This is a genomic window from Stutzerimonas sp., assembly GCF_982611455.1.
Genome location: NZ_CEXBBO010000014.1, coordinates 1 through 57,671, shown reverse-complemented (window position 1 = coordinate 57,671; position 57,671 = coordinate 1). Strand labels below are relative to the sequence as shown.

The 57,671-nt window shown below is 59.8% G+C and carries 47 protein-coding genes, 1 tRNA gene and 1 pseudogene (1 of these 49 running past the window's edge); 17 read left to right on the top strand and 32 right to left on the bottom strand.

All coding sequences use genetic code 11. The features are described from left to right. The 10 genes from nuoE to nuoN form a co-directional block, all read left to right on the top strand. Positions 1 to 280, top strand: partial view of an NADH-quinone oxidoreductase subunit NuoE gene (nuoE, locus tag AC2LD7_RS10645; protein ID WP_484597710.1) — the 3' portion only. 215 nt of this gene lie to the left of the window's left edge; 280 of the gene's 495 nt are visible here — the last part of the coding sequence; its start codon lies beyond the left edge, outside the window; its stop codon occupies positions 278 to 280. Further along, positions 277 to 1,614 (top strand): NADH-quinone oxidoreductase subunit NuoF, encoded by a 1,338-nt coding sequence (gene nuoF, locus AC2LD7_RS10640; RefSeq protein ID WP_484597709.1) that lies wholly within the window; start codon positions 277 to 279, stop codon positions 1,612 to 1,614. Before nuoE ends, nuoF begins: the two co-directional genes overlap by 4 nt. A 132-nt stretch (positions 1,615 to 1,746) precedes the next feature. Further along, complete coding sequence (gene nuoG, locus AC2LD7_RS10635; protein ID WP_484597708.1) at positions 1,747 to 4,476, top strand: NADH-quinone oxidoreductase subunit NuoG; 2,730 nt, start codon at positions 1,747 to 1,749, stop codon at positions 4,474 to 4,476. After that, entirely contained in the window at positions 4,473 to 5,468 is a 996-nt protein-coding gene (gene nuoH, locus AC2LD7_RS10630; protein ID WP_484597707.1) for an NADH-quinone oxidoreductase subunit NuoH, read from the top strand. Before nuoG ends, nuoH begins: the two co-directional genes overlap by 4 nt. Before the next feature lie 12 nt (positions 5,469 to 5,480). Then, positions 5,481 to 6,029: an NADH-quinone oxidoreductase subunit NuoI gene (nuoI, locus tag AC2LD7_RS10625; RefSeq protein ID WP_484597706.1), complete on the top strand. Its 549-nt coding sequence runs from the start codon at positions 5,481 to 5,483 to the stop codon at positions 6,027 to 6,029. Positions 6,030 to 6,159: 130 nt separating this feature from the next. Then, a complete protein-coding gene (gene nuoJ / locus AC2LD7_RS10620) occupies positions 6,160 to 6,660 on the top strand; it encodes an NADH-quinone oxidoreductase subunit J (protein ID WP_484597705.1) in 501 nt (166 codons plus the stop codon). Positions 6,661 to 6,664: 4 nt separating this feature from the next. Then, positions 6,665 to 6,973, top strand: a complete 309-nt coding sequence (nuoK, locus tag AC2LD7_RS10615) for an NADH-quinone oxidoreductase subunit NuoK (RefSeq protein WP_484597704.1) — start codon at positions 6,665 to 6,667, stop codon at positions 6,971 to 6,973. Then, positions 6,970 to 8,814, top strand: coding sequence for an NADH-quinone oxidoreductase subunit L (gene nuoL / locus AC2LD7_RS10610; RefSeq protein WP_484597703.1), 1,845 nt, complete (start codon positions 6,970 to 6,972; stop codon positions 8,812 to 8,814). Before nuoK ends, nuoL begins: the two co-directional genes overlap by 4 nt. Before the next feature lie 21 nt (positions 8,815 to 8,835). Continuing rightward, positions 8,836 to 10,368: an NADH-quinone oxidoreductase subunit M gene (gene nuoM, locus AC2LD7_RS10605; RefSeq protein ID WP_484597702.1), complete on the top strand. Its 1,533-nt coding sequence runs from the start codon at positions 8,836 to 8,838 to the stop codon at positions 10,366 to 10,368. Between the two features lie 7 nt (positions 10,369 to 10,375). After that, positions 10,376 to 11,845, top strand: a complete 1,470-nt coding sequence (gene nuoN / locus AC2LD7_RS10600; protein ID WP_484597701.1) for an NADH-quinone oxidoreductase subunit NuoN — start codon at positions 10,376 to 10,378, stop codon at positions 11,843 to 11,845. Positions 11,846 to 12,234: 389 nt separating this feature from the next. Here the strand turns inward: nuoN and AC2LD7_RS10595 are convergent, their stop codons facing one another. From AC2LD7_RS10595 to AC2LD7_RS10560, 8 genes are all read right to left on the bottom strand, one after another. Then, positions 12,235 to 14,610, bottom strand: a complete 2,376-nt coding sequence (locus AC2LD7_RS10595; protein WP_484597700.1) for an efflux RND transporter permease subunit — start codon at positions 14,608 to 14,610, stop codon at positions 12,235 to 12,237. Between the two features lie 12 nt (positions 14,611 to 14,622). Continuing rightward, on the bottom strand, positions 14,623 to 15,717 hold the full coding sequence (locus tag AC2LD7_RS10590; protein ID WP_484597699.1) for a WD40/YVTN/BNR-like repeat-containing protein: 1,095 nt from the start codon (positions 15,715 to 15,717) through the stop codon (positions 14,623 to 14,625). 292 nt (positions 15,718 to 16,009) lie between these two features. Then, complete coding sequence (gene pepN, locus AC2LD7_RS10585) at positions 16,010 to 18,667, bottom strand: aminopeptidase N (RefSeq protein WP_484597698.1); 2,658 nt, start codon at positions 18,665 to 18,667, stop codon at positions 16,010 to 16,012. 200 nt (positions 18,668 to 18,867) lie between these two features. Then, positions 18,868 to 19,701, bottom strand: a complete 834-nt coding sequence (locus AC2LD7_RS10580; RefSeq protein WP_484597697.1) for a DUF2797 domain-containing protein — start codon at positions 19,699 to 19,701, stop codon at positions 18,868 to 18,870. Next, a complete protein-coding gene (locus AC2LD7_RS10575) occupies positions 19,701 to 19,976 on the bottom strand; it encodes a YeaC family protein (protein WP_484597696.1) in 276 nt (91 codons plus the stop codon). The genes AC2LD7_RS10580 and AC2LD7_RS10575 overlap by 1 nt, the downstream gene beginning before the upstream one ends. A gap of 153 nt (positions 19,977 to 20,129) precedes the next feature. Then, complete coding sequence (locus AC2LD7_RS10570) at positions 20,130 to 20,987, bottom strand: rhomboid family intramembrane serine protease (RefSeq protein WP_484597695.1); 858 nt, start codon at positions 20,985 to 20,987, stop codon at positions 20,130 to 20,132. Between the two features lie 4 nt (positions 20,988 to 20,991). Further along, positions 20,992 to 21,951: a metallophosphoesterase gene (locus AC2LD7_RS10565; protein WP_484597694.1), complete on the bottom strand. Its 960-nt coding sequence runs from the start codon at positions 21,949 to 21,951 to the stop codon at positions 20,992 to 20,994. After that, positions 21,951 to 22,838 (bottom strand): NAD(+) kinase, encoded by an 888-nt coding sequence (locus AC2LD7_RS10560; RefSeq protein ID WP_484597693.1) that lies wholly within the window; start codon positions 22,836 to 22,838, stop codon positions 21,951 to 21,953. The genes AC2LD7_RS10565 and AC2LD7_RS10560 overlap by 1 nt, the downstream gene beginning before the upstream one ends. Positions 22,839 to 23,047: 209 nt before the next feature. Between AC2LD7_RS10560 and AC2LD7_RS10555 the strand changes: the two genes are divergently transcribed. After that, entirely contained in the window at positions 23,048 to 23,980 is a 933-nt protein-coding gene (locus AC2LD7_RS10555; protein WP_484597692.1) for a DUF1853 family protein, read from the top strand. A 101-nt stretch (positions 23,981 to 24,081) separates the two neighbouring features. Further along, complete coding sequence (gene chrA / locus AC2LD7_RS10550) at positions 24,082 to 25,302, top strand: chromate efflux transporter (protein ID WP_484597691.1); 1,221 nt, start codon at positions 24,082 to 24,084, stop codon at positions 25,300 to 25,302. An 11-nt stretch (positions 25,303 to 25,313) separates the two neighbouring features. On the opposite strand, the gene AC2LD7_RS10545 is transcribed toward chrA, so the two are convergent. The 5 genes from AC2LD7_RS10545 to AC2LD7_RS10525 all read right to left on the bottom strand — a co-directional run bounded on the left by AC2LD7_RS10545 (position 25,314) and on the right by AC2LD7_RS10525 (position 31,467). Beyond that, positions 25,314 to 26,420, bottom strand: coding sequence for a cyclic nucleotide-binding domain-containing protein (locus AC2LD7_RS10545; RefSeq protein ID WP_484597690.1), 1,107 nt, complete (start codon positions 26,418 to 26,420; stop codon positions 25,314 to 25,316). A gap of 23 nt (positions 26,421 to 26,443) precedes the next feature. Further along, positions 26,444 to 27,397: a 1-aminocyclopropane-1-carboxylate deaminase/D-cysteine desulfhydrase gene (locus tag AC2LD7_RS10540; RefSeq protein WP_484597689.1), complete on the bottom strand. Its 954-nt coding sequence runs from the start codon at positions 27,395 to 27,397 to the stop codon at positions 26,444 to 26,446. A 5-nt stretch (positions 27,398 to 27,402) separates the two neighbouring features. Beyond that, entirely contained in the window at positions 27,403 to 28,764 is a 1,362-nt protein-coding gene (locus AC2LD7_RS10535) for a chromosome partitioning protein ParA (protein WP_484597688.1), read from the bottom strand. A gap of 185 nt (positions 28,765 to 28,949) precedes the next feature. Next, on the bottom strand, positions 28,950 to 29,390 hold the full coding sequence (locus AC2LD7_RS10530; RefSeq protein ID WP_484597687.1) for a nuclear transport factor 2 family protein: 441 nt from the start codon (positions 29,388 to 29,390) through the stop codon (positions 28,950 to 28,952). Positions 29,391 to 29,436: 46 nt separating this feature from the next. Then, complete coding sequence (locus AC2LD7_RS10525) at positions 29,437 to 31,467, bottom strand: oxidoreductase (RefSeq protein ID WP_484597686.1); 2,031 nt, start codon at positions 31,465 to 31,467, stop codon at positions 29,437 to 29,439. Positions 31,468 to 31,686: 219 nt separating this feature from the next. Here AC2LD7_RS10525 and AC2LD7_RS10520 point away from each other — a divergent pair, with 219 nt between their 5' ends. Next, positions 31,687 to 32,694, top strand: a complete 1,008-nt coding sequence (locus AC2LD7_RS10520) for a carbon-nitrogen hydrolase family protein (protein WP_484597685.1) — start codon at positions 31,687 to 31,689, stop codon at positions 32,692 to 32,694. Then, entirely contained in the window at positions 32,694 to 33,731 is a 1,038-nt protein-coding gene (locus AC2LD7_RS10515; protein WP_484597684.1) for an AraC family transcriptional regulator, read from the top strand. The genes AC2LD7_RS10520 and AC2LD7_RS10515 overlap by 1 nt, the downstream gene beginning before the upstream one ends. 241 nt (positions 33,732 to 33,972) lie before the next feature. Here the strand turns inward: AC2LD7_RS10515 and AC2LD7_RS10510 are convergent, their stop codons facing one another. From AC2LD7_RS10510 to AC2LD7_RS10495, 4 genes are all read right to left on the bottom strand, one after another. Next, entirely contained in the window at positions 33,973 to 34,131 is a 159-nt protein-coding gene (locus AC2LD7_RS10510) for a DUF2474 domain-containing protein (RefSeq protein WP_484597683.1), read from the bottom strand. 24 nt (positions 34,132 to 34,155) lie between these two features. After that, entirely contained in the window at positions 34,156 to 35,163 is a 1,008-nt protein-coding gene (gene cydB / locus AC2LD7_RS10505) for a cytochrome d ubiquinol oxidase subunit II (protein WP_484597682.1), read from the bottom strand. A 2-nt stretch (positions 35,164 to 35,165) separates the two neighbouring features. Continuing rightward, on the bottom strand, positions 35,166 to 36,605 hold the full coding sequence (locus AC2LD7_RS10500) for a cytochrome ubiquinol oxidase subunit I (protein WP_484597681.1): 1,440 nt from the start codon (positions 36,603 to 36,605) through the stop codon (positions 35,166 to 35,168). Positions 36,606 to 37,017: 412 nt separating this feature from the next. Next, positions 37,018 to 37,094, bottom strand: a tRNA-Asp gene (locus AC2LD7_RS10495). 334 nt (positions 37,095 to 37,428) lie between these two features. On the opposite strand from AC2LD7_RS10495, the gene AC2LD7_RS10490 reads away from it, so the two are divergent. Both AC2LD7_RS10490 and gspD read left to right on the top strand, forming a co-directional pair. Further along, a complete protein-coding gene (locus AC2LD7_RS10490; RefSeq protein ID WP_484597680.1) occupies positions 37,429 to 38,058 on the top strand; it encodes a type II secretion system protein N in 630 nt (209 codons plus the stop codon). A 3-nt stretch (positions 38,059 to 38,061) separates the two neighbouring features. After that, positions 38,062 to 40,332, top strand: a complete 2,271-nt coding sequence (gene gspD / locus AC2LD7_RS10485) for a type II secretion system secretin GspD (protein WP_484597679.1) — start codon at positions 38,062 to 38,064, stop codon at positions 40,330 to 40,332. Between the two features lie 37 nt (positions 40,333 to 40,369). Here the strand turns inward: gspD and AC2LD7_RS10480 are convergent, their stop codons facing one another. From AC2LD7_RS10480 to leuC, 15 genes and pseudogenes are all read right to left on the bottom strand, one after another. Beyond that, entirely contained in the window at positions 40,370 to 41,581 is a 1,212-nt protein-coding gene (locus AC2LD7_RS10480; RefSeq protein WP_484597678.1) for an O-succinylhomoserine sulfhydrylase, read from the bottom strand. 43 nt (positions 41,582 to 41,624) lie between these two features. Then, positions 41,625 to 43,130, bottom strand: coding sequence for an amidophosphoribosyltransferase (gene purF, locus AC2LD7_RS10475; protein WP_484597677.1), 1,506 nt, complete (start codon positions 43,128 to 43,130; stop codon positions 41,625 to 41,627). A gap of 84 nt (positions 43,131 to 43,214) precedes the next feature. Then, positions 43,215 to 43,727 (bottom strand): CvpA family protein, encoded by a 513-nt coding sequence (locus AC2LD7_RS10470; RefSeq protein ID WP_484597676.1) that lies wholly within the window; start codon positions 43,725 to 43,727, stop codon positions 43,215 to 43,217. Positions 43,728 to 43,882: 155 nt separating this feature from the next. Next, complete coding sequence (locus tag AC2LD7_RS10465) at positions 43,883 to 44,521, bottom strand: SPOR domain-containing protein (protein WP_484597675.1); 639 nt, start codon at positions 44,519 to 44,521, stop codon at positions 43,883 to 43,885. Further along, entirely contained in the window at positions 44,496 to 45,800 is a 1,305-nt protein-coding gene (gene folC, locus AC2LD7_RS10460) for a bifunctional tetrahydrofolate synthase/dihydrofolate synthase (RefSeq protein ID WP_484597674.1), read from the bottom strand. Before folC ends, AC2LD7_RS10465 begins: the two co-directional genes overlap by 26 nt. Beyond that, positions 45,797 to 46,690, bottom strand: a complete 894-nt coding sequence (gene accD / locus AC2LD7_RS10455) for an acetyl-CoA carboxylase, carboxyltransferase subunit beta (protein ID WP_484597673.1) — start codon at positions 46,688 to 46,690, stop codon at positions 45,797 to 45,799. Before accD ends, folC begins: the two co-directional genes overlap by 4 nt. A gap of 220 nt (positions 46,691 to 46,910) precedes the next feature. Beyond that, the gene (locus AC2LD7_RS10450; protein WP_484597672.1) at positions 46,911 to 47,534 is read right to left on the bottom strand and encodes a phosphoribosylanthranilate isomerase; all 624 of its coding nucleotides are present in this window, start codon (positions 47,532 to 47,534) and stop codon (positions 46,911 to 46,913) included. Positions 47,535 to 47,653: 119 nt separating this feature from the next. Continuing rightward, complete coding sequence (truA, locus tag AC2LD7_RS10445) at positions 47,654 to 48,523, bottom strand: tRNA pseudouridine(38-40) synthase TruA (protein ID WP_484597671.1); 870 nt, start codon at positions 48,521 to 48,523, stop codon at positions 47,654 to 47,656. Positions 48,524 to 48,525: 2 nt separating this feature from the next. After that, on the bottom strand, positions 48,526 to 51,276 hold the full coding sequence (locus tag AC2LD7_RS10440; RefSeq protein ID WP_484597670.1) for a motility hub landmark protein FimV: 2,751 nt from the start codon (positions 51,274 to 51,276) through the stop codon (positions 48,526 to 48,528). A 150-nt stretch (positions 51,277 to 51,426) separates the two neighbouring features. Beyond that, positions 51,427 to 51,516: pseudogene (locus AC2LD7_RS10435) on the bottom strand (aspartate-semialdehyde dehydrogenase); the annotation flags it as partial. Between the two features lie 194 nt (positions 51,517 to 51,710). Further along, the gene (asd, locus tag AC2LD7_RS10430; protein WP_484597669.1) at positions 51,711 to 52,823 is read right to left on the bottom strand and encodes an aspartate-semialdehyde dehydrogenase; all 1,113 of its coding nucleotides are present in this window, start codon (positions 52,821 to 52,823) and stop codon (positions 51,711 to 51,713) included. 182 nt (positions 52,824 to 53,005) lie between these two features. After that, entirely contained in the window at positions 53,006 to 54,088 is a 1,083-nt protein-coding gene (gene leuB / locus AC2LD7_RS10425; protein WP_484597668.1) for a 3-isopropylmalate dehydrogenase, read from the bottom strand. A 48-nt stretch (positions 54,089 to 54,136) separates the two neighbouring features. Next, positions 54,137 to 54,451 (bottom strand): VOC family protein, encoded by a 315-nt coding sequence (locus tag AC2LD7_RS10420; RefSeq protein WP_484597667.1) that lies wholly within the window; start codon positions 54,449 to 54,451, stop codon positions 54,137 to 54,139. Positions 54,452 to 54,461: 10 nt separating this feature from the next. Further along, positions 54,462 to 55,109 (bottom strand): 3-isopropylmalate dehydratase small subunit, encoded by a 648-nt coding sequence (leuD, locus tag AC2LD7_RS10415; protein WP_484597666.1) that lies wholly within the window; start codon positions 55,107 to 55,109, stop codon positions 54,462 to 54,464. A 10-nt stretch (positions 55,110 to 55,119) separates the two neighbouring features. Then, positions 55,120 to 56,547, bottom strand: a complete 1,428-nt coding sequence (gene leuC / locus AC2LD7_RS10410; protein ID WP_484597665.1) for a 3-isopropylmalate dehydratase large subunit — start codon at positions 56,545 to 56,547, stop codon at positions 55,120 to 55,122. A gap of 183 nt (positions 56,548 to 56,730) precedes the next feature. Between leuC and AC2LD7_RS10405 the strand changes: the two genes are divergently transcribed. Continuing rightward, positions 56,731 to 57,597 (top strand): LysR family transcriptional regulator, encoded by an 867-nt coding sequence (locus AC2LD7_RS10405; protein WP_484597664.1) that lies wholly within the window; start codon positions 56,731 to 56,733, stop codon positions 57,595 to 57,597. The last annotated feature ends 74 nt before the right edge of the window (positions 57,598 to 57,671 follow it).

The following is a 57,671-nucleotide window of genomic DNA, read 5'->3' as shown; positions in this document are numbered from 1 at the left end:
CTTTTATAGCCAGATCTTTCGTCAGCCCGTCGGCCGCCACATCATCCGCGTCTGCGACAGCATGACCTGCTTCATCGGCGGCCATGAGTCGGTGCTCGGCGCTATCGAGCAGCAGCTCGGTATCGCTCCTGGGCAAACTACGGACGACGGCCGCTTCACGCTGATCCCGGTGTGCTGCCTAGGCAACTGCGATAAGGCCCCGGCGATGATGATCGACGACGACACCTTTGGCGATGTCCAAGCCAATGGCGTCGCTGCGCTGCTGGAGGCCTACCCATGAAGCCACTCCCGTCCATCGGTCCCGCCAACCGTATCGCGCGTAACGAAGAAACCCATCCGCTGACCTGGCGTTTGCGCGACGACGGCCAGCCGGTATGGCTCGACGAATACCAACAGAAGAATGGCTACGCCGCAGCGCGTAAGGCGCTTGCCCAAATGGCGCAGGCCGACATCGTGCAGACGGTCAAGGACTCCGGCCTCAAAGGCCGCGGCGGTGCCGGTTTTCCTACCGGGGTGAAGTGGGGCCTGATGCCCAAAGACGAGTCCATGAACATCCGCTATCTGCTGTGCAACGCGGATGAGATGGAACCCAACACCTGGAAAGACCGCTTGCTCATGGAGCAGCTGCCGCACCTTCTGGTCGAAGGCATGCTGATTTCTGCCCGTGCGCTCAAGGCTTATCGCGGCTATATCTTCCTGCGGGGGGAGTACGTCGACGCAGCGCTCAGCCTCAATCGCGCCATCGACGAAGCCAAGGCCGCCGGCCTGTTGGGTAAGAACATCCTTGGCTCGGGCTTCGACTTCGAGCTGATCGTACATACCGGCGCCGGTCGCTACATCTGCGGTGAAGAGACCGCATTGATCAACTCGCTGGAAGGCCGTCGCGCCAATCCGCGGGCCAAACCGCCCTTCCCCGCCGCCGTTGGCGTTTGGGGCAAGCCGACCTGCGTCAATAACGTCGAAACCCTATGCAACGTGCCGGCGATCATCGGCAACGGCGTGGACTGGTACAAATCCCTGGCACGTCCTGGCAGCGATGACATGGGCAGCAAGCTGATGGGCTTTTCCGGCAAGGTGAAGAATCCCGGAATCTGGGAGCTGCCCTTCGGCATCAGCGCACGCGAACTGTTCGAGGATTATGCCGGCGGCATGCGCGACGGCTATCGCCTCAAGTGCTGGCAACCCGGCGGCGCCGGGACGGGCTTTCTCCTACCCGAACACCTCGAGGCGCAGATGTATGCGGGCGGCGTTGCCAAGTTCGGCACCCGCATGGGGACTGGCCTGGCGCTGGCAGTGGATGACTCGGTCAACATGGTCTCCCTGCTTCGCAACATGGAGGAATTCTTTGCTCGGGAATCCTGCGGCTGGTGTACGCCCTGCCGTGACGGACTGCCCTGGAGCGTGAAGCTGCTCCGCGCTCTGGAGCGCGGCCAAGGCACTCCGCAGGACATTGATGTACTGCTGCAGTTGGTGGATTTTCTCGGTCCCGGAAAAACCTTCTGCGCCCATGCACCTGGCGCGGTAGAGCCGCTGGGCAGCGCGGTGAAGTATTTCCGACATGAGTTCGAGGCGGGTGTCACTTCGGCGGCAACGCCCACATCTCAACCGGCCTGACCCGTTAAAAGACGCTGGAGGCTGAACGCTGGACGAAAAAGCGCCTCCACCTCGTCCAGCCTCAAGCCTTCCGCCTCCAGCGAAAGATTTTTTATTAGCCAGACCCGCGCAGGCGGGTGAGAAGACTTAGAAATGGCCACTATTCACGTAGACGGTAAAGCCTACGATGTCGACGGAGCGGACAACCTGCTACAGGCCTGCCTGTCTCTCGGTCTCGACATTCCCTATTTTTGCTGGCATCCGGCGCTTGGCAGCGTCGGCGCCTGCCGCCAGTGTGCGGTAAAGCAATACAACGACGAGAACGACACCCGAGGTCGCCTGGTCATGTCCTGCATGACGCCAGCGACCGACAACAGCTGGATCGCAATCGACGACGCGGAAGCCAAGGCCTTTCGCGCCAGCGTCGTCGAATGGCTGATGATCAACCACCCGCACGACTGCCCGGTGTGTGAGGAAGGTGGCCATTGTCACCTGCAGGACATGACGGTAATGACCGGCCACAACCAGCGCCGTTACCGCTTCACCAAGCGCACCCACCAGAACCAGGAGCTCGGCCCGTTCATCGCGCATGAGATGAACCGCTGCATCGCCTGTTACCGTTGCGTGCGTTACTACAAGGATTACGCTGGCGGCACCGATCTCGGCGTATTCGGCGCCCATGACAACGTCTATTTCGGGCGGGTCGAGGACGGTGTGCTGGAAAGCGAATTCTCCGGCAACCTCACCGAGGTCTGCCCAACTGGCGTATTCACCGACAAGACCCATTCCGAACGTTACAACCGCAAATGGGACATGCAGTTCGCTCCGAGCATCTGCCACGGTTGTTCGTCTGGCTGCAACACCAGCCCCGGCGAGCGATACGGCGAAATTCGCCGCATCGAGAACCGTTTCAACGGCGAGGTAAACCACTATTTCCTTTGCGACCGCGGCCGTTTCGGCTACGGCTACGTCAATCGCAAGGACCGCCCCCGTCAGCCGATGATGGTTTTAAGCAAAATGAAAATGGGCGTGGATTCAGCCCTCGATCAGGCAGCCGCACTGTTAGCCAGCCGCAAGCCGATCGGCATCGGGTCGCCGCGGGCAAGCCTGGAAAGCAATTACGCCCTACGAGAACTGGTCGGTGCTGAAAACTTCTACTCCGGCATCGCTGCCGACGAGTTGGAAAATCTGCTGCTCGTCCGCTCAATCCTGCAAAACGGCCCGCTGCCTACGCCATCGATGCGCGACATCGAGGCGCACGACGCGATTTTCGTACTTGGCGAAGATCTGACCCAGACCGCCGCCCGTATCGCCCTGGCTCTACGCCAGTCGGTAAGGGGCAAGGCCAACGAAATCGCAGCCGCGGCGAAAATCCCCGAGTGGCATCAGGCTGCGGTACAGAACGTCGCTCAGAACGCGCTCAGCCCATTGTTCATTGCCAGCGTCAGCGCTACTCGCCTGGACGACGTCGCGACCGAAAGCGTACAGGCCGCGCCACAAGACCTGGCGCGTCTAGGCTTCGCCGTGGCACATGCCATCGACCCCAGCGCTCCTGCCGTAGCCGGGCTTGAATCCGAAGCCGCTCAACTGGCCGAGCGCATCGCCGAAGCCCTGCTGGCCGGCAAGCGCCCACTGATCGTGTCCGGCGCTTCGCTCGGTTCGAAGGCTTTGATCGAGGCGGCAGCAAATATCGCCCAGGCATTGAAGAATCGCGAGAAAAACGCCTCCATCAGCCTAGTGGTACCTGAAGCCAACAGCATGGGGCTGGCCCTGCTGTTGGGCGAAGAGCATGCCGACAAATCCGTGGATGCCGCGCTCCAGGCACTGACTTCAGGCCAGGCAGACGCTGTAATAGTTCTGGAAAATGATCTTTACCGTCGCGCCAATCGGTCCACGGTGGACGCCGCCCTCAATGCCGCCAAGCTTGTAGTGGTTGCTGATCATCAGCAGACCGAAACGTCGAAAAAAGCGCATCTGCTGCTACCGGTTGCAAGCTTTGCCGAAGGCGACGGCACCCTGGTCAGCCAGGAAGGGCGTGCCCAGCGTTTCTTCCAGGTCTTCGACCCGAGTTACTACGATGGCGAAAACCTTGTTCGCGAAGGCTGGCGCTGGCTGCACGCGCTGAACGCGACCCGGCAAGGCAAGCCCGTCGACTGGACCCAGCTCGACCAGGTCACCGAAGCCTGCGCGGCCAGTACTCCAGCGCTGGCTGGCATTCGTGACGCGGCGCCAAAAGCGGGGTTCCGTATCAAAGGCCTGAAACTGGCGCGCGAACCGCATCGCTACAGCGGCCGCACTGCCATGCGCGCCAACATCAACGTAAGCGAACCGCGTCAGCCACAGGATCAGGATTCGGCCTTTGCTTTTTCCATGGAAGGCTATTCGGGTTCCGCGGAAAGCCGTCAGCAGATTCCGTTTGCCTGGTCGCCAGGCTGGAACTCGCCGCAAGCCTGGAACAAATTTCAGGACGAGGTCGGCGGCCACTTGCGGGCCGGCGATCCGGGCGTGAGATTGATCGTGGCAAGCGGCATGTCCCTGCCCTGGTTCAGCCCGAACGCTGCTTTCGCTCCAATGAAGGGCCATTGGCAGGCAGTGCCATTGCATCATCTGTTCGGTAGCGAAGAGACGTCGTCACGTGCGGCTCCCATTCAAGCGCGCATTCCGCAGCCTTACGTGGCACTGAACAGCGCCGAGGCAGCCCGTCTGGGGGTCAACGAAGGTGCGCTGCTGGGGTTGCACTTAAACGACCAAGCCCTGCGTCTGCCGTTGCGCATCCTGGACGAGCTGGCCGTCGGCCTTGTTGGTCTGCCGGTCGGCCTGGAGGGCATTCCGGTAATCACCGCAGAGACGTCAGTAACCGAGTTGCAGGAGGCCACGCTATGAACTGGCTGACTCCTGAACTCATCGACGTACTGATCGCGGTCCTGAAAGCCGTCGTCATTTTACTCGTGGTGGTGGTCTGCGGCGCGCTGCTGAGTTTCGTTGAACGACGCCTGCTTGGGCTTTGGCAGGATCGTTATGGCCCAAACCGGGTCGGACCCTTCGGTATGTTCCAGATAGCCGCGGACATGCTGAAAATGTTCTTCAAGGAAGACTGGACGCCGCCGTTCGCTGATAGAGCCATCTTCACCCTGGCGCCCGTGGTGGCGATGAGCTCGCTGCTGATCGCGTTCGCCGTGGTGCCGGTTACACCGACCTGGGGCGTCGCCGATCTCAACATCGGCTTGCTGTTCTTCTTCGCCATGGCCGGATTGACGGTTTACGCCGTGCTGTTCGCCGGCTGGTCGAGCAACAACAAGTTCGCCCTGCTCGGCAGTCTGCGCGCCTCGGCTCAAACCGTGTCCTACGAAGTGTTTCTGGGACTGTCGCTGATGGGCATCGTCGCTCAGGTCGGCTCGTTCAACATGCGCGACATCGTCGAGTATCAGCAGCAGCACCTGTGGTTCATCATTCCGCAGTTTCTCGGCTTCTGTACGTTCTTCATCGCCGGCGTCGCGGTTACGCACCGTCATCCGTTCGACCAGCCTGAAGCCGAGCAGGAGCTCGCCGACGGCTATCACATCGAATATGCCGGGATGAAATGGGGCATGTTCTTCGTTGGCGAGTACATCGGCATCGTGCTCGTTTCCGCGCTGCTGACCACCCTGTTCTTCGGCGGCTGGCACGGCCCCTTCCTCGATGCGCTGCCCTGGTTGTCGTTCGTCTGGTTCGCGCTCAAGACTGGCTTTTTCATCATGCTGTTCATTCTGCTGCGCGCCTCAATCCCGCGCCCGCGTTATGACCAGGTGATGGCCTTCAGCTGGAAGTTCTGCCTGCCGCTGACCCTGATCAACCTGCTGGTGACCGGCGCGCTCGTGCTGGCCGCGGCCCAGTAAGGAGGAAATACAATGTTCAGATACATCGGCGAGGTGCTGCATGGCACCTACACCCAGTTGCGCAGCCTGGCGATGGTATTCAGCCACGCATTCCGCAAGCGCGACACCCTGCAGTATCCAGAAGAACAGGTCTATCTGCCGCCACGCTACCGCGGCCGTATCGTGCTGACCCGCGATCCCGACGGCGAAGAACGCTGCGTGGCCTGCAATCTTTGCGCGGTGGCCTGTCCGGTCGGCTGTATCTCGTTGCAGAAGGCCGAAACCGAAGATGGACGCTGGTATCCAGAATTCTTCCGCATCAATTTCTCGCGCTGCATTTTCTGCGGGCTATGCGAAGAGGCTTGTCCGACCACGGCGATCCAACTCACGCCCGACTTCGAAATGGGCGAGTACAACCGGCAGAACCTGGTGTACGAAAAAGAAGATCTGCTGATCTCCGGACCCGGCAAATACCCGGACTACAACTTCTACCGCGTCGCCGGTCTGGCCATCGCAGGCAAGCCCAAAGGCGCTGCGCAAAGCGAAGCCGAGCCGATCAACGTCAAGGGGTTGTTGCCATGATTCGATGTGCTTCGCATTGCCTTGGAGAAACATTCGATGAAAAGCGCCGGAGGCCGGAAAGCTGGACGAGTAACGCCGCCTTTTTGTGCAGCCTTCAGCCTCTAGCCCTCCAGTCCCCGAGGAGCTTCTGATGGAATTCGCCTTCTATTTCTCATCCGGAGTCGCCGTGGTTTCCACGTTGCGGGTGATCAGCGGCAGCAATCCGGTACACGCCCTGCTCTACCTCGTCATTTCGCTGCTGGCGGTAGCCATGTGCTTCTTCAGCCTGGGTGCGCCGTTTGCCGGCGCGCTGGAAATCATCGTTTACGCCGGCGCCATCATGGTGCTGTTCGTGTTCGTGGTGATGATGCTCAACCTGGGCCCAGCCGTTGCCCAACAGGAACGCGCCTGGCTCAAACCCAAGGTCTGGATCGGTCCATCGATACTTTCTGCGGCGTTGCTGGCGCAACTGCTCTGGGCGCTGTTCGCCGCACCGAGCAATGCACCGCTGGCGCTGATCGGCGTTGGGCCCAAGGAAGTTGGCGTAGCGCTGTTCGGTCCCTATTTGCTGGTGGTGGAACTAGCCTCGCTGCTGCTGCTCGCGGCCTTGGTCGCGGCTTATCACCTTGGCCGCCACGAGGCGAAGGAGTAACGCCATGCAAACGATTCCCCTCGAACACGGCCTTGCCGTAGCGGCCATTCTCTTCAGCCTCGGGCTAGTCGGCCTGATGGTCCGCCGCAACATCCTCTTCATGCTGATGAGCCTGGAAATCATGATGAACGCCGCCGGCCTCGCCTTCGTCGTCGCCGGTAGCCGTTGGGCCCAGCCGGACGGTCAGATCATGTTCATTCTGGTGATCACCCTGGCAGCTGCCGAAGCCGCAATCGGTCTGGCGATCCTTCTGCAACTGTATCGCCGCTTCAACACCTTTGATGTCGACGCCGCAAGCGAGATGCACGGATGAATCTTTTATTCCTGACCTTCCTATTTCCGCTGCTCGGCTATTTTCTGCTCGCATTTTCCCGCGGGCGCTTATCGGAGAATCTCGCAGCGACCATCGGCGTCGGTTCGGTTGGCCTTTCGGCGCTGACCAGCGCCTGGATCATCTGGCAGTTCAACGTCGCCCCGCCAGCAAACGGCGTTTACAACCAATTGCTCTGGCAGTGGCTGAACGTATCGGGCTTTCAGGCCGACTTCGGCCTGCATCTGGACGGTCTGTCGCTGACCATGCTCGGCGTGGTCACTGGTGTGGGTTTCCTGATCCATCTATTCGCCAGTTGGTACATGCGCGGCGAAGAGGGTTATTCGCGCTTCTTCGCCTACACCAATCTGTTCATTTTCAGCATGTTGCTATTGGTCCTCGGCGATAACCTGCTGTTGCTGTACTTCGGCTGGGAAGGCGTGGGACTTTGCTCGTATCTGCTGATCGGCTTTTACTTCACCGAGCGCAAGAACGGCAACGCAGCGCTGAAAGCCTTCATCGTCACCCGCGTCGGCGACGTGCTGATGGCGTTCGGCCTGTTCATCCTCTTCGTCCAACTGGGCACCCTGAATATCCAGGAACTGCTAACGCTGGCGCCGCAGAAATTTGCCAGCGGCGATCTCTGGATTACGCTGGCAACCCTCGCCCTGCTCGGCGGCGCGGTCGGCAAATCCGCTCAATTGCCGTTGCAAACCTGGCTGGCCGATGCCATGGCCGGCCCGACCCCGGTCTCGGCTCTGATCCATGCGGCAACCATGGTCACCGCCGGCGTCTACTTGATCGCTCGCACTCACGGCCTGTTCCTGCTGGCGCCAGACGTACACGAACTGGTCGGCATCGTGGGTGGCGTCACACTGGTGCTGGCCGGCTTCGCCGCGCTGGTACAGACCGACATCAAGCGCATCCTCGCCTACTCGACCATGAGCCAGATCGGTTACATGTTTCTCGCCCTAGGGGTCGGTGCCTGGGATGCGGCGATTTTTCACCTGATGACTCATGCGTTCTTCAAGGCGCTGCTGTTCCTCGCCTCCGGTTCGGTGATTCATGCCTGCCATCACGAGCAGAACATTTTCAGGATGGGCGGCCTGTGGAAGAAGCTGCCGTTGGCTTATGCCAGCTTCATCATCGGCGGTGCCGCGTTGGCCGCCCTGCCATTGATCACGGCCGGGTTTTATTCGAAGGATGAGATTCTCTGGGAGGCCTTCGCCAGCGGGCACAGCGGCTTGCTCTATGCGGGTTTGGCCGGCGCCTTCCTCACCTCGCTGTACACCTTCCGGCTGATTTTCATTGCCTTCCACGGCGAAGCGAAGACCGAGGCCCACGCCGGGCACGGCATCGCTCATAACCTGCCGCTGGGTGTACTGATCGTGTTGTCGACTTTTATCGGCGCATTGATCGTTCCGCCACTGGCCGGCGTGTTACCGCAAAGCGTCGGCCATGCTGGCGGCGAGGCCAAACACAGCCTGGAAATCGCCTCCGGCGCGATCGCCTTGGCCGGCATTCTGCTCGCGGGATTGCTGTTTCTCGGCCAGCGCAGCTTGGTCAACGCCATAGCGCAGAGCGCGCCGGGACGAATCCTGACCGCCTGGTGGTTTGCCGCTTGGGGCTTCGACTGGATCTACGACAAGCTCTTCGTGCAGCCATATCTCTGGCTGTGCCGTCTGCTCGCCCGCGACCCCATCGACGCCACCATCGGCCTGGTCCCGCGCACCGCGCATAGCACCAACGCCGTACTTAGTCGCAGCGAAACCGGCCAGTTGCGCTGGTACGCCCTGTCCCTCGTCGGCGGAGCAGTGCTGCTGCTCGGCATCATCCTGCTCTGAATTGCCCAAGGACCCGAAACTGTGATTCTGCCCTGGTTAATCCTGATTCCTTTTATCGGCGGTGTGCTCTGCTGGATTGTCGAGCGCTTCGACAAATCCCTGCCGCGCTGGATCGCGCTGCTCACCATGGCGTTGCTGTTCGGCCTGGGGCTCTGGCTCTGGAGCAATGGCGACTACAACCTGGCTCCGGCTCCAGGTGCCGGCTCGAACTGGGCGGTGGAATTCAAGCACGTCTGGATCGAGCGGTTCGGCATCAACCTGCACCTGGCGCTGGATGGCTTGTCGTTGCTGATGATCCTGCTCACCGGGCTGCTCGGCGTGCTTTCCGTGCTCTGCTCGTGGAAGGAAATCCAGCGCCATGTCGGCTTCTTCCACCTCAACCTGATGTGGATTCTCGGCGGTGTGGTCGGCGTGTTCCTCGCCCTGGATCTGTTCCTGTTTTTCTTCTTCTGGGAAATGATGCTGGTGCCGATGTATTTCCTCATCGCACTCTGGGGTCATAGTTCCAGCGAAGGCAAACGCTCGCGAATCAATGCCGCCACCAAGTTCTTCATCTATACCCAAGCCAGCGGCTTGATCATGTTGGTGGCGATCCTTGGCCTGGTGCTGGTGAACTACCACAACACTGGCGTACTGACCTTCGATTACGCGTTGCTGCTCAATGCGGAGCTCGATCCCAAGATCGAATTCCTGCTGATGCTCGGCTTCTTCATCGCCTTCGCCGTGAAGTTTCCGATCGTGCCGCTGCACTCCTGGCTACCGGATGCGCATGCCCAGGCGCCAACTGCCGGCTCCGTGGATCTAGCCGGTATTCTGCTGAAAACCGCGGCCTACGGAATGATCCGCTTCGCCCTGCCGCTGTTCCCCGACGCCTCGATGGACTTCGCCCCGATCGCCATGGCGTTGGGCCTGCTTGGGATCTTCTACGGCGCGCTTCTGTCTTTCGGGCAAACCGACATCAAGCGTCTTGTCGCTTATTCCAGCATTTCCCACATGGGCTTCGTACTGATCGGAATTTACTCCGGAAGCGAGCTGGCGCTGCAGGGTGCGGTGGTGTTGATGATCGCCCACGGGCTGTCCGCCGCGGCGTTGTTCATTCTTTGCGGCCAACTCTATGAGCGCTTGCATACCCGCGACATGCGCGAAATGGGCGGCTTGTGGTCACGCCTGCCATGGTTGCCGGCACTGAGCCTGTTTTTCGCGGCTGCCTCGCTGGGGCTTCCCGGGACCGGCAACTTCGTCGGTGAGTTCGTGGTGCTGTTCGGCGCATTCGCCGGCTCGCCTTGGGTCGTGGTGATTGCGACCTTCGGTTTGGTGCTGTCCTCGCTTTATTCGCTGGCAATGATCCATCGCGCGCACTTCGGGCCCACCAAGGCCGAAGATGCTTTGCGCGCATTGGATGTCAGAGAAGTCGGCATGGTCCTGCTATTGGCAACGCTGCTGATCCTGCTCGGGATTTACCCGCAGCCGATATTCGACACCTCGCTGGCCACCATGAATGGCGTGCAGCAATGGCTCGGTGCCGCTTTTCCCCAACCTGTTTCGGTCCGGTAGTCGCGTTATGGAATTCACTCAACAACACCTCATCGCCCTGCTGCCGTTGCTCATAACCAGCGCCACTACCGTGGTGGTCATGCTGGCGATCACCTGGCGTCGCAACCACGACATGAGCTTCGGACTCACCGCAGCCGGTCTGGTCCTGGCCTTGCTGTCGATCCACCCGGCGATGCAGGCGGACGTGCAGCAAGTGACCGCGCTGCTGCGGATGGATGGCTTTGCCTACTTTTACATGGCGCTGATCCTCGTCTCGACGCTGGTATGTGTGACGCTGGCTCATGCCTACCTGGGCGAAGAACCTGGCGGCGCCGGCTTCCCGGGAAACCGCGAAGAACTCTATTTGTTGATGCTGCTGTCCACTGCCGGCGGCATAGTGCTGGTCAGCGCCCAGCATTTGGCGGGCCTCTTCATCGGTTTGGAGCTGCTATCCGTTCCGGTATACGGGCTGGTTGCCTATGCGTTCTTCAATAAGCGTTCATTGGAAGCCGGCATCAAATACATGGTGCTTTCGGCCGCTGGCAGCGCATTCCTGCTGTTCGGCATCGCACTGCTGTACGCCGAGTCGGGCAGTCTCAGCTTCGCCGGCATCGGTGCCAGTTTGGCGACCGATGGGACGTCTCTGTTGGTCCAGGCAGGTATCGGCATGATGCTGATCGGGCTCGGCTTCAAGCTCTCACTGGTGCCCTTCCACCTCTGGACGCCAGACGTCTATGAGGGCGCGCCCGCTCCCGTCTCGGCATTCCTCGCCACCGCGAGCAAAGTCGCTGTGTTCGTGGTGCTGCTGCGCCTCTATCAATTGTCGCCCGCGACCCATGGTGGCTGGCTCAACGATGCACTGAGCTTGATCGCCATTGCGTCAATCCTGGCGGGCAACCTGCTCGCGCTGAACCAGAGCAATCTCAAGCGGTTGCTGGGCTACTCGTCGATTGCTCACTTCGGCTATCTGTTGGTGGCGCTGATCGCCAGCGACGGCCTGGCGGTAGAAGCGGTTGGCGTTTATCTGGTGACTTACGTGCTTACCAGCCTTGGCGCTTTCGGCGTGATCGCACTCATGTCCAGCCCCTATCAGGGCCGCGATGCGGATGCTCTGTATGAATACCGCGGCCTGTTCTGGCGCCGGCCGTATCTCACCGCTGTGCTGACCGTGATGATGCTGTCGCTCGCCGGTATCCCGCTGACAGCCGGCTTCATCGGCAAGTTCTACGTGATCGCTTCCGGGGTTGAGTCTCAGCTCTGGTGGCTGCTGGGAGCATTGATTATCGGCAGCGCCATAGGCCTGTACTACTACCTGCGAGTCACGGTCACGCTGTACTTGGTCGAACCCGGCCTGCGCCGTCACGATGCGCCGTTCAACTGGGGGCAACGTGCTGGCGGCATCATGCTATTGGTGATCGCGGTGCTGGCGTTCTTCTTGGGGGTCTACCCGCAACCGCTGCTGGAACTGGTACAGCAGGCGGGTCTGGCGGCGTTGTGACGCTCATCTGTTGACGCAGCCGGATCGCTCAAGTGAGCGCTTCCTCAGCACTGGGTTCGGGGCGTTTTGCTATGTGCTCCAGCACGCTGGCAGCGTCGCGAAACGCCTGAACCCATGAGCGGCTGAGGCGTGTATGCATGGTTTTTGACCGATCGCTTCAACCGTAGCGACAGCTTGAAAATGTAGTCAGCTCGCCTGAGCTATTTTCAATCGGCATATGGATGGTCACCACCAGCGTCGCTTGCCACCCGATTGCTACATTCCGCCATGCCGTTCTGCAGCACGCATACAAACGAAAATGCCCGTATATCTCGATACGGGCATTTTCATCTCTTCGGTCACTGCGCCGCTCGGCTAAATCCGGAGCGCAGCCTCGTTTCTACCAGAAGTCATTGCGCCAGCAGCGACCCCTCCACCTTGCCGACCAGCTTCTCCGGTTTGATCAGGAAGCGCGCCAGTGCCGGCAGCAGCCAGATCGCACCGACCATGTTCCACAAGAACATAAAGGTCAGCATCAATCCCATATCGGCCTGGAACTTGATCGCCGAAAAGACCCAGGTGAACACGCCGATCGCCAGGCAGATGCCGGTGAAAACCACCGCCTTGCCGGTGGATTTCAGCGTCTCGTAATAGGCTTCCTGCAGCGTCATGCCCTGACGTAGATAAGTCTCCAACCGGCTGTAGATGTAGATGCCGTAATCCACGCCGATACCCACGCCCAGGGCGATCACCGGCAGTGTCGCCACCTTCACACCAATACCCATGAAGGCCATCAGCGCATTGCCGAGGATCGAGGTCAGCACCAGCGGCAGAATCACGCACAGCGTCGCGGCAACCGAGCGGAAGGTCAGCAGGCACATGAAACTCACCGCCGCGTAAACCGCTATCAGCATAGTGGTTTCGGATGCTGCAATGACTTCGTTGGTAGCCGCCTCGATACCGGCATTACCGGCAGCCAGCACGAACTCCAACCCCTCGCGGTTGTTTTCTTCAGCGAATTCACGGGCGGCAGATACCACGTGGTCCAGCGTCTCGGCCTTGTGGTCGTTAAGGAACACCAATACCGGCGCGAGCGAACAGTCGCTGTTGTACATGCCTTCAGCGCGGGCGATAGAGCTGTTGAGGACGAACTGGTTACGCGACAGCGTTTCCCACTTCAGGCTGCCCTCGTTCATGCCCTTGATGCTCTGACGGGCGACGGTCACCATCGACACCGCCGACTGCACACCTTCGGTGTTTTCCATCTTCCACATCAGCTCGTCCATGGCGGCGAGCGTGTCGTAGTGGGCGCAACCTTCGGGCGCGGTCTTGACCATCACCACCAGCACGTCGGAACTGGTCGAGTAGTTGCTGATGACAAAGTCGTTGTCGAGGTTGTAGCGCGAGTCCGGATGCAGTTCCGGCGCGCCCTGATCGAGGTCACCGATCTTCAGGTTCTGGCCGTACCAGAGGCCACCACCCACGGCCAATAGCGCGATGACGATGGAAATCGGCGCGACCACCGGGTTGGCAAAATTCGACAACAGACGCCAGAACGGATGGTTGCGGGCAGCCTCTTCGCGGGCCTGTTTGACCGCGCGCCGGCTGATGCCCATGTAGGAGATCGCCACCGGCAGCAGGATCAGGTTAGTCAGGATGATCACCGCCACGCCCAGCGAAGCGCCGATAGCCAGTTCGCGAATCACACCGATATCGATCAGCAGCAGCGTGACGAAGCCGACGGCGTCTGATGCCAGCGCCACCATGCCGGGGATGAACAGCTGACGGAACGCCATGCGTGCTGCCGCCAGCGGATCATCGGTCTCGCCCGACGCCATGGCGATACCGTTGATCTTCTGCACGCCGTGGGAGATACCGATGGCGAAGACCAGGAACGGTACCAGCATCGAATAAGGATCGAGACCGAAGCCGAGGGTGTGCAACAGACCGAGCTGCCAGACCACTGCGATCAACGTGGTTACGACCACCGCGATGGTGCTCTTGAAGCAACGGGTGAACCACAGCAACAACGCCAGGGTGATGCCGATGGCAACGATGAAGAACAACGCGACGCCCAGCAGGCCATCGATCAAATCGCCGACCTTCTTGGCGAAGCCAATGATGTGGATGTCTATATTCGGGTTCTGCGCCTCGTACTTGTCGCGGATCTTCTCTTCCAGCTCATGGGAGAATTTCTGGTAATCGAGGGCGATCTGCTTGCTACGGTCGTCCGGGTCCGAGTAGGACTCCATCAGCGGCACGTCGATGATGCTCGACTTGAAGTCGTTCGCCACCAGACGCCCGATCTGCCCGGACTTGAGAATATTGCTACGCAGGTCGTCGAGGCTTTCCGGCGAGCCGTCATAGGTCTGCGGAATGACCTCGCCACCAGCGAAGCCCTGCTCCGTCACCTCGGTCCAGCGAATGCTGGGGCTCCACAGCGACTTCATATTGGAGCGGTCGACGCCTTGAATATAGAAGACTTCGTCATGGATCTGACGCAGCGTCTCCATGTACTCCTTGGAGAATATGTCGCCATCCTTCGCCGCCACGGAGATCCGCACGGTATTGCCCAGGTTGGCCAGATCATCGCGATGCTCGAGCATGTTCTGAATGTAGGGATGCCCCAGCGGGATCATCTTTTCGAAACTGGTCGAAGGACGAACTTGGGCCGCCTGGTAAAACAGGAACACGCTAATCAACAGACAGGTCAGGATCACTGCCGGTCGGTTATTGAAAATCAGGCGCTCGAGAAAAGACGCCGGCTTCTGTTGATGCTTGGTCATGTTGGCTCCGGCTTATTGTTGTTTTACGGGCAGGTTCGCGCCACTTGGCGAAACGACCCTGACGCCGCTCTGCCCGACGAGGACCAGATTGCCATCGGGGTTGGCGACAACGCCGGACAGCGAGCGCCGATCCGGGCGGCTGAATAGCTTGAAACTTTGCCCTTTATCATCACTGCTGAGCACAGTGCCGCCATGGCCGACCACTACGATGCGACCATCGGGGAGCAGGTTGCCGTCGGCCAGGCCCGATTCGATAGCATAGCCACCGTCGAGCAGTTCGATCTGCTGCCAGTTGGCGCCGAAGTCGGTCGAGCGGAACAGGTGACCACGTAGACCGAACGCAACGACGACGCCGGGTTCGCCGCCGCCGACCACGCCAAAGAACGATCCCTGATAAGGCGACTCGACGCGTTCCCAGGTCTCGCCCATGTCACCGGAGCGGAACATGCCGCCCATTTCGCCAACGACGAACAGGCCGGAGCCTTCGATTTCTGTGATGGCGTTCAGGTGGAAACCGTCCTCGTTATCGAGGCGATCAGCGACGTCTTCCCAGTTCTGGCCACCGTCGGTGGTTTCCAGCAACACGCCGTAGGCGCCCGTAGCGAAGCCGTGCTGCGAATTCTCGAACCAGACGTCGAGCAGCGGCACCTCGCCTTCGCGGTTTTCGTACTGACGCGTCCAGGTTTCGCCGCCGTTGGTAGTCGCCAGGATCAGCGCATCGTGACCGACCGCCCAACCATGCTTTTCATCGGCGAAATAGACCGCAGTGAGCAGCTGACGGGTCGGAACCTTGGCTTGCGCCCAGGTAGCGCCGCCGTCATCGGAGAAGAGGATATGCCCGCGATCCCCCGCCGCGACCAGACGCTTGCCGGCGTGAGCGATATCGAGGAGAAGCGTGGACGCCGCTTTCTGCGATTCGATCGCATAGCGGACGCCTGGCTCAGCCGGGCTTTGTGCATAAGCAGGAGCGGTGACAAAAAACAGGACGGAGAGAACACTGCAGAGCGAGAGCGTTCTTGCCAGCGGCGAATGACTGCTGAACAGCGGCGTGCGGGTTTTTTCTTCCGCACGGCCAACCGGTGTGCGCCACATGACGGGCTCACTCATACATACCCCCTTTATTCTTATTAGGTAGGGCCTGCGTGTGGTGACAGGCGAAGCCATGCTATAGGGCTTTCGAAAGCGCCGGCAATTGTCTGGACGTTATGTTTTGTTAAACCGCGATGAATGATGTTGCGCAATTAACCGGCCTGATAGCACGCGGACTTCAACGCTGCTCGTTTCGCTGTGCGGAGCGGCGAGGATGTGGCGTTATTGCAATGCCGAAAACACGATTCCCGCACCGGAGCGCGGGAATCGTCGGAGCTCAACCGGCCACCTTGCGTGGCCGTTGTCGGCGTCAGGCCAGGCTCTTGCTGACCACCTCATAGACGTCGCTGGACAGCTCGCCAGAAGCGAGAATCCGTTCCAGCTCGGCCTTCATCAATCCTTGGCGGCTGGGGTCGTACTTACGCCAGCGGGTCAGCGGCGCCAGCAAGCGCGAGGCGATTTGCGGGTTGAGCTTGTTCAGCACGATCACCTGATCGGCAAGGAAGTGATAGCCGGCACCATCGGCCCGGTGGAAGTTGACCAGATTCTGATTGGCGAAAGCCCCGATCAGGGCACGAACCTTGTTCGGGTTCTTCAGCGTGAACGCCGGGTGCTGCATCAGGTGCTGGACACGCTCAAGGCCACCCGGCTGGGTGTTGCCGGCTTGCACGCTGAACCACTGATCCATTACCAGCGGGTTGTCCTTGAACTGCTCGGCAAAGGTTTCGAGGGCCTTGTCGCGCTCGGCCTCGAAATCCGAATTGACCAGCACGGCCAGTGCCGTCAGGCGCTCGGTCATGTTGTCGGCCTGCTCGAACTGCTCGACGCAGGCAGCGACGACTTCAGGTTTGCCGCTCAGCATCAGGTATGACAGAGCGATGTTCTGCAGAGCACGACGGGCGAAGTGACTGGCTTCGGCAACGTAAGGCGTCTGCCGGGACAGTTCACGGTTGGCCTGGTAGCGCTTCCAGAGCAGTTCGAACAGCGCCGTGGCGATGCCCTGGCGGGCGAAATCGCGCGCCGCGTGAATGGCATCGACGTCCGCCACCTCGCTGATCTCGGTAAGGTAGGCCTCGCTCGGCAGCGACAGCATTTCGGCGACCATCGCCTGATCGAGGCTTTCGTCTTGCAGCAGGCTGCGCAGCGCCGCGACCAGACGCTGATCCAGTTGCAGCACCTCGCCGCGCTGATGCTGGCCGATCATTTCCTGCAGCACCTGTACCGACAGCTGCTGCCCCGCCTCCCAGCGGTTGAATCCGTCGGAATCATGCTGCATCAGGAACATCAGTTGATCGCGGCTGTACGGAAACTCCAATTTCACCGGTGCCGAGTAACCGCGCAGCAACGAGGGCAACGGCTGCTCGGCGACATCGACGAAGGTAAAGGTCTGCTCGGCCTGGTCGACCGCCAGCACGCGAGTCATACCGTCTGGGGCGTCTTCGCCTTGCAAGCGCAAGGCAATCTCGTTGCCCTGGCCATCCAGCAGGCCCAGCGAGACCGGAATCACGAACGGCAGCTTTTCTCTTTGTCCCGGTGTCGGCGGGCAGCTCTGGCGGAAGGTCAGGCTGTAGGTTTTGGCCGTTGCATCGTATTGCTCACTGACGGCGAGGCGCGGCGTGCCCGCCTGGCTGTACCAGCGCTTGAACTGGGTCAGGTCGGCGTCGTTGGCGTCTTCCATGGCCTTGACGAAATCATCGACGGTCACGGCCTGGCCGTCATGCCGCTCGAAGTACAGGTCGCTGCCCTTGCGAAAGCCCTGCTCGCCCAGCAGCGTCTGGATCATGCGCACCACTTCGGCACCCTTTTCGTAAACGGTCAGGGTGTAGAAGTTGGAGATCTCGATGAAGGATTCCGGGCGCACCGAATGCGCCATCGGGCCCGCGTCTTCGGCGAACTGATGGGTACGCAGGTAGGACACGTCCTCGACGCGCTTGACGGTCGGCGAGTTCATGTCGGCGCTGAACTGCGAATCGCGGAAGACGGTGAAGCCTTCTTTGAGCGACAGCTGGAACCAGTCGCGACAGGTCACGCGGTTGCCGGACCAGTTGTGGAAATATTCATGGGCAACGATCGCCTCGACCCGCTGGTGCGCGGCATCGGTGGCCGTTTCAGCGCGCGCCAGCACGGCGCTGGAGTTGAAGATGTTGAGGCCTTTGTTCTCCATGGCGCCCATGTTGAAGTCGTTGACCGCGACGATCAGGAAGATGTCCAGGTCGTACTCGCGACCGTAGGCCTCTTCGTCCCACTTCATCGACTTCTTCAAGCTATCCATGGCGTGCTGGCATTTGTCGATGTTCTCCGGCTCGACGTAAATACGCAGCGCGACGTCGCGACCGCTCATGGTGGTGAAGCTGTCTTCGACGCACCAGAGGTCGCCGGCCACCAATGCGAACAGATAGGCCGGTTTCTTGAACGGATCTTCCCAGGTTGCCCAATGGCGGCCGTCGTCTTCTTCGCCGCTGGCGATTGGATTGCCGTTGGACAGCAGGATCGGATAGGCATGCTTCTCGGCGCTGACGGTGGTGGTGAACTTGCTCATCACGTCGGGGCGGTCGAGGTAGTAGGTGATCTTGCGAAAGCCCTCGGCCTCGCATTGGGTGCAGAACATGCTGCCGGATTTGTAGAGGCCTTCCAGCGCGGTGTTGCTCTCAGGGTGGATCACCACCGTGCTGTCGAGCGTGAAGCTGGCGGCGTCGGGCTGTAGCGTCAGGCTTTCCTCGGCGATCTCGTAATCGCCCAGGCCCAGCTGGCGGTCGTTGAGCGACAGCGACATCAACTCAAGCTCCTGGCCGTGCAACTGCAAAGGCGGCAGACCGGCACCAGCCTCCGGGTTGCGTCGCATGACCAGCTGCGCATGCACCAGGGTACGGTCCTCGTACAGTTCGAAGGTCAGGTGGGTTTCATCGATCAGGTAATCCGGGACCTGATAATTTTTCAGATGAATGACTTTCGGTTGTTCTGTGCGCATGTAATTGGGCCTCTTCGAGGCAGCTCAAGCGGCAAGCTTCAAGCTGCAGGTTTGTTCGGTGGCAGCCGGTGAGGTCGGCGTTCATTGACTGTCTCGTAGGGTGGATGTCGCTTTTACATCCACCGTTCTCAAAATCGGCGGGGCGTAAGTCGCCACCTCGTGCTGTGGATCGGTAACGCGTGACCCACCCTACGAACTGCTTATGCCGCGGAGCTGGCCGCGACCTGATAAGCCGTGAACTTGCGAATGTTGATCACGCCGGTATCCAGGATCAGGTATTGACCCTTGATGCCGCGCAGGGTGCCTTCCACGACGGGGGTCTTTTCCAAGTCTAGACTGACGATCTTGGTTGGATAGGCCTCTACCGGGTAGCAGATCTCCAATACTTCGGCATCCGCCACCGGCTGGATCGCTTGCAACCCGTAGCGCTGCTGCAGGCCTAGCAGGCCTTCGGCGCAGGCGTCGAAGATTTTCTCGCGCATTTCGATCAGGTCGATGGGTTGCGCATCGCCCTTGAGCAGCGCGCGCCAATTGGTGCGATCAGCAACCTGGCTGCGCAGCAGGTCTTCAACCATGCCTGACTGCTGGCGGGTGGCGACGCGCATGATCGGCAGCGCCTGACTGGCGCCCTGATCGAGCCAGCGCGTCGGCAGCTGCGTAGCGCGGGTGATGCCGACCTTGATGCCCGACGAGTTGGCCAGATAGACCACGTGGTCGGTCATGCAGAAATCCAAACCCCACTGCGGATCACGACAGGTACCGAAATCGTGGTGGCATTTTTCCGGGCTCATGATGCAGATGTCGCACTGCGGCAGCTTCTTGAAGCAGGGATAGCAGTAGCCCTGGCTGAAGCTCTTGTTGGTCTTGCGCCCGCAATGAGTGCAGTTGATGGCGCCGAGGTACTCCAGCCGCAGGGTTTTGCCGATCAGCGGATTGACCGGCACCAGCTCGTCGTTCAGGCGGAAGGAGTATTGCGCCGGCGCGCCGAGCTGAACCGACATCTTGCTCAAGGCGCCACGTCCCAGTTCCAGCATCAGTGACGGGTTCCGGAAGCTGGTGCGAACAGGCTGGTATCGATCGGCGCCTTGTTCTTGCTCTTGGAGGCGCATTCCTGGCCACCCATGTAACCGGTGCGCTCTTCTTCCGGCAGGTTCTGGATTTCCCAGGCGATCATCGCGCCTAGGCAGGTTTCCTTCTGCTCGGGAGTCAGTTTGCGGCCGTCACTCCACTTGCCCAGTTCGACGGCGGTTTTCAGATTTTCGTAGATTTCGGGGGTGATGTTTTCGATGGCATCGATAAAGGACGACATGGCCGGCTCCAGGGAAACAAGCGCGCATTCTAACGGAAGAAACGGCTACAAGCCGCATGCTTCAGGCGGCAGGCAAAGCAGTGTTTGCCGTGGCAGGTTGGCCATCCTGGCTTGGCTCTTGCCAGCTCGTAGCCTGAAGCATGAAGCATGAAGCTACCCCCTTCGCGCCAGCGTGCCGCCGATCACACCAGTGATGCAGCCCGCCACGAGCCCGCCGACATGGGCCGCGTTGGCAATCGCCAGCGCACCGAAGCTCACCACCTCGATCAACCCGGTCAGACAGATCACCAGCCAGACCAACATCAGCACCACAACACCGGGCGGCAGGCGGTAGGCCTCGTCCGGCGACAGTTTCTGGAACAACCAACAGTGGCCGAGCAGCCCGTACAAGACGCCGGATAATCCGCCGAAAATCCCCGGCCCGCCGAAGCTGTATTGCGCCAGGTTGGAGACAACGCCGAACACCAGCGTCAGCCCAAGCAGCATCAGCGCACCTTGGCGATATTCGATACGTCGCCCGAGCTCCCAATACCACATCGAATTCATCGCCAGATGCAGAAAGCCAAAGTGCACGAAGATTGGCGTCACCAGCCGCCACCACTCCCCTGCGGCGAGCGTCTGCTCAAGGGTGGCGAAATAGGCATATTCGCCGTCGATACGGAAGTCACTGAAGCTGAACCAGCGGATGGTTTCGAAATTCTCACCGAGCATGGTGACGGCGGCTGCGACCATCGTCAGCAACAACACCGCAGCGGTCAGCGGGCTTCGGCGCAGGCTCGCCACGAAACCTCCACCACGAAGCGGCGGTTGCTCGACAACCACAGCGCCGTCGCCTCGAGGGTAGCGCTGGTAAAGCTCACGGACCTGCTCGGCAGTTTCCGCCGGGACTCGCAAGACTTGCTCGCCCGACTCCTCGGACACCCGGCAAGGCACCTGGAGGCGTCGCAGCAAGGCAATGAAACCACTCAGGTCTTCCGACAGCGGCAGGCGCAACGCCTCGACAACAGCCATTTATTTATCGCTCCACGTCCACCCAGACGAACTTCGCCGGGTCGAGTCTTGTTTCCTGATCGAGCCGGTAGGCGACGAGTTTGCCGTACTTGACCGCGCTGTAGTCCAGGCAGGCCAGGTTTGGCCGAATGGGTGCAGGCATGCCGCTACGCCAGTAATGCCCGACGAACAGCAGCGGGTTATCGGGACCGTAGAGAAACAAGCGGCTCTTCTGACTATCGCTGAGCAGCAAGCGGGCCGCTTTTTCCGGCAAGCCGTCGGGCTGGAAGACGATGTCGCCGTAGGTTTTCGGATTCTCTTCCCAGAACTTAGTGCGGAAAACGCTACGTGTGAAGCCCTCGGCACTGGTCACTGTCAGACCTTCCGGCAGCGGCATGTCGGTGCCGCGCAGCAGACGATCCAGCGCTTTGGCCGCAAAGCCATCCGCGAACGCAGCGTCACAGAGAAACTTATCGTCGACGCATCCGTCATTCAGCCGCTCACGCAGCTGGGCGATTACCGCGCCATCCCAGCAAGCATGCACCACGCGAAAATGATCGCTTTCAAGGAACAGCGGCAGCTGCTTGAACCATTCACGAAACGCCTGCCATTCCTCTGGATACTGCTCGAACTGCTCGAACGTCTGCTGCAGCAACATCTCATAGCGCGGCGTATGCTCGCGGACGAAGGCCTTGCCACTTTCCGGTGGTGCCGGGGTATACCAGCCCAGCGCATTGAATTCGTGATTGCCCATGATGCAATAGGCCTGCCCGGCCTCGACCATGTCGTGCACCAGATGCAGCGCCTCGCGGATACGCGGGCCACGGTCGATGATGTCGCCAAGAAAGATGACCTGCCGCCGAGAGTGTTTCCAGACGTCACCATGCTGGCGATAGCCGAGCTGATCGAGCAGACGCGCCAGGGTGTGTGCGCAACCATGCACGTCCCCGATGAGGTCGTAGCTGCGCTCCGGATCGACAATCACTATTCCCCTCCACCGAGGCGACTACCCCAGCCAAGCTTGGTACGGCAGACCTCGTAATAGTTGTGGTCCAGCGGGTGTATCAGGTGCAGTTTCTGCGGCTTCTTGCGCACGGTGACGGTATCGCCCGGCGCGCAGGTGAAATGGTTCTGCCCATCGCAGGATACTTGCGGATAGATCTGCATGTTCGGTGAGACCACGATTTTCAGCTCACTGTTGCCATCCACCACGATCGGCCGGCTGGATAACGTGTGTGGATACATCGGCACGATGACGATCGCATCAAGACGTGGGTGCATGATCGGCCCGCCGGCCGAAAGCGAGTAAGCGGTAGAACCAGTCGGTGTAGCGACGATCAGGCCGTCGGCCTTCTGGCTGCAGACGAATTGCCCATCGATGTACAGCTCGAACTCGATCATCCGCGTCGACTTGCCAGGATGCAGTACCACGTCGTTAAGCGCATCGCCCTCGCCGATGGATTCCTCGAAACGCCGCACCTGCGCTTCCAGCAAGAAGCGATTCTCCAGCGTGTACTGCCCGCTGAGCACCTCCGCGACCTTCTCTTCCAACTCATCTGGGCGAATGTCGGTGAGAAAGCCCAGGCTGCCGCGGTTAATTCCCAGCACCGGTACACGATGTCGGGCCATCGCCCGCGCCGCACCGAGCAGGCTGCCATCTCCGCCTACGACGATCACCAGATCGCAGGACTCGCCCAGCCTTTGCCGTGACGACGTCTGCATGCCATGACCCGGCAACACCTCGGCAATGTTCTCCTCGAGAATCACATGCAGATGGCGCTCCACGAGGAATCGCTTCAGTCGGCGAATGGTATCCAGCACCTGGGAGCTGCCCAGGCGGCCAATGATGCCGATATTACGGAACTGATCCATTGAAGCTCCCTGACTAGGAGTGACTATTAACGGGCGGCACGGCAGCCAAGAGACACTGACAGGCCGGAGCGTAACAGGCACTAGATTGGTGTCGCATGGGTGCGCTTGAGTTCAACACCCTGCTCGGCGCGCAAGCCCATTGCAGTGCGGCGGAAGATTATGGGCGAAAGCCCGAAGTGGCGGCAAACCATCCCAGCTATGCTTGCTGCATGAGCCTTCCCCCGCTTGCCGATTTGTTGCCCAGATTAGTGCACCCTCAGGTGCGGGATCTCGCCTGGGTGCTGCTGTCACCGCCACTGCTGAGCGATACGCCGTCGGCACAGCGTCACCCGCTGACGGCCAGTCGCTGGGCTGAGCGACCCGGAGAACTTGCCGACTGGCTGTTATTGCTCGATACACGGCCGATCGTGCTCCAGGCGTGGCTTGCGCAGCACAGCATTCGCCGGCTGGGGCTGTATTACGAACGCCTTTGGCAGTTCGCGTTGTGCCAAGCGCCGGATATCGATCTGCTGGTAGCCAACCTGCCGATCCGCCAGGACGGTCATACGCTGGGCGAGTTGGACCTGATCCTGCGCGATGCCGAAGGCGTGCATCACCTGGAGCTGGCGGTGAAGTTCTACCTTGGTCTGGACGACGGCGACCGTACTCGACACGACCACTGGTTAGGCCCCGGAAGCCATGACCGACTGGATATCAAATTGCGTCGCCTATGCGAGCATCAATTGCAGCTCTCCTCCAGTCCTCATGCCCGCGCGCTGCTGTGCGAGCTGACCTGCTGCGAAATCAACAGCGCGCTCTGGCTCGGCGGCTATTTGTTTCAACCGTGGCCGAGCGGGTGTGAACCACCCGCAGGCGCCGACTCCTCGCATCTTTACGGAAAATGGCTGAGGCATTGCGACTGGCGAGGCTTTGCCGATAGTAACCACGACGCGCATTGGCAACCTCTGCCCCGCCACGCCTGGCTTTCGTCGGCTCGATTGGCCAGTAGCGAAATCTGGCAACCAGCGGATTTCGACAGCTGGGTCGCAGATGCCGACAGCCAGCGCCAAGCAAAGCTGCTGGTCCGCCTCGAACCCGACATGAATAATTTCTGGCTCGAACGGGAGCGACTGTTTCTGGTCCCTGACGCCTGGCCGACCTAACCGGAGAAGCCGTTCCTTTCGTCGCCAAACCGTCATCTGCATCCTCCACACTTCATCGCGCCAGCGATGTCGAAATTCTTGGAAACGTGAACAGCCGACAGATGTCCTCAACCCGAGTCCATTCAGACCAATTACTGCGTTCAAGCACCTGGACCATCTTCTTGGTGTTTCTTCGCCTGGGCCTGACCTCTTTTGGCGGCCCGATCGCCCACCTCGGTTATTTCCGCGAAGAGTTCGTCGCTCGCCGGCGCTGGCTGGATGAGCCGGGGTATGCCGACCTGGTGGCGCTCTGTCAGTTTCTACCCGGGCCGGCCAGCAGCCAGGTCGGGATTGGTATTGGCCTGCTGCGTGGCGGTTACAGTGGATCGTTAGCCGCCTGGGCCGGTTTTACGCTGCCTTCGGCGATCGCTCTGACACTGTTCGCGATGGGCATTGCTAGCTGGGGCGACGCCTTGCCGGATGGGCTCTTGCATGGCCTGAAGATCGTCGCGGTAGCGGTCGTGGCCCAGGCCATATGGGGAATGGCGCGCAACCTCTGCACCAACGGGACGCGCATCACCGTTGCGCTGGCTGCGGCCTGCGCCGTACTGGTATTGCCTACCGTCTGGGCACAGCTCGGAATTATCGTTATCGCAGGGATGGTCGGGTTGCTCCTGTTTCGTCCAACCATGAACTCATCGTCGTTGCCGTTCCAGCCCCGTGTCGGCCGCGCGACAGCCAGCTTGTTTCTGATTCTGTTCTTTGCATTGCTGATTGGACTGCCCGCGCTGGTCGCCCTCTCAACAAGCCAGTCGCTGGCACTGATCGACACGTTCTATCGCGCCGGCGCGCTGGTGTTCGGCGGCGGCCACGTCGTGCTGCCGTTGCTACAGGCCGAGGTGGTACCCAACGGCTGGGTCAACAATGACACCTTTTTAGCCGGCTACGGTGCGGCACAGGCGGTGCCAGGCCCACTGTTTACGTTTTCCGCGTTTCTTGGGGCCTCGATGAGCGGCAGCAACGGCAACCTGGCAAACGCAGCCGTGTGCTTGATCGCCGTATTCATTCCGTCGTTTCTGCTGGTATTCGGCGTCATGCCCTTCTGGGATCGGCTGCGCGCCAGCCGCCATATGCAGGCGGCACTGGGCGGGGTCAACGCTGCGGTGGTCGGCCTGCTGCTGGCCGCCCTGTATGACCCGGTCTGGACCCATGCAATCTTCGGCCCCGGCGACTTCGCTCTGGCGCTGATCGCGCTGGTCGCGTTGATGGTCTGGAAGCTACCACCCTGGCTAGTGGTGCTGCTCGGCGGTATCGCAGGCTGGGCGCTCGCAACATTGCTTTAAGCGCGCCGGGATCAGCCGCTACGTTCGGTGCGTCCGCCGGAGCGCGCCAAGTAGCCGCTGCCCTGCTCACATAGCAAGGTGGCATATTCATCCATGGGCAGCGCATCGAGGCCATCACGCAACGAATAGGCAGTGAAGCCCAGTTGGGTCAACAGAAATACCGCACTGGCACTGCGCTTGCCACTGTCGCAATAGCACAGATATATCCGGTCCTGTTTAAGCAAGCGGACCTTGAGGCGCAACAGGTGCAGAGGCATGTTCAGCGCTTGTGGCGCGTGCCCGTGCTGATATTCGTCGAGCAACCGGACATCCAGCCATTGCGCGCCCCTGACGATCAAGTCGCTCGCCTCGGCAAGATTGAGTTCGGCAACCACTGGTGCCTTCAACAGCGCGATAAAATCCTGGCGCGCCAACCGCAACACACAGGCATCCTCGAGAAGCGTCACGGTGGCGTTTCGCGGACGCTCGGTCAGCAGCGCTTCTTCGCCGAAGCAGGCGCCGACATCCAGCTCCGCCACCACCTGTCCTTCGTTACCGAAGCCGGTCATGACCTCAGCACGCCCACTCTTGAGAAAGTAACAGCAATCACCGACCTCGCCTTCGCGCAACAGCACATGACCGGCGGGCAACTCGATCGATTCGATTTTGTTCAGCATGTCTCGCACATTTTCTGGCGGCACCTTGGCGAACAGCGGATTTTCCAGCAACTCCTCGAGCCAGTCCGTCAGCTCGCCAACGGTCGCCAGTTCCAGCAGCAGATCGGCATTGGCCTGATGCCATGACAGCAAGCGGCACAATTGGGCGCTATCGAGCGCTAGCACGCTGGAATCCTCCAGGGCTCGCACATTGCTTAGCCGCGTGCCGGCATTGAACGCGTGGCAGCTTTCCGGGGAACCAGCGACCATGCGCCGCTGTTCGCCGTCCGGGCCCTGCATGGACAAGGCACCCGCAAGCAGGAAATAGCTCGATCCAGTCTCTGTATCGTCACCGAACAGCAGCTCGCCGGCGAGCAGCGGCCGGGGTGTAAGCTGGTCACGAAGTTCCTGGACCCGGCGGGGCGAGAGCGCATTGAGCGGAATCAGACTACGTAACTGATCGTGAAGCAGCGGCTTGTTCATCCAGGTTTCCAGAAAACGGTAGGTCAGCGCAGCAGCTCGTCCAGCTGTGCCTGGGCACCTCGTCGGCCTTGGAGGCCACCGGTGTGCACGAAGATGAGCCGCATACCCCTGGCAAAATAACCGCGCTCTACATAAAGGCGCAATGCCATCATCGCTTTTGCCGTGTACACCGGTTCCAACGGCAGCCCGGTTGCACGCTCGGTTTCCAGCAGCAATCGCGCGAGCGGCTCGTCGAAACGGCCGAAACCACCGCGGCTCGCATCGAACAGCTGATAACCGTCATCAGTGATTCCAACCTCCTTCAACAGCCTGCAGACTTCTTGTGCCACGCCGTGAGATGAAGGGCCGGCCAGCGCACCATGAACCGGGCGCCGCGTCTGTTCCGCCTCACCGATGACGAGCCCGGCCAGCGTCGTGCCGGTCCCGACTGCCAGCCACCAGCCGTCATGATCATCCCAGCCGAGGGCCGCAAGCTGTTCCTGCACATGAGCCACCAGCGGTGCACAACCCAGGGCCCCAGAAAGCCCCCCTCCGCCTTCAGGCACACAGTAATGATTCGGATATCGTTCAAGCCAGGGTGTGAAGAAGCCTGGTTGGTGCCGCTCGCGGTAACCGCCGAAGCCCAGCCAATGCAGTTGCATGCCGAAGCCTTGCAGGTCCTCTATGGTTGGCGTCAGCTGTGGGTTGCCGCGCAACAAACCGACGCTGGCCAGACCGAAGCGCCTTGCAGCTGCCGCCAATGCGTGAAGATGATTGGAATGCGGTCCGCCGAGACTGATAAGCCCCGACGCATCGGCCGCATGCGCTGCGTGAAGATGATGGGAGAGTTTGAACCACTTGTTGCCAGACAGCTCGGGATCGACCAGGTCCAGGCGCAGCACCGCGACTTGTACGCCAGCACGCTGCAGCCAGGGCAGGTCGATGGGCTGCAGCGGTGCTGTCACTAGCTCGGGGAAATTGGATGGGATCGCAGGCAAGCGCGTCAGCTACCGGTACGCAACCGGCCCTGCGATCGATGCCTGGCACAGCAGTTGGACTCACCGATGACGAAGCGGCCAGGCGAATCGACTTTGTCTAGCGGCATGCTGCATCGCTCCCCGCTGGAAAGCGTCGCAATGCAGCTGGGCTGTTGATAATGCTGGACCCATTGGCCGTACTGCTCTTCGGATACGCCGCACTTGGCAGCGGCATATGCCAGAGGATTCTGCTGATAGCGCGTCATGTCCTGCAGAGGGATGGTCAGGTGGCCGGCACCAGGATGGTAGGCCATGAACAGTACGCCCATGTGTGAAAGCCGCTCCAGCACCCGATCGCCATTCTGCTCGGCAAGCGCATCACGTTGCTTCTGAAGCTGTTCGATTTCATCCTGTAACTGGCTATCCAATTCGTTGCGGTAGGCCAGCTCCACGTCACGGATCGCCACCTGTTCCTTGTATTCGGCGACCGCTGCTGCGATCTGCGCTTGCATCTCGCTATCGAACTGCTCACGTGCGGCATCAGCTTCGGCGCGACCGTTCTGCTCCAGGACGCGCAGTTGCTGGCTCATCTCTTCACGATTCTTTTGGAAGCCCTCGGCCTGGACGCTTAGCTGTACACGCCATTCGGCCGCAAGTTGTTCCTGCTGGCGTAGATCGAGGCGCAACTGGGCAATTTCGTCCTGCAGTTTGGCCTGCTGTTGCGCGGCCCATTCACGCAGCTTGTTGATATCGGCTTCGCGCTGTTGCTCAAGGCTGGCGATGCGCAAGCGCTGCTGTTTGATGAGCTGGGCGGCTTTGAGGCGCTGCTCCTGTTCGAGCTTTTCAGCTCGCCGGGTGGCGACTTCCTTGGCCGGGTCAGGCGCGTACCAGGTTTCTTCGGCAACCATCTGCAACCGCTCGGTAGGCACGGTCTGAGGCGCTTCGTCTTCGACCAGCAGACCCAGTTGATTGCGCTTGATCCGATCACGCAACATGACAAAGTGGTTCTTGCCCTGGGTCAGCTCCGGGTCCCACAGGTGCATCTGGTGCCAGGACACCGGGCACTGGCTGCGGCAGGCCAGGCGAATCGGCCCGGCGCCCAGATCCGGTCCGCGTCCGGTGCGCTCGGCCAGATTGCGCAGCGGAATGTTCCAGCCAGTGTCGGCCGAACCGTCTTCGTTGAAATCGAGATAAAAGAACACCGCCGCACGTATCTGCAGGCGGGTGTTGACCAGGACATAGGCGACACGCATTTGCTGATCGGCGAACTCCGGCATGCTCACCACGCCATCGAGCATGGCCTCGAATTCCGGATAAAGCATTTCCTTGCAGACGCCGCCATCGTTGAAGAACAACACGGCTTCGACCGTCTGCGGTTTTTTTTGCATGCTCGGCATCCTCAACAGCTTGAACGGCCAGCGAGTTTCAGGACAACAAACGCATCGCCGCTATCCCATGGTCGGCGCAAGTTTAGGGGAAAAAACGAAACCGGCAATGTGACTGGGTTGGCAGCGACCTTGGCGTACGGAGCTACCCGAAGAGGCGCCGCCAGCAAACTGTGACAGGGTTGGGATTACGCCGGTCGGGGCTTCAGTGCTGCAAGCTGAGGTGCCAAGCGCCTCGCCATTTCTTCGCCGAGCGCCTGCAGTCCGCTCATGGGGCGCACCATGACTTCGAAATCGGTGATCAGCCCGGACTCGTCGAAGCGAATCATGTCGATGCCCTTGAGCTGCCGTTCACCGACACGCGCGCTGAACTCCAGCACTACGCTCATGCCGTCGGCGCTGGCCAGCTCTCGGTGATAAACGAAATCTTCAAAGACTTCGATTACGGTGTTGAGGATCAGATTGACCGCCGCCGCCCCTTCGTATGGTTTGTAAGCCATCGGTGAGCGAAATACTGCCTGCGGGTGGAGCAGCTCGAAAAGGCGGCTGAGATCAAGGGTCTCGATCATTCGATGCCAACGTTGCAGGCTGGCAGCTGCGGCGGGTTGCAAGGATAGAGATGTGCTCATGCGGTGCTCCTATTAAGAAGCCCCGCTCGGAGCGGGGCTTGGAAACTCAGATCTCGGCCGCAAGGCGTGAACCCTGGTTGATTGCGCGCTTGGCATCCAGCTCGACGGCAACATCCGCGCCACCGATCAGATGCACTTGGCGGCCGGCTGCCTCGAGCTCGGCCTGCAGTTCACGCAACGGATCCTGCCCGGCACATATGATCACCGTGTCCACTGGCAGCAATTGCGGCTCGCCTTCGGCAACTCGGATGTGCAGCCCCTCGTCATCGACCTTGAGATATTCCACGGCGCTGAGCATCTGCACCTGTTTGTTCTTCAGACCGGTCCGGTGAATCCAGCCGGTGGTCTTGCCCAGACCGTTACCGACCTTGGATTTCTTGCGTTGCAGCAGATACACCTGGCGCGCCGGCGCATGCGGTGCCGGCTGGATCCCGGCGACACCGCCGCGCGCCTCCAACCCGAGATCGATGCCCCACTCCTCCCAGAATGCTTCGCGGTCCAGGCTGGTCGACCGGCCATTGTGGGTAATGAACTCCGAGACGTCGAAGCCGATGCCGCCAGCGCCTATCACCGCGACGCGCTGACCGACCGGCTTACGCTGCAGAATGGCATCGAGATAGCTGATCACCATTGGATGCTCGATTCCTGGAATCTCCGGTGTACGTGGTGCGATACCGGTGGCGAGAATAATTTCATCGAAGCCGCCAGCCAGCAGCTCGGTAGCACTGACGCGGGTATTCAGATGCAGATCGACGCCTGTGCTCTGGAGCTTACTGTTGAAGTAGCGCAGAGTTTCGTAGAACTCTTCCTTGCCCGGCACGCGCTTGGCAATGTTGAACTGGCCACCGATTTCGCTTGCCGAGTCGAACAGCGTTACCTGATGGCCACGCTCAGCCGCGACCGTGGCCGCCGATAAGCCAGCCGGGCCCGCACCAACCACGGCGATTTTCTTCACCGCCGCGGTGGAAATATAGTTCAGCTCGGTCTCGTAGCAGGCGCGGGGATTGACCAGGCACGTGGTCAGCTTGCCGCCGAAGGTGTGGTCGAGACAGGCCTGATTGCAGCCGATACAGGTATTGATGGTATCGCTGCGATCAGCCGCCGCCTTGTTGACGAAGTCCGGATCGGCGAGGAAGGGTCGCGCCATGGAGACCATGTCGGCATCGCCTTCGGCCAGCACCTGCTCGGCGACTTCCGGGGTATTGATGCGGTTCGTCGTGATCAGCGGAATGCCGACCTCGCCGCGCAGCTTCGCCGTCACCTTGGTGAAGGCCGCACGCGGCACCTTGGTGGCGATGGTCGGAATGCGCGCCTCGTGCCAGCCGATGCCCGTGTTGATCAACGTAGCACCGGCCTGTTCGATGGCCTTGGCCAATATCACTACTTCATCCCAGGTACTGCCGCCTTCCATCAGGTCGAGCATGGACAAGCGAAAGATGATGATGAATGCCGGCCCCACCGCCTCCCGCACGCGGCGAACGATTTCGATTGGCAGGCGCATCCGGTTTTCGTAGCTGCCACCCCAGCGATCATTGCGATGATTGGTGTGAGCAACCAGGAACTGGTTGATGAAGTAGCCTTCCGAACCCATGATTTCGACGCCATCGTAGCCGGCCCGCTGGGCCAGGCTGGCGCAATTGACGAAGTCTCGGATCTGCTTTTCGATGCCCTCTTCGTCCAGCTCACGCGGCGTGAACGGGTTGATCGGTGCCTGGATGGCGCTCGGCGCGACCAACTTTGGACTGTAGGCGTAACGACCGGCATGGAGAATCTGCATGCAGATCTTACCGCCCGCCTCGTGCACGGCCTGGGTAACAATCTTGTGCTCTTCGGCTTCTTCCGCGGTGGATAGCTTGGCCGCTCCCGCACGCACCGAGCCTTCCTCGTTGGGACCCACGCCACCCGTGACGATCAAGCCAACACCACCGCGAGCGCGCTCGGCGAAGAACGCCGCCATGCGCTCGAAGCCGTTGGGCATTTCTTCGAGGCCGGTATGCATCGAGCCCATCAGCGTGCGGTTGCGCAGCGTGGTGAAGCCCAAGTCCAGCGGGGCCAGCAGGTGCGGAAAGGCAGTCATGTTCGTTCCTCGATCAGGCAGCACGGGCGTTTGTGCCGGTATTCAACGGTAGGATCGCCACGCCTCGTCGGGCCGTGGTCGCTATTGCGCGAAGATAAACAGGCGTCATCGAGCGCTCAATGATCAAAACTGACAAGTCTCTGACCCTAAAGCACAAAGAACTTGGCAATCGAACAGCAGATGCCTAGTCTCTCGACATACTCATTAAACGTCCTTGTCATGCGCACCCACAGCAAGCTGCTCGGCCTGGCGGTACTCACCCTTGCCGCAATGATCATCTACCTCGACTGGACGCGCGATCGGCGCAGCGGCCCGCTGTTATCGGACCTACGCACTCTGCCGATCAGCACCCAGGGGCAACCGAGAGCCACCGGCAATTTACTCGGGATCGAAACCCGATTGATGCCGGCCGATTACCAAAGCAGAGAACGACTGCGTCTGAAGTTCGCCACCTACCTCAACCAGGCGCGCAATGCCGGGCTGTTGACCTCGCGCACGGTTGTCGTGCTGCCCGAGCATGTTGGGACCGGGCTCTTCGCCCTCGGCGAGAAACCCGAGGTTCAGCAGGCCCGTACCCTGCGCGATGCGATGCAGTGGATGGCGCTGAGCAATCCCTGGGATTACCTGCGTGCGCTGTTCGATAACGAAGGCGACGATCGCCGCACCGAAGCCGTGCTGAAGATCAAGGCGCGACAGATGGCCGATGACTACCAACTCATCTTCGGCGGCCTCGCAAGGGACTACAGCGTGACGTTGGTTGCCGGCTCCATCGTGCTTCCGGAGCCTCGCCTGGAGGACGGGCGCTTGCAGCTCGGAGACGGTCCGCTCCGGCAGGTCAGCTTGAGCTTCGCCCCGGACGGAGAGCCAATCGCGCCGTTGCAATACAAAATGACACTTAGCCGGTACGAGCGGCGTTACAGCGAAGCTCCCGACAAAAAGCCTTCCCCCTCGTTGCAGACGCCCGCTGGTCGCTTAGCCGTGCTGATCGGCTGCGATGGCTATACCCGCTCCGCTCCAGCCGATGCCGAACTGCTCGCTGTGCCAGGCGCACGAGACGATCCATCCAATACTTGCGCAACCCACGCCCCAATGGGAACAGAGCTGCCACGCATGGAAGTACATACGCTCGGGCTGCCTTGGAATCTGGTCGGCTCGCCTCACAGACCTACACGGCACAATCACGGTGAGCCCGTGCAATTGAACAACCTCTGGCTGCCGGAGCGGTAATGAACCGACAGCGAGTACGGCTCGGTGACCTCTCGGTAGGGTTCGTGCACAGCCTGAGCAGCGCGCTGCAGGAAAGGCAGATCGACCCACAACCACTGCTGGAAGCCTACGGCCTGGATCTGGCACGCCTCTCCGAGCCGCGTGCCCGTTTATCGATCCCGCGTTATATGCGTCTCGGTCACGCGGCCATGCAGATGACTGGCGATCCGGGCCTGGGGCTGGAAATGGGCGGGCTGCGCAAAGCCGGGCATCTCGGCCTGGTCGGTATCACTTCGACCCAAGCGCCGACAGTCCGTGAAGCGGCTCGCGCGTTGATACGCTACGAGCCGTTGTATGCATCCAACTACCGCGGCGCCTCAGGATTTCACGAGGACGCCGAAGGGGCCTGGTTGAGGTTCTATTCGATCAGCCCATACAACAGCTACAACCGATTCGTCGTCGATACCGTGCTGGCCAGCTGGATTACTCAGTTGGGGGCGGTCGCGGCATGCCCGTTGTCGCCTGCCGCGGTTCAGATCGAATTCGACCGACCCGACTACGCGGCGCGCTACGAGGCGTTTTTCGCCAAACCCGTGGTATTCAATGCCGAGCACAATCAACTTCGGCTGGACAAGGCCACGCTTGCATTGCGCAACCCCGAGCACTGCCCCGGCACCTGGCGCCAGCTGCTGGAACTCTGCGAAGCGGAGCTGGAGCAGCGCACCCGAACTCGCAGCCTGCACGAGCGGGTAACGCAACTCTTGGGACCGATGCTCAAGGGCCAGGAGCCGGACCTGCAACAGATCGCCAGTCGTCTGCAGCTTCCGCCCTGGACGCTGCGACGTAAATTGGAAGAAGAAGGCACCAGCTATCGGGCGATCCTCAATGACACGCGACGCGACCTGGCAATGGCCTACATCCGCGATACCGAATCGGCTTTCGGCGAAATCGCCTGGCTACTCGGATTCTCCTCGGCGGAGGCTTTTCAGCGTGCATTCAAGCGCTGGAGTGGACAGACGCCCGGCGAATACCGGCGCGCACAGCGGCAAGCCGGGTGACATCAAAGCTCGAAGGCGTCTTCGGCAGGCTCAGGGCCGTCCTGCTCTGCCGCGTGCCATTCGAGAATTTCATCTTGATAGTCGTCCATCGGAACGTCCTCTATTAAGGGTCATTGTTGGCTAACACAGACCATGCCAAAAAGACTAACGGACGCATATGAAGAAAGCGTGAACGCCGCAATTGGCCTTGCTTTGCCAATTCAGCCCGGGTTGTAGCCTCACCCCTGAACCCTTCAGGTGTTCAAGGCGTCGACAGACCAGCGGCGGTCATGAACTGACGCAACAGCCAGGCGACCACACCAAGCGCAAGCACACTGGCGGACCAGATCACTACCAGCCAGGTCATTCGCTTCCATAGCGGCTTCGGTCCAGACGCACTGCTTTCGTGCTTTTTCTGCATGCGAGGCTCCATGACGGGACAGACTCAGTGGTAGCCATCTTCGGCGCTGACTTTGCCGCGGAACACGTAATAGCTCCATGCGGTGTACATCAAGATCAGCGGAATGATCAGCAGCGCGCCAACCAGCGTGAAGCCTTGGCTCTGTGGTGGCGCGGCGGCATCCCAGATACTCACCGACGGCGGGATGATGTTCGGCCAGAGGCTGATACCCAGGCCGCTGTAACCTAGAAAGATCAGCGCCAGGGTAAACAGGAACGGCGAATAATGGGCGTAGCGTGCGATCGATCGCAGCAACCCGACGGTGCACAGCAGCACGAGGATTGGTACTGGCATGAAGAGGATCAGATTCGGCATGCTGAACCAGCGCTCGGCTATGTCCGGGTGCGTCAGTGGTGTCCAGATGCTGACGATGCCGGTCACTGCCAGGACCGCCCAAACCAGCGGAATACCGATATCGTGCATCCGCTTCTGTAGATCGCCAGCGGTTTTCATGATCAGCCAGGTACAGCCCAGCAACGCGTAGGCGGCGATCAAGGCCAGACCGCAGAACATGGAAAACGGCGTCAACCAATCCAGCGGCCCACCGGCATAGGCGCGATCAACCACCGGGAAACCATCGATGAAGGCACCCAGAGCGACACCTTGAAAGAAGGTCGCCGCCAGCGAACCGCCGACGAACGCCTTGTCCCAGATATGCTGACGCGCCGCGCTCGCCTTGAAGCGGAACTCAAAGGCAACGCCGCGGAAAATCAGCCCCATGAGCATGAAGATGATCGGCAGATACAGTGCCGAGAGCACCACCGAATAGGCCAGCGGAAACGCAGCGAATAGCCCGGCGCCGCCAAGCACCAGCCAGGTTTCGTTGCCGTCCCAGATCGGTGCCACGGTATTCATCGCCACGTCGCGCTCGGAGCTGTCGGCCAGGAACGGAAAAAGAATGCCGATGCCCAGGTCGAAGCCATCCATCACGACGTACATCATGATGCCGAAAATGATAATGACGGCCCAAATCAGCGAAAGATCGATACCCATGTTCAATTCCTCTCGCCCAGTTGGTCGCCACGGTCGTGGGGCATCGCCTCGTCGGCGGCGGAAAGCGGTCGCATCGGCGTGCGTTTTTCCCCGGGTCCACCGGCCCCCTTCTCGTTGCCCTCGTTAGTTACCGGCCCCTTGGCGATCAGGCGCAGCACATAAACGAAACCGGTGCCGAAGACTGCGAAGTAGATCAGCACGAACATCGCCAGGGTCAAACCGATCTGTTCGGCGCCATGGTTGGAGACGGCGTCCGCGGTGCGCATCACCCCGTAGACCACCCAAGGCTGACGGCCGACTTCGGTGGTGAACCAGCCGGCCAATATCGCGACGAGTCCAGACGGGCCCATGCACAGCGCCAAACGCAGGAACGGTCGAGATTCGTATAGCCTTCCGCTGCGCCGCAGCCAGAGGCTCCACAAACCAGTAAGGATCATCAAGAAGCCCAGCGCGACCATGACCCGGAACGTCCAGAATATGATGGTCGAGTTGGGCCGGTCTTCAGGCGGGAAATCCTTGAGCGCCGGAATCGGCTCGGTCAGGCTGTGTTTGAGGATCAGGCTACCCAGATAGGGAATTTCCACCTTGAAGCGCGTCTCTTCACGCTCCATATCCGGCCAACCGAACAGCAGCAGCGGGGTCGCCTCGCCCGACGAATTGTCCCAATGTCCTTCCATCGCGGCTATCTTGGCCGGCTGATGCTCCAGCGTATTGAGACCATGGAAGTCTCCAACCACCGCCTGGATTGGCGCGACGAGCAGCGCCATCCACATCGCCATCGAAAACATCTTGCGGACCGCCGGGTTGTTTCTGCCGCGCAGCAAATGCCAGGCTGCAGAAGCCCCAACGAGAAATGCCGTGGCCAGGAACGCCGCGATCGCCATGTGCGTCAGGCGATAAGGAAACGAGGGATTGAAGATGATGGCGAACCAGTCCACCGGAACCACGATGCCATTGATGATCTCGTGCCCCTGCGGCGTATGCATCCAACTGTTCGAAGCAAGAATCCAGAACGTGGAGAGCAGCGTGCCGGCCGCCACCATGAGCGTCGAAAAAAAGTGCAGCCCGGCACCGACGCGATTCCAGCCGAACAGCATGACGCCGAGAAAGCCGGCCTCGAGAAAGAACGCGGTCAACACCTCATAGGCCAGCAACGGTCCGGTGACGCTACCGGCGAACTCCGAATAGGCGCTCCAGTTGGTGCCGAATTGGTAGGCCATGACGATGCCGGAAACGACACCCATGCCGAAGTTGACGGCGAATATCTTCAGCCAGAAATGATAGAGATCGCGGTACACCTGACGCTTGGTCTTCAACCACAGCCCTTCCAGCACGGCGAGGAAACTGGCCAGCCCGATGGTGATCGCCGGAAAAATGATGTGAAAGGAGATGGTGAAAGCGAACTGGATTCGCGCAAGCTCGAGAGCTTCCAAACCGAACATTAAAAACCCCTCGTCAGTAGCCGCTTGCCCCTGGCTCATTGATGTCATCACGCATTTACAGACAACAGGGAAACACAAGGGTGCGCTCCGCGCCCCGTAACAGATTGACGCAGACCAGCCGAAAGCGGATGAAAAGAATGGGCGTGTCAGGTGGCTCCGGCGCACGTCAGCCAACGCAGCATGCAGTCCGGGCGACTATAGGAACGAGGGGGTTTGCCGCCTACGATGTCGGGCGGAAGTGCCTCATGGATGATGAGAAAACGTACCGTAACGAATCGATAGCGCCAGAACAGCAATTTTCTGGCTTAGGAGTCTATGTAGCAGGTAAAACGGCGGGACTAAAAACGGAAAAAGCGGCCATATGGCCGCTTTTAACGAGACTTCCGGTCGTTCAGATGACCAGAAGCGAATATGGCGCAGCGGACGGGACTCGAACCCGCGACCCCCGGCGTGACAGGCCGGTATTCTAACCGACTGAACTACCGCTGCGCGTCGGCCGGACTTTCGTCCGATTCGCAAGTCCTGCGGTGAAGCAGCAGCCAATCGTTGATACAACTGACTGATCACCTTGCGAGGCGCGCAATTTACGCATCCACCAGAATCAAGTCAACAGCCAGTAGCGTTTTTTTCATAGAAATAACGGTCACTTGCAAGCACGCTTGGGATTCACCGCCAGCCGGGCACCTTTTGCCTGAAAAACAGTCAGTTGCACTGGCATACTCAGGTACTTGCTCGTCATGGCCTCAGTTTGGATTGAGAGGACGCCTCGAAGTCTGGACCATCGGTCATGGTCATCTTCATTTAGCTTCACGGAGTGCCTAGCTTGGCTTCCCCCGCAGCAGTGCACAAAGTTCGCCAGCACGCGCCGATGATCGCCAGTGCGGCTATCGTCGTGCTCTTCGGCCTCTACTTGGCTGGCCAGATCAGTGGATGGCTAAAACTTGCCCAGACGCCGCCGGAAACCGCGGCTGACAGCGGCCAACCTGCGGGGGTCGTGCCCGACTTGCAGCGCATGGAAAGCCTGTTCGGAACAGCGGCCAGCCAAAGCTATGCACCCGGTACATCGAGTTCTGATCTAACCTTGCTCGGCAGCTTCGTTCATGCCGACCCTGCTCGCTCCACGGCAATCATCCAGTTGAGCGGCCAGCCGCCACAGCTTTATAGGGTCGATGAGCAACTGGAATCGGGTGTGGTACTGCAAAGCGTTCATCCGGATAGGGTAGAGATACAGCGCGGCGGCCGAATCGAAAGCCTGTATTTTCCGAGCACCCGCTCCGCTACTGCCGTGCCCGACAACCTGCCGGACTACAGTGAACCTGCAGAAATGGATCAACTCGACCCGCAGGCGGAAATGTTGCAACAACAGATGGAAGCGCTTCGCCAACAAATGGAAGGGACTAACAGCCCGCCAGAGAACATGCCCTCCAATGAACCGCCCACGGAAGATAACTGACCGATGCTGCCTTTTTCCTCCCGCCCGCTCATTGTACTGCTCGCTGCCGGCCTGCTTGCCGCCCCCCTACCGCTGCTGGCAGCTGATCCAGGAATTGAGCCGAGCGAAACTCAACAGGACGGCTGGACGATCAACCTCAAGGACGCGGATATCCGTGCCTTCGTCGATCAAATCAGCCAGTTGACTGGCCAGACATTCATCGTCGATCCAAGAGTAAAAGGGCAGGTCAGCGTGGTGTCGTCGACCACGCTCTCATTGTCCGAGGTCTATCAGCTATTCCTCTCAGTGATGGCGACTCACGGCTACAGCGTGCTCACCCAGGGGGAGGTTGCGCGAATTGTGCCAAACGCCGAAGCGAAATCGGAAGCGGGCGGCGGGCCGACCGGCGGCGATCTGCTGGAAACCCGGGTCATTCAAGTCCAGCACACCTCTGCGACCGAGCTGATTCCACTGATTCGACCGCTGGTTCCGCAGTATGGCCACCTCGCCGCGGTCGCCTCTGCCAACGCGCTGATCATCAGCGATCGCAGCGCGAATATTGCGCGCATCGAGGATCTGGTTCGCCAACTCGATCGCGCCCAAACCGGCGACCACAGCGTGGTGGACCTGCAATTTGGCTGGGCCGTGGATATCGCCGAAGTGTTGCGCAACACGCTGGCTCGTGGCGAAGCCAGGGACACCGCCGGCGCTCAGATCATCGCCGATTCACGCACCAATCGCCTCATCTTTACAGGACCGGGACAAGCACGGCAGAAGCTAGCCAGCCTGGCGAAAACGCTCGACACGCCCAGCACCCGATCGGCCAATACACGGGTCATCCGCCTGCGCCACAACGACGCAAAATCGCTGGCAGAGACGCTCGGCGATATTTCGGAGGGGCTCGCCACGCCTATTGACGGCGAAGCACAAGGTGGAAGGCCACAGAACATTCTCATTCGCGCCGACGAGAGCCTCAACGCACTGGTAATGCTCGCCGACCCTGAACTGATCGGCACATTGGAATCGATTGTCCGTCAACTGGATATCCCGCGCGCACAGGTCATGGTCGAGGCCGCCATTGTCGAGGTCTCCGGCGATATCACCGACGCGCTAGGCGTGCAGTGGGCGGTAGACGCACGCGGCAGTACGGGCGGCGTCGGCGGCGTCAGCTTCGGCAATACCGGCATCTCGATCGGCAGTGTGCTCAACGCGATCAGCGAAGACGAGATCCCCAGCAACCTTCCCGACGGTGCCATCATCGGTGTGGGCACTCGCAGCTTCGGCGCGCTCATCACTGCACTGTCCGCCAACAGCAAGAGCAACCTGCTCTCCACACCGAGCCTGCTGACGCTGGACAATCAGGAGGCGGAGATTCTGGTCGGTCAGAACGTCCCCTTTCAGACCGGCAGTTATACGACTGACTCGTCCGGGGCAAACAACCCTTTCACCACCATCGAGCGACAGGACATCGGTGTGACGCTGAAGGTAGTGCCGCATATCAACGACGGTGCCACGCTGCGCCTGGAAATCGAACAGGAAATCTCGTCGATTGCGCCATCGGCATCGCTTTCGGCGCAGGCAGTCGACTTGGTGACGAACAAGCGTTCGATCAAAAGCACCATTCTTGCCGAGGACGGTCAGGTGATCGTGCTAGGCGGCCTCATCCAGGATGACGTGACCCGCACCGATTCAAAGGTCCCGTTGCTTGGGGACATCCCCTTGTTGGGCGCGCTGTTTCGCTCCACGCAGGACACTCACGTCAAGCGCAACCTAATGGTGTTTCTGCGGCCAACGGTAATCCGCGATCGCGCCGGACTGGCTGCGTTGTCCGGCAAGAAATACAGCGATATCCGGGTCATCGATACCGATTCGGACAGTCCGAGCATCCTTCCCGCCACCCCCGAGCGGCTTTTCGATGGCCAGGGGCAACCTGCCCCGGCAATCGACCTCCGCTCCAACGAGCCGGCGCAACGCAGCGCTGTGCCAAGCGCACCCGCGACGCAACGTGCACCGGAGACCTTTACGCCACAGACCCAACTCCGGGAGCAGCCGTCGGTGCGTTCGGGCTGGTCCGTACAGCTGGCAAGTCTGCAGAACCGCGATAGCGCCATGGCGTTGCGGGAGAAACTGGTTACAGCGGGCTTCGCCGCTTATGTGAGAACGACAGGACGCACGCATCGCGTCTTCGTCGGGCCGGTAGATCAGCGCCAGGAAGCCAACCGGCTCCGGGACCAACTGTCCGACGAACAGCGTCTGGATGGCTTCGTGGTGAATTTCGAACCAGCCGGCGATTGACGGCAGATCAATGCGGCCCTCGCGGGCCGCACTTGCATCAGAGCGCCGCCAACCCGCGAGCCAGATCGGCCTTCAGGTCAGCCACGTCTTCCAGACCCACCGCCACACGGATCAGATTGTCGCGAATCCCGGCCGTCGCGCGATCTTCCGGGGAAAGCCGGCCATGCGTGGTCGATCCCGGATGGGTGATGGTCGTCTTGCTGTCGCCCAGGTTAGCAGTGATAGAGATCAGCCGAGTCGCGTCGATGAAGCGCCACGCACCCTCCTTGCCCCCCGCCACCTCGAAACTCAATACCGCGCCAAAGCCCTTCTGTTGACGTTTGGCGAGTTCGTGTTGCGGATGGCTTGGCAAACCAGCGTAATAAACCTTTTCTATACCCGGTTGTTGCTCGAGCCACTCGGCGAGCACCTGAGTACTAGCGCAATGCGCCTGCATACGCAGCCGCAAGGTTTCCAGGCCCTTGAGAAATACCCACGCATTGAATGGGCTCAATGTCGGACCCGCCGTACGCAGAAAGCCCACCACCTCTCTCATCTGCTCGGCGCGACCAGCGACCACACCACCCAGGCAGCGCCCTTGTCCGTCGATGTACTTGGTTGCGGAATGGATGACGATATCGGCCCCGAGCGACAACGGCTGTTGCAACACCGGCGTGCAGAAGCAGTTATCCACCGCCAACATGGCGCCTTGGGCATGACAGAGCTTGGCCAGCGCCTCGATATCCACCAACTCAGCCAGAGGGTTCGAAGGTGACTCGACGAAGACCAACTTGGTATTGGTTTTGAAAGCCGGTTCCCAAGCAGTTACATCCGTGAGCGGTACGTAGTCGACCTCGAGTCCGAAGCGCTTCAGGTATTTCTCGAACAACGATACCGTCGCGCCGAAGACGCTACGCGAAACCAGCACGTGATCGCCGGCGGAACACAGACTCATCACCATCGCCAGAATAGCGGCCATGCCGGACGCGGTCGCCACGGCTTGTTCGGCTCCTTCCATGGCGGCAATGCGCTCTTCGAATGCACGCACGGTCGGGTTGGTATAGCGCGAATAGACGTTTCCTGGCACTTCACCGGCAAAACGCGCAGCAGCATCAGCGGCACTACGAAAAACATAGCTGGAGGTAAAGAAAAGCGGTTCGCCGTGCTCACCTTCGGGAGAGCGATGCTGGCCAGCACGAACAGCCAGAGTATCCATGCCTGCGTCGGACAGATCACTGTCCAGCCGGCCAGCGTCCCAGTCGATTGTCATAGTCGTTTCCACCCTGAACCGAGGCGGCATTGCCGCCGAATTGTCAGTTGTTGTAGAGATCGATGATCGCGCTGCCAGCGACGGTCTTGTTCTTGCTCAGGTCGTTACGCGCCTGCTCGATCTTATGCAAGTAGACCTCATCGATGTCGCCGGTGACATATTTACCGTCGAACACCGCGCAATCGAAGTTCTCGATCTTCACCTTGCCGCCACCGACCGCGTCAATCAGATCGGCCAGATCCTGGTAGATCAGCCAGTCGGCACCGATCAGTTCAGCAACTTCTTCAGTGCTACGGTTATGCGCAATCAGTTCGTGTGCGCTGGGCATGTCGATTCCGTAGACGTTCGGGAAACGAACAGCAGGCGCGGCGGAACAGAAATAAACATTCTTCGCTCCCGCTTCGCGGGCCATCTGAATGATTTGCTTGCAGGTGGTACCGCGCACGATGGAGTCGTCTACCAACATGACGTTCTTGCCGCGGAACTCGAGATCGATGGCATTGAGCTTCTGCCGCACCGACTTCTTGCGCGCAGCTTGGCCCGGCATGATGAAGGTACGGCCGATGTAGCGATTTTTGACGAAGCCTTCGCGGAATTTCACACCCAGCCGGTTGGCTAGCTCCAGCGCCGCGGTGCGGCTGGTATCAGGAATCGGAATCACCACGTCAATATCATGGTCGGGGCGCTCACGAAGAATCTTGTCGGCCAGCTTCTCACCCATTCGCAAGCGCGCCTTGTATACCGAAACGCCATCCATCAGCGAATCCGAACGCGCCAGGTAGACATGCTCGAAGATGCACGGCGCATAGTGAGGGTTCGGTGCGCATTGACGGGTATGCAGCTTGCCGTCCGACGTGATGTAAACCGCCTCGCCTGGCGCCAGATCACGGATCAGCGAGAAGCCCAGCACGTCCAGCGCGACGCTTTCGGAGGCGATCATGTATTCGACGCCCTGGTCAGTGTGGCGCTGACCGAACACGATCGGGCGAATCGCGTGGGGATCGCGGAAGCCGACGATGCCATAACCGGTCACCATGGCTACCACCGCGTAACCTCCCACACAGCGCTCGTGCACCTTGGCCACTGCGGCGAAGACATCCTCCTCGGTGGGCTGCAGCTTGCCGCGCACGGCCAGCTCGTGGGCGAACACGTTGAGTAGCACTTCCGAGTCGGAATTGGTGTTCACATGCCGAAGGTCGGATTCGTAGATTTCCTTGGTCAGCTGATCGACGTTGGTCAGGTTGCCGTTATGCGCCAGGGTAATGCCGTAAGGTGAATTGACATAGAACGGCTGCGCCTCCGCCGAACTGGAGCTGCCGGCAGTGGGATAACGGACATGCCCGATGCCCATGTTGCCGACCAGGCGCTGCATGTGACGCTGCTGGAAGACGTCGCGAACCAGCCCATTGTCCTTGCGCAGGAACAGCTTGCCGCCATCACTGGTCACGATTCCGGCTGCATCCTGCCCACGGTGTTGCAGTACGGTAAGCGCGTCATACAACGCCTGATTGACGTTCGACTTACCGACGATGCCGACAATGCCACACATGCAAGGAACCTCTCAGTTGTTACAGACTGTTCCGGACGTGACGCCGGCTCGAAGCCTTCGGCACGCCCGTAGAAAATTCTCGTCTCAGCCGGAAGCATCGAGCGAGCCGGCCACCCATTGACTCCCGAACCCAAGAATCAGGTTCTTCGACCAATCAGCGACCAACAGAAAATGGGGTAGCAATGTCGACTCACGCCACCAGGGGTCCTGCTGCACAGGTGCAAGACTGAGCAAACCAACCAGCACCACGATCAGTAGCCCACCTCGAGCTGCACCGAAGACCATTCCAAGAAAGCGATCCGTGCCGGACAGGCCGGTAACACGAACCAGTTCCCCAATGAGAAAGTTGACCAGTGCGCCTACTAGCAGCGTCACGACGAACAGAATCGTGCAGGCCGCGATGATCTGGAAGGACGGGGTACTGATGAACTCGGCGAGATGATGAGACAGCGCGCCACCGAACATCCAGGCCACGACGCCAGCGATTATCCAGGTGAGCAGAGAAAGCGCTTCCTTGACGAAACCGCGTTTCAAACTGATCAGGCTGGAGATGACCACAACGGCGATAAACGCCCAATCGACCCAGGTGAACGTCACGGGGTTTCCTGCAAAGGGGAAAGGCGGCGTATTTTAGCAGAGCACCTGTCACGGAGTAAGCGCCGCGATCTTTCTTCTGCTGGCCGGAACAGCGAAACCGCGTAGGCCAGCCCCAGCGGCGATCCATCTGCAGCAAGCGACTTAAGGTCCAGGTTTCAACCCTGCTCAGGTTTGAAGCGCACGACGAAGCCGTCCAGCTTCTGCTGTCGCTGCAACTGATCACGTAGGCGATTGGCTTCAGCCCGCTCGACCAGCGGCCCGACAAATACGCGATTCATCCCGTCTGCCGTGCGGATATAGGCGTTGTAGCCCTGGGAGCGAAGCGTCTTTTGCAACTTATCGGCGTTGTCGCGGCTGGACAGGCTGGCCAACTGCACCGACCAGCTGACAGGTAGATTGGCCGTATCCAGCCGCTGCTCTTCCGCTGGAGCTGTCGGCGTCTGGGTGGCGGTTGGCTCGGGCTCGACTGGTGCCGACTCCGCCTCTGTGGAAGGCACAGGAACCTGGCTGATCGGAGCTGTCGGCACTTCAGACTCGACCGTCGGCTCCTCTTCGATGATCTCAAACTCTTCCGGGAAGGGCTCGACGTCTGGTTCCGGCACCTCGACGGGTTGCGTCTCGATCACTGGCGCAGCAGGCGCCTCTGGCATCTCCGGCGCATCCACGGCGACCTGACGGCCATCGTCTTCACGATTGAACAGCATCGGCACGAATATCACCGCCAGCGCAACCAGCACCAACGCACCCACGATACGTTGCAGCAATCCTTTATCCACCAATGCCTTGCCCTCCATTCGCTGCGTGCCGATCGAGCCAGTCCAGCGCCTCAGCTACACAATAAAAAGATCCGAACAGCAAAATCTCGTTTTCGTCGACAGCCTGATCGCACTGCCCTTCGAGCGCCTGGGACACACCGGGGTAGATACTGACGGAGGCGCCCCGTTCCATCAATGCCTCACTTAGCTCAGCAGCGGGACGAGAGCGAGGCGTAGCCAAGGGCGCAACGGCCCAGCTATCGATAACAGGCATCAACACATCGATCACGCCAGCCAGATCCTTGTCAGCCAGCAGACCGAAAACCGCAAGCCGGCGCCCACGCTTCGGCTGAGCTTGCAGATGTTGGGCAAGGTAAGCAGCCGCGTGCGGGTTATGTCCAACATCGAGCAGTATCGACAGGTCGCGCCCCTTCCAGCGGATCGTTCGACGATCCAGGCGTCCGGTAACGCGTGTGTTCTGGAGCGATTCAATCAGCCGCTCCGGCTGCCAGGAGAGCTTGAGCAACGCAAACGCCTGCAACGCCAAGGCTGCATTCTCCAGTGGTAATGCAAGTATCGGCAGGTTTCGTAGCTCCAGTGGGTTGCCAGCACCATCCTGACCACACCAATGCCAGCACCCGACCTCCCTCACTAGGTCGAAATCGCGCCCGCGAACAAGCAAGGGCACAGCGGACTGGACGGCGCTTTCAAGCAATGATTCTGGCGGTGCAGGATCGCCACATACGGCGGGCTTTGCACGACGGAATATCCCCGCCTTCTCGAACGCAACGCTCTCGCGGGTGTTTCCCAGCCATTCGGCATGGTCCAGGCCGATATTGGTGACCACTGCAACGTCGGCGTCAACCAGGTTTACCGCGTCGAGACGGCCACCAAGCCCGACCTCCAGAACCACGGCATCCAGCGCTTCGCGTTCAAAAAGCCAGAAAGCGGCGAGCGTACCCATTTCGAAGTAAGTTAAAGAAACGGAGCTGCGCGCGTACTCAACCGCCTCGAATGCTTCGCACAGTGCGGCGTCGCTGACATCGGCACCGTCAATACACACACGTTCGTTATAACGCAGCAGATGCGGCGAACTGTAAACGCCTACCTTTTTGCCCTGCCCTGCCAGCATCTGAGCGATGAAAGCGCAAGTCGAACCCTTGCCATTGGTGCCGGTAACAGTAACGACCTGCGGAGCCGGACGCGTCAGCCCGAGCCTTGTCGCTACCTCGCGGCAACGATCAAGGCCCATATCAATGGCGGTAGGGTGCAGCCGCCCGAGGTAATCGAGCCATTCCTGCAGACTCCGCCGGGTCATGCGTCAGCCGTCACCAATGCGGGTTCGGCCGGTGTTGGCAGCTGTTGCAGCTGAGCGAGCAGACGGGATAGGCGAGCGCGAAGTTCGGCACGCGGGATGATCAGATCGATGGCACCGTGCTCAAGCAGGAATTCGCTGCGCTGGAACCCTTCCGGCAGTTTCTCGCGGACGGTCTGCTCGATCACTCGCGGTCCGGCAAAACCGATCAGTGCCTTGGGTTCTGCAACGATGACGTCACCGAGCATTGCCAGGCTGGCCGATACACCGCCGTAAACCGGATCGGTAAGCACGGAAATGAATGGCAGCCCCTCTTCACGCATACGGGCCAGCACGGCAGAGGTCTTGGCCATCTGCATTAGCGAGATCAGCGCTTCCTGCATCCGGGCACCGCCGGAGGCAGCGAAACAGATCAGCGGGCATCGCTGCTCGAGTGCTGCATTCGCCGCACGGACGAAACGCTCGCCAACGACCGCTCCCATGGAACCACCCATGAAGGAGAACTCGAACGCACAAGCCACGACCGGCATGTTGAACAGAGTGCCGCGCATAGCGATCAGGGCATCCTTTTCACCGGTCTGCTTCTGTGCAGCGGAGAGACGGTCCTTGTATTTTTTGCTATCACGAAACTTCAGGCGATCGACAGGCTCCAGCTCGGCACCGAGCTCCTCGCGCTCCTCTTTGTCAAGAAAGATATCCAGGCGAGTACGCGCATCGATACGCATGTGATGCTGGCACTTCGGGCAAACATCCAGCGTTTTCTCCAGCTCGGGGCGATACAGCACCGCCTCGCACGATGGACACTTGTGCCATAAGCCTTCAGGCACTGAGCTTTTCTGCGTTTCCGAGCGCATGATCGAAGGGATCAGCTTGTCTACCAGCCAGTTGCTCATGCTTTTATTCTCCACAGCTTTTCAGTCCCGCACGTATCGATGCACGCACCAGGCAAATTTATCGTTGCGACCGGTCTCCAGTCGGAGCTCACTGCGTCACGTTGGCGATAGACCGGATGGCGCTACCGCTGAAACTCGACCCCTTTATCAATGTCGGGAGATCGATTGCGGGCTCGCCAATCCAGCGAATGGTAACTGGACGGCAAGGACCCTCGGTTCGTCACATCGCCGTTCTAACCCGTCGAACAAATTCACGTACGCGCTCAGCACTCTTGACGCCTTTGCGCAGTTCTACCCCGCCGCTAACATCGACAGCGAACGGCCGCACCTGGGCAATGGCCTGTAGCACATTCTCGGAGGTAAGCCCGCCAGCGAGAATCAGAGGCTTGGGCAGATCGGCGGGAACCAAAGTCCAGTCGAAGACATCCCCTGTCCCGCCTGGAATGCCGGCAACAAAGGTGTCCAGCAGAATTGCGCTGGCGCCGCCATAGCGAGCCGCCTGGCCGCGAATGTCGTCGCCGGGCCTGACCCGCAACGCCTTGTACCAAGGCCGATGGAAGCCTTCACAATCGGCCGGTGATTCATCCCCGTGAAACTGCAATATATCCAGCGGTACCGCATCGAGCGTTTCGTTGAGTTCGCAGCGCGACGCGTTAACAAACAAGCCAACAGTGGTAACGAAAGGAGGGAGTGCGGCAATGATCGCGCGTGCCTGTTGAATGCTTACCGCTCGCGGACTCTTGGCATAGAACACCAAGCCGATCGCATCTGCTCCGGCTTCGGCAGCAACAAGCGCGTCCTCAACACTGGTGATCCCACATATCTTGCTACGGACAATGGCCAACGGCAGGTACCTGCGAGAAAAGACCTCGGATGGTAACAAAAGCGCCACAGGCTGCAACCTGCTTCGCGCTGAGAACAACTTCGGTTCTGATGACCGCCTCCGACCATCTCAGCGTGTTGCTAGCTTGGGTAAATTCGAACATCCGGCAAGCCCGACAAAAAGTGCGGCCCGAGATAGCGTTCAGGCAATTCGAACTCATCGGGATAATCCACCTGAACGAGATATAGGCCGTAGGGATGCGCCGTGACCCCACCGGTTCGCCGTATTCGTGATTCCAGCACTTCTCGCGCCCATCCCACGGGACGCTCGCCCGCGCCAATGGTCATCAGCACACCGGCAAAGTTACGCACCATATGGTGTAAAAAAGCGTTGGCGCGAACATCGATGACAATAAGCCGGCCGTACTCGAGCAATTCCAGGTGATGAATAGTCTTGATTGGCGATTTCGCCTGGCATTGACGTGCCCGGAAGGCGCTGAAATCATGAGTGCCCACGAACCATTTGGCCGCTTCGCGCATGCGCGCGACATCCAGCGGACGATGGTTCCAAGTCACTTCTTCGGCAAGATGCGCCGGCCGAATCTGATCGTTGTAGATGACATAGCGGTAACGGCGCGCCATAGCACTGAAACGTGCATCGAAACGTTTGGGCATTTCCTTGGCCCAGGTCACACTGATGTCACCCGGCAAATTCATGTTCGCGCCCATTACCCATGCGTGCATGGAGCGTGTCACTGGCGTATCGAAATGCACCACCTGGGCGCAGGCGTGAACGAGAGCATCCGTACGCCCAGCACAACTCAGCACTACAGGGTGGCCGCCGGCGACCTTGCTTAACGCGTTTTCCAGCGATAACTGGATAGACGGCACCCCATCGCGCTGACGCTGGAACCCTCTATACCGCGAGCCTTTATATTCGACGCCGAGGGCAATTCTGGAAACGCCAGCGGCAGCCGATGTGGCTGCCGCTTCAGGTACTGCTTCGATCATGGTCAGGCTAGTTTGGCGAGCATCTCTCGCGCCTCTTGCTGCTGAGTGTCACTACCTTCGCTCATGACCTCATCGAGGATATCGCGCGCACCTTCAGCGTCACCCATATCGATGTAGGCGCGAGCGAGGTCCAGCTTGGTAGTGGTTTCGTCTGTATCGGAGAAGAAATCGAAGTCGTCGTCAAGCGATTCCGATTCCGGCTCAACAAGCGCAGGTGCCGAAGCCAGCTCTTGCTGGTCGAGCGGCTCTTCCAAATCATGCGAAAGGTCGCCTAGCTCGGCCTCGATCTCATTCAGTTCGGAGGTGAAGGCATCCGGCGTCGTCTCTTGGGTGGACTCGTCACCCAGAGACAGATCGAACTCGTCCGGCATAGCAGCGGGCTGCGCCGAATCGGAAAGCTCGAAATCGACCTCATCTGCGGCAGAATCGAGCGGCGCAGGTTCAGACGGTGAATCAACGAGACCCAGCATCAATTCCTCATCGCTGGGCGATGTCGTCGGCTGTTCGTCATCGAGATCAAGCGAGAAGCCTGCGAGCTCATCCTCAAGGGATACATCATTCGACTTGGACGACTGTTCCAGGTCGAAAGAGAAATCATCCGTGGCTTGCTCTTGTGCCGCTGCATCAAGGCTGAGTTCGTCAAAGCTAAGCTCATCAAGTTCTGGAGCGGCCTCGCCAGTCGGCGCTACAGCAGTCCCCGACAGGCCATCGTCGAGCTCAAGATCGTCAAGATTCAGGTCGAAGCTGTCGTCGGCACTCTGCTCTGCAACAGGGGTGGGGGCAGGCTCGTCGAGCTCGAGATCATCCAGACTGAAGCTGTCGAAATCATCATCGCTTGCGGCGACTGCTGCTGCGGTGCCGATAGCGGCTGCGGCACCCATCGCAGGGTATCGGGCATTCATCTGGTCGATAGCGGCCGAAGCGCCTCCAATGTCGCGGAGCTCCGCTTCTTGCCGGGCGAAACCATCACGGTCACCGAGTTCGGCGTAAACCTCCATCAACTTTAGACGCAAATCGCTGCGCTGCGGCTCATCGTTCAGCGCATTCTGCAAAAGATCCGCGGCCTGATTGAAACGACCGTACGCGATGTAGATATCGGCTTCGGCAAGCGGGTCGTTGGTGGCACCGGCAAGCGAGCCGGTCGAATTGTTGTCGAAATCTACTGCAGCGCCTTGATCGGCTGCTTCGATATCAGAGGAATCGAACCCCTGCTCAGCTACATAAAGATTGTCTGGTGCGCTATCAGCGAGCAGGCTTTCTTGAAGTTCGGCCTCTTTCATCGCATTGCGACGAGACAACGCCATCAAACCGACAAGCAACAGCAACAGTGCACTACCGCCCACCACGCCGAGCAGAACAGGATTGGCCATCAATTCGTCGAAGTAGCTATCCGCCTCCGGCTCTTTGACAATCGGAGCCGGTGCGGCGGGTGCCTGCTCAGCAGGCTCAGATGTGGCTGCTGGTTTTTCCTGAGGCGCTTGTGGTGCGGAGGTTTCAGGGGCATTTTCGGGTTTGGCATTTGCTTCAGATGCGGGCGCGACGGCTTCTGGCGCAACGGCAGCGCTTGGATCGACCGCATCGGTTGAAGGACTTATCGGCGCCGCCGCATCAATTCCCGGCTCCGCCCCGGTCGACAGCTGGGCCTGCAGCTTGGCAAGCTGATTGTCTTTGAGCTGCATTAGACGTTGCAGCTTGTCCAGCTGGCCTTGGAGATCGCTGAGGCGATCATTGAGATCCAGGTTCTCACGACGACTTGAATCGAGGCTTTCCTCGGTAACGGCAAGCTTGTCACGCAGAGCCTTGGTGTCCTCGCCAGTTCCGGTATCGCTACCTGTCGTGGACGTGCCGGTTTCCGGTGCAACCAGTCGCAGATTATCGCCCTGTTCGCTGCGAGATGGCGCTGCTCCGGCCGAACTACGCTGAGTGGCATCGAGCTGACGTGTACCTGCTGCAACCGAACCCACGCCCTGACGCCAGCTGGCGTTCTGTTGCGCAACTTGCTGAATCGCTTCCGCTTGCGAGCGACTGCCAATTTGCTCGGCGTTGGGCAACCGAAGCACCTGCCCGTTTTTCATTCGATTGATGTTGCCACCAATGAAAGCATCTGGATTCAGGTCTTGAATGGCCAGCATGGTCTGATGCACGGTTCCGCCCTGACGCGCGCGCTCAGCGATCTCCCAAAGCGTGTCATTCGGGGTGACCTTGTACTGATCACCTTGCAGCGAAGAAGTACTAGCAGGAGCGCTCACGGGTGCAGATCGGGTCGCAGCTTGCGGCGTTGAGCTCGGGCGAGAAACGGGGGCAGCAGCAATCGGAAGTTGGGGCGCGACGGCAGCAGCGATCTCCGGGGAGTAAAGCGGCGGGTCCAGCAGCAAGGTGTATTCACGCAGGAGACGGCCACTTGGCCAGAGAACTTCGACGAGGAAATTCAAATAGGGTTCGCGAACCGGTTTTGTCGATGAAATTCGAATGATGCTCTTGCCGTCAGGACGCAAAACAGGGGTAAAGGTCAGGTCCGTCAGAAAATATTGGCGATCGACACCGGCCCGATTGAAATCCTCGGCAGAAGCTAGAACCGGAACCACTTCACCCGGCGTCAATGTTTTCGCATCTAGCAGCTCGATTTCAGCGACCAACGGTTGATTCAGCGCCGACTTCAGCGTGACCTCCCCCAGCCCCAGCGCGTAAGCCATTTCGGAAGTCAGCGCGGTAGCAGCCGCGATTGCCAGCACCAAATTTCGAACCCGAACCATTATGTAAATCCCTTGTTTTAACTTTTCTCGGATCTTCGAGAGGGTCTTATAGTCACTGCCTGCGCCCGCCTGGTGGCGGCTCCCCGTCAGCGATAAGCCTAAACAGCGTTGTTAGCTAGAATAGTTCTTCGAATTTCCGGTAAGTATCTTTTACAGATAGCGTTTTATCAACAACTCACCAGACCGCACGACATTGACCGCCGCGCCTTTTGGCACGTTATCAGACACACTCCACAAATTGTGTTCGCGTACAGCAGGCAGGCCGCAATACGACCGCCAGCATTCAGACGCTCTGCATGATCGGATTTACGCTCAGCGCCGGGGTGCTACCAGGGCTCACCGCGGCAGCACATGGGAAAGCAAAGGACACCCTTTCGCATAAAAAAAGCGCCGCGGCACAGCCGGAGCGCTTTTTTGTCGACCTTCTTTCTAGATTATCGCTCCAGAAGGATCCGCAGCATGCGGCGTAGCGGCTCGGCCGCTCCCCAAAGCAACTGATCACCAACGGTGAAAGCGCCCAGGTAATGCGAACCCATGTTCAGCTTGCGCAGACGACCCACCGGAACACTCAAGGTGCCGGTTACCGAGGTAGGGCTGAGCTCCTGCATGCTCGCGTCACGATGGTTCGGAACGAGCTTCACCCAGGGGTTATGCTGACTGATCATGCCTTCGATGTCCGAAATCGGCACATCCTTGTTCAGTTTGATAGTCAACGCCTGGCTGTGACAGCGCATCGCGCCAACCCGCACGCAGATGCCATCTACCGGGATAGGGCTCTTGAAACGACCGAGAATCTTGTTAGTTTCAGCCTGAGCCTTCCACTCTTCACGGCTCTGCCCATTCGGCAGTTCCTTATCGATGTAGGGAATCAGGCTACCCGCCAGCGGAACGCCGAAATTGTCCACTGGGAACGCCTCTGAGCGTTGGCGCTCGGCGACCTTGCGATCGATTTCCAGAATAGCGCTGGCCGGATTGGCAAGCTCATCCGCAACCGAAGCATTAATGCTGCCCATTTGCTTGATCAGCTCACGCATGTTCTGCGCGCCCGCACCGGAGGCTGCCTGATAGGTCATGGCACTCATCCATTCGACCAGACCGTTCTCGAACAGGCCGCCGAGGCCCATCAGCATCAGGCTGACGGTGCAGTTACCGCCGATGTAGTTACGGGTGCCCGCATCCAGCTGGTGATCGATCACCTTACGGTTGACTGGATCCAGCACGATGACGGCATCGTCATGCATGCGCAGGGTCGACGCTGCGTCGATCCAATAGCCGTTCCAACCCGCTTCGCGCAGTTTGGGAAATACTTCGCTGGTGTAGTCGCCGCCCTGGCAAGTGAGAATCACGTCGAGGGTTTTCAGCTCCTCGATACTGTAGGCGTCCTTCAGCGGCGCAGTATCCTTGCCAATGGAAGGCCCCTGACCGCCTACGTTGGAAGTGGTAAAGAACACTGGCTCGATCAGGTCGAAGTCCCGCTCCTCCAGCATCCGCTGCATGAGCACGGAACCCACCATACCGCGCCAACCGATCAGACCTACACGTTTCATCGCAAACAACACCTATATAAAGTGGCCCACCGGCGGGCCGTAACAGACTGTGCTTTTCGGGTTGGAAAGCGAGGGCGCGACATCCAGTCTGTGCTGAATAATCCGCCCTGCCATCACTTGGCGTTACCGCCTAGCCGTCGCCCCGCAAGCTCTTCAACGGCCGGTGCAATGGGCCAAAGAGATTACAGCTTCGCGAGCGCCGCGACTACTGCGTCGCCCATCGCCTGAGTATTGACCTTCTGGCAACCATCGGACCAGATGTCGCCGGTACGCAGCCCTTGGTCGAGCACATCGCTGACCGCCTGTTCGATCGCATCCGCCGCAGCGACCTGATTGAAGCTGTAGCGCAACATCATCGAAACCGAGAGGATGGTCGCCAGCGGATTCGCGATGCCCTTGCCGGCAATATCCGGCGCGGAGCCATGACACGGCTCGAACATACCTTTGTTATTCGAGTCGAGGGAAGCAGACGGCAGCATGCCGATCGAACCGGTCAACATGGAAGCTTCATCCGACAGGATGTCGCCAAACATGTTGTCAGTGACGATCACGTCGAATTGCTTGGGCGCACGCACCAGCTGCATCGCCGCATTGTCGACGTACATGTGGCTTAGCTCGACGTCCGGATAATCCTTGCCGACCTCCTCCACCACCGCACGCCACAGCTGGCTGGACGCCAGCACGTTGGCCTTGTCCACCGAGCAGAGTTTCTTGTTGCGGACGCGCGCCATGTCGAAACCGACTTTGGCAATGCGGCGAATCTCGCTCTCGCTATACGGCAGCGTGTCGAACGCCATGCGCTCGCCATTTTCCAGCACCTTGCTCTCGCGTGGCTGGCCGAAATAGATGCCGCCGGTCAGTTCACGGACGATGAGAATATCCAGACCAGCAACGATCTCCGGCTTCAAACTGGAGGCTTCTGCCAGCTGCGGATACAGCAGCGCCGGACGCAGATTGCCGAACAGGCCAAGCTGCGAGCGGATCTTCAACAGACCGCGTTCAGGACGAATCGACGGATCGATCGTGTCCCACTTCGGACCACCGACCGCACCGAGCAATATGGCGTCGGCCGCGCGGGCACGTGCCAGGGTTTCATCGGCCAGCGGCACACCATATTTGTCGACCGCCGCGCCACCCAGCTCGTCGTAGCTCAACTGGACGTCGAGCTGGAATTTATCGTTAGCCAACTCCAGCACCTTGACCGCTTCGGCCATGATTTCCGGGCCGATGCCATCGCCGGGAAGAATCAGAATTTGTTTGCTCATCGCTTCCTCAAATCTCTAGTGGAGTGGTCACTGGCGACCGCCTGAAAATCAATCGGCTACCGGCTCACCGTGCATCTGTCTGATGCGTAAATCCTGCTCAACGGCGGAGAACAACTCCCAAGCCAAACCGTTCACGTCCGTCTCGCTTGTAAAGCCTTGCGCCCCATCATCCTCGAAGCCTACGTGACGCAGCTGGCCGCCACATCCCGGTTGCTGATTGATGGAAAAGTTCAGCAGATCGGTGCGCCACATGGCGTACTGGCCCGGAACTATTACATCTGCCGACTGGCCAAGGCGGAGGTCGTAATCAGCGATGGACGCCTCCAGATCATTCACCGCCAAAGCGATATGAAAGCGCTTCATCGCCGCGGGCTCACTTGATCGCGCCAAATAACCAGGGCTGGGCCTGCTGGTGACGGGCTTCGAAAGTCTTGATTGCATCCGCGTCCTCCAGCGTCAGCCCGATGTCGTCGAGGCCGTTAAGCAAGCAATGCTTGCGGAAGGCATCGACCTCGAAGCTGTACTGCTTGCCGTCTGGGCGAGTAACGGTTTGGGCGGCCAGATCCACGGTGAGCTGGTAGCCCTCGGTGGCTTCAGCCTGCGCGAACAGCTCGTCGACTTCCGCTTCCTTCAATACGATCGGCAGCAGGCCATTTTTGAAGCTGTTGTTGTAGAAAATATCGGCAAAACTCGGCGCGATGATGGCGCGAAAGCCGTACTCGTCCAACGCCCATGGCGCATGCTCGCGGGACGAACCGCAGCCGAAATTTTCACGAGCGAGCAGCACGCTGGAGCCCTGATAACGCGGAAAATTCAGCACGAATTCCTTGTTCACTGGGCGATTCACGCAATCCTGATTCGGTTGCCCGACATCCAGATAACGCCACTCATCGAACAGATTCTGGCCGAAGCCGGTGCGTTTGATCGACTTCAGAAATTGTTTGGGAATGATCTGATCGGTGTCGACGTTAGCCCGATCGAGCGGCGCGACGAGCCCGGTGTGCTGGGTAAATGCTTTCATGTCGGTCTCCTCAGGCCTGGATCAATTCGCGAACATCGACGAAACGGCCGGTCACTGCAGCGGCGGCAGCCATGGCCGGGCTGACCAAATGCGTCCGGCCACCAGCGCCCTGACGCCCTTCGAAGTTACGGTTGGATGTAGAGGCGCAATGCTCGCCACTGCCCAGTTTGTCTGGGTTCATCGCCAGACACATGGAGCAGCCTGGCTCACGCCATTCGAAACCGGCTTCGAGGAAGATCTTGTCCAGCCCTTCCGCCTCGGCTTGCTGCTTGACCAGCCCGGAACCCGGCACGACCATCGCCTGCTTGACCGTAGCGGCCACTTTGCGGCCTTTAGCCACCTCAGCAGCGGCGCGCAAATCTTCGATACGCGAGTTGGTGCAGGAGCCGATGAATACGCGATCGAGCTGAATATCGGTAATCGGCTGGTTGGCGCGCAGTCCCATGTATTTCAGCGCGCGGGTAATGGAATCGCGCTTGACCGGGTCGGCTTCCACCGCCGGGTCTGGCACGCTCTGATCGACAGCCAGAACCATTTCTGGAGATGTACCCCAGCTCACCTGCGGCTTGATGTCCTCGGCTTTCAACTCGATCACCGTATCGAAGACAGCGTCCTCATCCGATACCAAGTCCTTCCAGGCGGTGACGGCACGTTCCCAGTCGGCACCTTTGGGGGCGTACGGTCGACCTTCGACGTAGGCGATGGTCTTTTCGTCTGCAGCCACCATGCCCACGCGCGCGCCGGCCTCGATGGACATGTTGCAAATGGTCATGCGGCCTTCCATCGACAAGTCGCGAATGGCGCTGCCTGCAAATTCCAGCGCATGCCCGTTACCGCCGGCAGTGCCGATCTTGCCGATCACTGCTAACACAATGTCCTTGGCAGTCACACCGAAAGGCAGCTTGCCTTCGACACGCACCTGCATGTTCTTCATCTTCTTAGCGACCAGACACTGCGTGGCGAGCACATGCTCGACTTCCGAGGTGCCGATGCCGTGGGCCAGCGCCCCGAATGCGCCATGGGTCGAGGTATGAGAGTCGCCGCACACGACGGTCATGCCCGGCAGCGTCGCGCCCTGCTCCGGGCCGATCACGTGGACGATGCCTTGACGAATGTCATTCATCTTGAATTCGAGAATGCCGAAGTCATCGCAGTTTTCGTCCAGGGTCTGTACCTGAATGCGCGAAACCTCATCGGCGATCGCCTCCAGGCCACCTTGGCGTTCGCCCTTGGTGGTCGGCACGTTGTGATCGGGTGTAGCGATGTTGGCGTCGACGCGCCACGGCTTGCGGCCAGCCAGACGCAGGCCTTCAAAGGCCTGCGGCGAGGTCACTTCGTGAAGAATATGACGATCGATGTAGATCAATGACGAGCCGTCATCGCGGCGTTTGACCTCATGCATTTCCCAGAGCTTGTCGTAGAGCGTTTTGCCAGCCATCAGACGTTCCTCATCAGTTTCTTGGGCAATAGCCCTTTTGCTTATGGGGTTGATGCTATTGGGTTGCATCGAATTACTCAAATTCATATTTTTCATTCAATGCATTCCATAATGGAATAGCGATAAGCTGCTCCCTTTTACTGATCTGCACTCGCCGTCTACTTCTTCCGCCGGAGCGAACCGATGGACCTCGCTAGCCTCAATGCCTTTATCGCCATCGCCGAGACCGGTAGCTTTTCCTTGGCCGGAGAACGCCTGCATCTGACTCAGCCAGCCGTAAGCAAACGGCTGGCAGCGCTGGAATCACAACTGAACGTACGGCTGTTCGACCGACTCGGACGGGATATCGGGCTGACCGAAGCCGGCAGAGCGCTGCTGCCCCGCGCCTACCAGATCCTCAACGTGCTGGACGACACACGCCGCGCACTGACCAACCTGAACGGCGATGTCAGTGGCCGGCTGTGCCTGGCAACCAGTCATCATATTGGCCTGCATCGCCTGCCGCCATTGCTTAGAGCCTTCACCCGCGCCTATCCCAATGTGAACCTGGACATCCGTTTCCTCGATTCGGAAATCGCCTACGAAGAAGTCCTGCACGGCCGAGCTGAGCTCGCCGTAATCACCTTGGCACCGCAAACCGCGGCGCCGATTCGTGCCGGCAAGGTGTGGGACGACCCACTGGATTTCGTCGTTGCCCCGGAGCATCCGCTGGCGCACAAACCGGATATCACATTGGCCGATATAGCCGCCTACCCCGCCGTGTTTCCCGGCGGCAACACCTTCACCCACCATATCGCCCAGCGGTTGTTCGAGCGTGAAGGGCTCACGCCAAACATCGCGATGAGTACCAACTATATGGAGACGATCAAAATGATGGTTTCCATTGGCATCGCCTGGAGTGTATTGCCCCGAACCATGCTCGATGAACAGGTGGTGCGTTTGTCGTTACCTGGCATTCAACTGTCCAGGCAACTCGGCTACATCGTGCATACAGAGCGCACCCTGTCGAATGCGGCAAAAGCGCTCATGGCGTTGCTGGATGCCGACTAACCGCACTTGCACTTTGCCATTAGGGAAACTCTGAAGAAGACTTCCAGATTTTGGCAAAATACCCGGATTCCACC

Bases quoted from the DNA above. Each gene is read 5' to 3' on its own strand.
- nuoF (WP_484597709.1), top strand. From the start codon at position 277: ATGAAGCCACTCCCGTCCATCGGTCCCGCCAACCGTATCGCGCGTAAC.
- nuoG (WP_484597708.1), top strand. From the start codon at position 1,747: ATGGCCACTATTCACGTAGACGGTAAAGCCTACGATGTCGACGGAGCG.
- nuoH (WP_484597707.1), top strand. From the start codon at position 4,473: ATGAACTGGCTGACTCCTGAACTCATCGACGTACTGATCGCGGTCCTG.
- nuoI (WP_484597706.1), top strand. From the start codon at position 5,481: ATGTTCAGATACATCGGCGAGGTGCTGCATGGCACCTACACCCAGTTG.
- nuoJ (WP_484597705.1), top strand. From the start codon at position 6,160: ATGGAATTCGCCTTCTATTTCTCATCCGGAGTCGCCGTGGTTTCCACG.
- nuoK (WP_484597704.1), top strand. From the start codon at position 6,665: ATGCAAACGATTCCCCTCGAACACGGCCTTGCCGTAGCGGCCATTCTC.
- nuoL (WP_484597703.1), top strand. From the start codon at position 6,970: ATGAATCTTTTATTCCTGACCTTCCTATTTCCGCTGCTCGGCTATTTT.
- nuoN (WP_484597701.1), top strand. From the start codon at position 10,376: ATGGAATTCACTCAACAACACCTCATCGCCCTGCTGCCGTTGCTCATA.
- AC2LD7_RS10595 (WP_484597700.1), bottom strand. From the start codon at position 14,610: ATGACCAAGCATCAACAGAAGCCGGCGTCTTTTCTCGAGCGCCTGATT.
- AC2LD7_RS10590 (WP_484597699.1), bottom strand. From the start codon at position 15,717: ATGAGTGAGCCCGTCATGTGGCGCACACCGGTTGGCCGTGCGGAAGAA.
- pepN (WP_484597698.1), bottom strand. From the start codon at position 18,667: ATGCGCACAGAACAACCGAAAGTCATTCATCTGAAAAATTATCAGGTC.
- AC2LD7_RS10580 (WP_484597697.1), bottom strand. From the start codon at position 19,701: ATGCTGGAACTGGGACGTGGCGCCTTGAGCAAGATGTCGGTTCAGCTC.
- AC2LD7_RS10575 (WP_484597696.1), bottom strand. From the start codon at position 19,976: ATGTCGTCCTTTATCGATGCCATCGAAAACATCACCCCCGAAATCTAC.
- AC2LD7_RS10570 (WP_484597695.1), bottom strand. From the start codon at position 20,987: ATGGCTGTTGTCGAGGCGTTGCGCCTGCCGCTGTCGGAAGACCTGAGT.
- AC2LD7_RS10560 (WP_484597693.1), bottom strand. From the start codon at position 22,838: ATGGATCAGTTCCGTAATATCGGCATCATTGGCCGCCTGGGCAGCTCC.
- AC2LD7_RS10555 (WP_484597692.1), top strand. From the start codon at position 23,048: ATGAGCCTTCCCCCGCTTGCCGATTTGTTGCCCAGATTAGTGCACCCT.
- chrA (WP_484597691.1), top strand. From the start codon at position 24,082: ATGTCCTCAACCCGAGTCCATTCAGACCAATTACTGCGTTCAAGCACC.
- AC2LD7_RS10545 (WP_484597690.1), bottom strand. From the start codon at position 26,420: ATGAACAAGCCGCTGCTTCACGATCAGTTACGTAGTCTGATTCCGCTC.
- AC2LD7_RS10535 (WP_484597688.1), bottom strand. From the start codon at position 28,764: ATGCAAAAAAAACCGCAGACGGTCGAAGCCGTGTTGTTCTTCAACGAT.
- AC2LD7_RS10530 (WP_484597687.1), bottom strand. From the start codon at position 29,390: ATGAGCACATCTCTATCCTTGCAACCCGCCGCAGCTGCCAGCCTGCAA.
- AC2LD7_RS10525 (WP_484597686.1), bottom strand. From the start codon at position 31,467: ATGACTGCCTTTCCGCACCTGCTGGCCCCGCTGGACTTGGGCTTCACC.
- AC2LD7_RS10520 (WP_484597685.1), top strand. From the start codon at position 31,687: ATGCGCACCCACAGCAAGCTGCTCGGCCTGGCGGTACTCACCCTTGCC.
- AC2LD7_RS10515 (WP_484597684.1), top strand. From the start codon at position 32,694: ATGAACCGACAGCGAGTACGGCTCGGTGACCTCTCGGTAGGGTTCGTG.
- AC2LD7_RS10510 (WP_484597683.1), bottom strand. From the start codon at position 34,131: ATGCAGAAAAAGCACGAAAGCAGTGCGTCTGGACCGAAGCCGCTATGG.
- cydB (WP_484597682.1), bottom strand. From the start codon at position 35,163: ATGGGTATCGATCTTTCGCTGATTTGGGCCGTCATTATCATTTTCGGC.
- AC2LD7_RS10500 (WP_484597681.1), bottom strand. From the start codon at position 36,605: ATGTTCGGTTTGGAAGCTCTCGAGCTTGCGCGAATCCAGTTCGCTTTC.
- gspD (WP_484597679.1), top strand. From the start codon at position 38,062: ATGCTGCCTTTTTCCTCCCGCCCGCTCATTGTACTGCTCGCTGCCGGC.
- AC2LD7_RS10480 (WP_484597678.1), bottom strand. From the start codon at position 41,581: ATGACAATCGACTGGGACGCTGGCCGGCTGGACAGTGATCTGTCCGAC.
- purF (WP_484597677.1), bottom strand. From the start codon at position 43,130: ATGTGTGGCATTGTCGGCATCGTCGGTAAGTCGAACGTCAATCAGGCG.
- AC2LD7_RS10465 (WP_484597675.1), bottom strand. From the start codon at position 44,521: ATGGAGGGCAAGGCATTGGTGGATAAAGGATTGCTGCAACGTATCGTG.
- folC (WP_484597674.1), bottom strand. From the start codon at position 45,800: ATGACCCGGCGGAGTCTGCAGGAATGGCTCGATTACCTCGGGCGGCTG.
- accD (WP_484597673.1), bottom strand. From the start codon at position 46,690: ATGAGCAACTGGCTGGTAGACAAGCTGATCCCTTCGATCATGCGCTCG.
- truA (WP_484597671.1), bottom strand. From the start codon at position 48,523: ATGATCGAAGCAGTACCTGAAGCGGCAGCCACATCGGCTGCCGCTGGC.
- AC2LD7_RS10440 (WP_484597670.1), bottom strand. From the start codon at position 51,276: ATGGTTCGGGTTCGAAATTTGGTGCTGGCAATCGCGGCTGCTACCGCG.
- asd (WP_484597669.1), bottom strand. From the start codon at position 52,823: ATGAAACGTGTAGGTCTGATCGGTTGGCGCGGTATGGTGGGTTCCGTG.
- leuB (WP_484597668.1), bottom strand. From the start codon at position 54,088: ATGAGCAAACAAATTCTGATTCTTCCCGGCGATGGCATCGGCCCGGAA.
- AC2LD7_RS10420 (WP_484597667.1), bottom strand. From the start codon at position 54,451: ATGAAGCGCTTTCATATCGCTTTGGCGGTGAATGATCTGGAGGCGTCC.
- leuD (WP_484597666.1), bottom strand. From the start codon at position 55,109: ATGAAAGCATTTACCCAGCACACCGGGCTCGTCGCGCCGCTCGATCGG.
- leuC (WP_484597665.1), bottom strand. From the start codon at position 56,547: ATGGCTGGCAAAACGCTCTACGACAAGCTCTGGGAAATGCATGAGGTC.
- AC2LD7_RS10405 (WP_484597664.1), top strand. From the start codon at position 56,731: ATGGACCTCGCTAGCCTCAATGCCTTTATCGCCATCGCCGAGACCGGT.